Source organism: Parahaemophilus parainfluenzae (assembly GCF_001053575.1).
GTDB classification, from domain to species: domain Bacteria; phylum Pseudomonadota; class Gammaproteobacteria; order Enterobacterales; family Pasteurellaceae; genus Haemophilus_D; species Haemophilus_D parainfluenzae_S.
Map to the genome: position 1 here is coordinate 1 of NZ_JVSL01000011.1, position 56,124 is coordinate 56,124.

Genomic DNA, 56,124 nt, shown 5'->3' on the forward strand with positions numbered 1-56,124 from the left:
GGAGGGGGTAAAATATCCATTCGCTTGGCGTGATTTTTCCTCGTGAATTTAGGATTACTGCTCCCGTAAAAAGAAATAGTGTCCCAACGCCCCGCATAGAAAGAACACTCAACTCTGTTATTCACTCGTCTTAAATGAATAGCCCCTTCTTTAATATTTACAGAAATGTTAGATAGTCGTCTAATACCTGTATCACCCGATATAACAGTCCACTTGTTATTTTGTTTCTGCCACAAGTATGCCCCAACGCCAGCGCCATTTGTTGAGTTATAGAAAGCTCCATTTGGCTCTCTTCCTGTAATCTTACCGTCTGTTGTTTCAGGCTTGTCTGGTCGTCCATTTCCAGTAATTATCATTGAATCACTGGATTGGCCACCACCATCTGTCGGAATTTTCTTTTCAATCCGTCTAATTTCACTGCCGACAAATTCAGCGAATTCAGTCACGCCAGTTTGAAATGTCATTATTTATTGTAACCTCTGTTATATGCGTCCTTTAAACTCAATCCGTCAAGCACAGTAAACTTTTCAACAAGCAGTGCTAAAGATTGATTTGTTTGGGTGAGCTTTTGAACCAACTTATTTAAGCCATCTTCACCTGTTTGAATGTTCTTCAACATATCGCCAAGCTCTTTGATGGTGTCAATGCTTGCATCAACTTGTCCGCCTAAAAGCTCATTTTTTACATCGGCTTTCGCTTGATTTAAAAGCTCAAGAATTTTCTTGGCTGATAATGTTGCTGTTTCATTTGTCGCACTATCATTAATGCCGGCCGCACTGCTTGATAGGCTGTTGATTCGCTGATTCATCTCATTGATTGCGCCAACAATCGTATCTTTCTGAGTTGTGGTTAGGCTTTGCATTGCCCCGATTAGCTTGATAATCTCTTTATCTTTCATCCCCACAAATTCAGCAAAGTCTGTGATTGTTTGATTAAATTCTTGTCTTGCCATTAAAGCGCTCCGATGTTGTAGTGAATAATTAATTCGTTGATGTTTGGTAATGTTCTTGTGTCAAAATCGCCGCCGATATTGGCATATCCTTTTTGGACGGTGATTTTGTGTTGTTGTTTAGGCTTGAGTGTCACTTTGTGTTTGGCTTTCGCCTTAGTCTTTATACACATTTCACCCCCTTGTGACATCCCGTTTTAACCGCACTTTGCCACCGCAAAGGGTGCTAATTAATCCGTTTTTGTCAGTTTGTTGCAAATCCCAACTTGCCACCGACCAATCTGCATTTTCTGTTTGGTCGTGCGACACGTGCAGTGTGATTTCGTTTTCTTTAACGGTTAAGCCATTTGTGGTTGATAGCTTAATGGTCTCTGATTGACTTCGTTCCGGCACAATATGCAAATCAAATTGACTCCCTGTAAAGTCCATTGGGGTGTCGTCATCATTATTAAAAATGAGTGTTTCGAATTCATCATCCCCACGGATCCAATCAAAAATTATTTCATTCATTGATTACCCCAAATATGATTGCTAACTGACTAGGGCTGAACCGCCATCCGCTTTCACCACCATGAATTGCATTAAAACACCACTCTGAACAGAAATATTTGCTCCGTTTTTGCTTAACGCCTAGCACTACACCTAATGCGCCCCACCAGTCATATTTACAGCCTAACGTGCGGTTAAAATAGGCTTTAATTTTCTCTTCCTTAACATCATTGAGCGAGATTAAATCCCATTTCTCGCTATCTGACACATTAATCTGCTTACAACGCACGCCACCGTCTTGCACGGATGATGAATAGCAATCAAAAAGAGTTTCAGTGCGCTTGATGGCTATTTCGCAGTGTGAATATTTTCCCTTTGTGAAAAAACGAGTGATGATGTCGGCAATTGCTTTGACTGGTTCTTTCCGCCAGTCTCGTTTGTGTTTATACATTGCCAAATAAACCTTAGCCATTTTGGTATGCCTCCATCAATGCATCCATTTGTTTGATGATGTCGTCATGGATTGATTGCATCTTTTCAAGCGTTAATTTTGGCATCTTTAATTCGTACTTTCGCATACGTTGGTTGGCAAGTTCTACCTGCAGTTTTTCAAGCCCTGCGGCTTGCGTTAGAATAAGATTTGTTGCTGATTGATTATCAAGCCCAGCACGTTTTGCAAAGTCTGTGATGTATCGGCTGCATTCTCCTTGATAATTTGCGGCCTTGAATGATTCGGCTGCTGATTGACGTTCACGATATTCTGACTCAAAGCGTGTCCATGTGCTGTAAATTCTTGCTGCATGTTCATCAATATTTGCAATCAGCTTTGCTTGATTTTTTGCAAAATTATCAGCAATTTTAGCTTCATCTTTTACCCATTCAGTGCCATTCCACTTGCAAGGTTCGTTAAGTGGTGCAAGTGCGGTTAAATTATCAGACAATTCACCCAGTGTTGTGTGTTCTACTTTTTCGCCTGTTTCCTTGCTGTAATAGGTTCCGCGGTGGTCTGCTTGATATTGCCAATTGTTATCCACTCGAACAATTACAAAGCCTTGTTTCGGTTGTGGCGGGGCATCTAAATAACTACCAGCCGCAAGGCTTCCACCTTCGCTGACATACTCCGTTGTTTCTTTTGTGTAAACCCCTTTAGCATCAGTGCAATACACGGTGATTTCACCGCTGTTTTCGGCAAATCCTTCTTGATTAAATGTTATGGTCATTTTTGCTCCTTATTCGGCCAAACAGATGTAGTGATAGGCGATGTTGCGTGGTCTAGTTTCCGCCCCTCCCGCGTTATTGATATAAATTGATACATCGGCGAACGGTGTTTTCCCATATTTCACATCAGATTCGTTTGCCACTTTGATGATTGCATCATTTGGTCTATCTGTTCTGAATACTGAATCGCCTACTGTCAGTTGGTCAATAATATTAGTTCTGTTTGATTCTGCTCTTTGATTCTGACCCACATATCTGAACTTATGAGCATGAGATCTGATCTCGTCAGATTGAGATGACAATATCCCTCGCCCCGAATCAATATTTCTTCCATTATCAACACCACGAATAAATTCACCCCGCATATCAGGGAGTGTGCCTGATGGGTATTTCAGCGCAAGCTTAGGATAGTGTGATTTGTCAAATCTTTGACCATTCATGGCTAAACAACCTTGTGGGACGGTAGAGAGTGGGTAAGGGATCGGGATACCAATAAATAAATCATGTAATGCATTAAAATCAGTGGCGTTGGCTTTTTTTCCGATTTCAGCAAGCAACGTCGATTTTAAATTTGCATCACCTTCCAACGCACGGGATAATTCTTCCAACGTGTCCAATGCTGCTGGGGCTGAACCTACCAATGCGGCGATTGCGGTTTTCACAAATTCTGTCGTCGCAATTTGGGTGTTGTTGGTGTTTTGGTTGGCAGTAGGGGCGGTTGGGATGCCGGTGAACGCTGGGCTTGCTTTTGGTGCATAGCCTGTACGGTCTCGGTTGATACCGTCCACTTGGTCTTTTAAATATTTGGTTCGGTTGGCTAGTTGTTTAGCTTGTACGTTAATTACGCCAAGTTCGCCACCTAATACCTTGTCTTGTTTTTCAATGAGATAGACATCATCTTCCCATTGTGGTTGTTCGGTAATTTTCCCCATTTATACTTCTCCAAAAGTAAAGTTTCCGTCAAATTTGATGTTGCCATCCCAACGATGACCGGCCCTTGTAAAATTAAACGCAACCAAATGACAACGTGCAGGGGCATTTTCATTTAAAATCCGCCGCACTTGCTTTGATTCTTCAATAGTAATGGGCTGATGTAACACAATTTTGTATTCTGCCCAGTGCATTCCTTCATGCTCAAAGGTCTCTGAACCATCAAAACTTAGTTCACCATTCCATGTTTTAAGTGATTGGTTTTCTATAATATCCACTTCGCCATAACCCACTGACTTCATCACGCGTCGAATGGCTGAAATTGTTCCTTTATGCTTGTGAACGTGAATGCTATTTAAAATGGCTTGCCGTTTATTCTCTTCACTCCAGTCGTCGTCCCATTCATCAATTGAGAGCGACCAAGCAAGCCACGGCAATAAATTCACGGGGCAATGTTCAGCGCTCCATAAAAGGCGAATTGGTACAGGAATTTCAGAAATGGCAGAAAACGTATTAGATAATTGCTTTTCTAGCTTGCTTGATCCTGTCGGCAATAGATAACTATTCATCTCTACCGCCTAAATTAACTTGAATTTGTGTGCAATATGCCGCTTGGTGTGGCTGTACGATTAAATCATCCATCGGTTTAGTTAGTTTAACGTTCTGTACACCTTCTTGATGTAGTGCGGCATAGATGCCTGAGCGAGTAATATCAATGCCAAGTGAATGTTGTTTATTTACATAACTTGTAATAGCTTGGTTGACATTCCCCATTACAACGCTTTCTAGTACTGATGGATAAAGTGTAATGGTTGCTTGAATTTCATAAGTTAAGATTACTGCACTTTCGACTAATACTGTATCGGTTAGTGGGCGGATATGCTCGGCATTCAACTGTTCTTTTACCGCTTTAATTAAATCTCCGTCTGCTGTTCCTTGTCCTTCTGTTGACAAGATAGCGACCTTTACCGTGCCAGCGGTTGGGCTTGTCACATCAACATCTTTTATTTTTGCCGATGTGGAAAGTGCATGGAATTCATAGCTTGCACGACTGCCAGCTGTGGTTAATCCTTCTAATGACATTTGAATGCGTGTTCGAAAGCGTTCGTCATCTTCATATTTTGCTGTGGTAGGTGGATTGCTTTTTAAATCTTCGGCTTGAATAATTAATCGAGTAACGCCAAATAATGCCCCTAATTGATCTAAATCTGAGCCTGTCGCATAGGCAAGCATTACGGCTTTGGCAGATTCATTAATATTTGTTCTTAGCAAGAGTTCTAGATAAGCATTTTCTTCGAGCAATTTAACTACTGGCTCGCTCTCTAACTGTAAACGAGCTTGCCAATGTTGCCGCATCTCATCACTTTCTTGTAATGACAGAAACTTTTCTTTTCTCTGCGTAAGTAAGGTTTCATAACTGAGTTCCTGCACAACTTTTGGTGCGGGTAGTTTTTTTAAATCAACTAATTCGCTCATTCTTACCGCCTAGCCATACATCATCATAATTGATGACGTTGTTTTGATTTTTTGTTCTGCCCACAATGGAGCAAGTGATGCCGTTATCTGTAAGTTGTGGTTTAAATTGGCTAATCGTCACACGGGGTTCCCATTTGTGCAATGCCATCACCGCACTTGCGGCAAGTTGGAGCAACAAAGCGTGATTCATTGGTCTGTCAATGAGTTCCGGAATACGACTGCCATAATCTCGGCGTTGTAAACGTGAGCCGATTGGCGTCAATAAAATGTCTGCAATTGACTGTTTGATGTGTTCCGTTTCGCTTGTGATTTTCTCGCCTGTAAATCGATTCATTATTCAGGCTCTCCAGTTTTATCTTTACCTTTCGACACATCTTTGTGTTTATGTGTCATCTGACTGATTCCGCCCGCTATCATGTCGCCAGTTGATGTCACTTTTCCATCAATATTTACATTGCCTTTAATGTTGACAGTGGGGCAATCAATATTTATTTGATTCGCGGCTTTGATGTTGGCTGTTTTTATTCCTGTCACAACCAAATCGCTGTTTGTTTGGTTGTAGGTGATTTTTGCGCCATCGGCAAATTCGATCACGTGTTCATCGGCTGAATGGCTTGGGCTGTTTTGTGTGTAAAGCCCTGTGATGATGCACGCTGTTGTCAGTTCACCGCTTGCCGACAAGATGACGCACTGTTCGCCTTGTGTTGGCGGCGACCATGTTTTTGTTGTACCTGATCGCATTGTGATGAATGGGATAAAATCCGTTAATATTTCACCGCACTTTACCCGTGCTTTTGCTTGTGCATGATCGACTTCGGCAATTAAGCCAAAGCGGATGATGCTTTCAATTCTGCGGTTGTTATCGGCTGACATTGGCGGATTTCTACTTGTAATAATTGCCCCTATTTTTGGTGAGTTTGTTTAATTTTGCGAGTGTGGGGGAGTGTGAAAAACTTGGTAACAAAAAAGCAAGTCAGGCGACTTGCTTATTCTGTTCGATCAATGATTGGGTTGGGTTTATCCCATTCGCGTGGGAATGGTTTGTGTTGTGGGGAAAAAGCGATAATCACAATATGTTCATCTGATATTTTTTGATAATGAATTACAGGCCCTGATGTTTCACCGTCCAAATTCATTTTTAGCCCACTCATAGGGCTATATCTAGATCCTTTATTGTAAGGGCCACAGTGATAATGCCATATTTCGTTTTGTTTATAAACTTCTGTATTTGGAATGTCATTGAGATTATCATCAAGCCAAGATGGTTTATTTTTACCGCTTAATCGTTTCCCTTGTTCAATGGATTGCATAAAATCAAAGATAAGCTGCAATTCTTCATCTGACATGGCTTGAATGTCTTTAAAAAAGGGCGTGTTTAAACGCCCTTCTTGAAATTGTTTCGATAACTCAACCTTCATTGGTTATCCTACATCATCACTGCTTTTTTGAAATCATCAAAAGAATCTGATGATTTGTAGGTGTATCCAGCATCTTCAGGTGTACGATAAATGCGTGATAAAACCACTTCATCTGATTCTTGTTTGTATTTTTCCGACTTCATCATATTGCAAAGTGTATGCATTTTATTGCTGAATGATTGTAGCGTTGTTGATAATTCTGGAGATTTATTATTAGCCATAATATTGTTAGCTAGATCATCATATTTGTTAATTTTACTTTCTAGTCTTAGAACGTCATCTAAATCAATATAGCTTAATGATTCTGCCGTGATTGACGCAATAACAAAATCAGTGATAGCAGAAACAGCTGTCACCATATCAATAATCTTTTCTATATCTTGTTGGTTGATTGATTTGTTTTCATTTGTTTGGACACTGAAAATATTAACTGTGTGTGTAGTGTGCCGAACAGGATGATTTATCGCCAATGGTGCAATAAATAACGCAGACATTGCCGCAGTTTTTAATTGCTTAAAAATTGGCGCAAAACTTTCAAAAATAGGATTTAATGATAGATTTGTCATAAGTCACCAAAGAATAAAAGTTTGCGAAGTTTACAACTTTTTAAAGAAATATAAAACTATTTTCTACAATGTGCAACAAAAAAGGGCTTTCGCCCTTTTATTTTTTATGCCCGATCTGTCATTCGACTTCTTGCCCTTGCTTGTTGTTGTCGGTTGATTCGTTCAAGCTCGGCGGCAACAAGTTGGGCGATTTGTCGTTCATTTTGCCCTGCCTGTGCATTTATGGTGATATTGACCGCCATGGGTTGCATGGTTTGGCTGATGCTTGGACGTGCTGAAATTGGCGGTCGGCTATCCACCTGAATTGGTGCAGCTGTGGCAAGTCCGATACCTAACCCGCCCGCAATTAAGGCTTGTTTTCCGTAATTTAAGGCGTTCAGCGTAGCGATGCCAAGACGGTTTGTGGCTTCTTTTGTCATGACATATTCACCACCGTGAACAATGCCCATCGGTTGGTATTTGCCGCCATTTCCGGTGTAACCGCCTGTTGCGTATTCTGGAATATCTGCCATTGCCGCCATGGTTTGGCCAAGCACGCCATTTCCAAACGCGGCTTTCATGGTTTCTTCTTTTAATGCTTTGGCTTTTTGATTTTGCTCATTGATTTTAGGTAGATTATCAATCAACCACTTCACGCCATCAATTAATAGTTGGAGTGGTTTTAATGCTAAATCAATGCCAAAAGCGACCCATTCCCCAAATTGTTTACCAGCGCTTGCAGCGGCATCTAAATCTTCTTTTGTGCTTTGGATTGGCGAAAGAAGATTTGTAAACCAGTTAAATACACTTTCAATCCATCCGACAAACGGTTTGAATTTGTCGATGACTGGCTGTAATCCTGATTGCAAGCCATTTAAGAACCCGCTGAAAAAGGATTTTACTTTTTCCCAGTTTTTATAAATATAAATTCCTGCGCCAACTACTGCAGCAACCACTACACCAATAGGGGAGAGCAAAAATGAGATGGATGAACTTAATCCGATAAAAATCATTCTCACAGGCATTGTCCATGCTTTCAATGCACCTAATAATACTTTTAGTGTATTTAGTTTAGTGATTTTTCCTAGAAGACCTGTTAGGGTTGTTTGTGCTGATGAAAAAACATTTGACCACCCACGGAATGAGAGTAAATTTTTATTAGATGCGATTGCTGCCTTTGTCGTGTAATTAAAGCTTTTTGCAAGCAGTGTATTTAGCCCGGTGAGTTTCCCGAATCCAAGTGCAACCCGTGCCATGGGATATAAAACAAAGCTTAATGCAAGACTTAGCGCACCAAATGCAGTAAGTGTTGTCCCTAATGCTGATGCGACAAGTAAAATTTTTCTAGCAAGTTCTGGGTTTGTTTCAATCCAAGCCTTAAATTTATCAACTACACCGCCCAACTTATCTAAGATGTTGTGTAAGGTTGGGGCGAGTGTGCCGCCAATTGCCGTTTTCAAGTTAAATAAGCGGTTTGTGAAAATTTGAGTTGATGCAGACAAAGCTTTCATTCTTGTGTCAAATTCACGCCCCATTGATCCTTTTGCTGCTTCGCTATTTGCCAGTTCAATTTGTCTGCGCCATTCTTCTGTATTTGCCACAAGTTTTGAGATGGTTTTAATATGTGGAATGCCGACAAGACCTTTCATTACATCGCTTTTTGCATCATCGTCCAATCCCTTAATTTTATTGACGATAAGCATTAATGTGCTTTGTGCATCTTTTGCCATTCCTTTTGCTATTTTTTGTGGATTTAATTTGAGTTTTTTCAATGCGCCATCAACTTCTTCGTGATTTCCGGCCACACCTAATCGAGTAAAAATAGTTGTAACAGCGGTGGCACTATCTTCTTCTTCCGCCCCCAATGTCTGCAAGGTAGAACCCAAGGCCGCCATATTTTTATCGGTAATTTTAGCTATGGCAGCGATACCAGCAACACGGTTCATATAGCCGATGATACCTGTCCCTTTGGATATGGCGTTATCATCTAAGTAGTTGATTGTGTCAGCAAGCTCTTTTGTTTGTTTTTGCGTTAGGTTGAAGTTTTTGCTCACTTTTCCAAATGACTCAACCAATTCATCTGGATTTTTGGCATCAAATGCGATTGCCATTTGTGTATTCAATCTTACAAAATCTTCAAGTTCATCTTTTGCAATGTCCATTCGTGCTGCACTTTCAATCATGTTGGCAATTTGCACGGTTGTGAGCGGCAATTCTTTTGATAGGTCATGAATTTTGATTTTCCATTGGTCAAATTCTTGCGTAAAGTTCCCTGATTTATCTTTTAATCCATCGACCTGACGAGCGACGCCGATCATGGCATCTTCAAAAGTCATAAAATCTTTTGTGACGTTGGCGATTGGCGCAGTAATTGTCGCACCTGCCGCCATGGATTGCGCACCAATAATTTGAGCTTTCCCGCTAATATCTTTTAATTTTTCAACTTGTCCACGATAGCGATTATAGGCCTCTTGTTTGGCGTTCAGTTTCTTCAACGCTTCTTCTTGGTGTTTGATTTGATCTGTTGCCGCTTTCGTATTTCTTTGTAAGTTTCGCTGATTTTGAGCTAATTTTTCAGCTGAAATACCAGCTTGCGATAAGGCTAGTTTTGCCTGTTGTAATTTATTTGATGCGGCAACTTGTTCTTGTTTGAGTTTTTTTACTGCACCTCTAGCTTTTTCAACTTCTTTTTTAAATCCTTCAGTTGGATTTTTGGCATTTTTTAAATATTGAGAATAAGACGCCGCTTTTTGTTTTGCCGCAGACAGTTCGTTATTTAAAGATGATAATTTTGCTTTCAACGGATTGATCGTTGAAGCATATTGTTTCATAGCTTCTGCATGCTGTTTGTTTTGTTGTGCTAGTTGTCGTTGTGCATTTTTGTTTTCACGCAACTTCGCGGACAATTCCCGAACACTTTTGGAGGCGTTCCGAACTGGCGCTGACATTTTATCAATGGCATTTAACAAAACAGATAATTGTAAATTATTCATAAAAACTCACTATTTTTATTGACAAATTATTTTTCTATGTTTAATAATTAAACAAAACAAACTAACAGGAGAATATATGTCGCTTATACTTGCATTAATTGGCATTCCGTTATTCATTGGATTAGGTTTGTTTTTTACTGGCTGCCTAACTTTTGCTGCTATTTCTGCTGTGTTTAGTATGGCAACCGTGGCATTTGTTCCTATTATCTCGTTGATTTTTGTTCTTTGGCTTATCACTGATAGCGTTATTTTATCTATATTGTTTACCCTTATTTTCGGGCTAATTGTTTTGGCTGCAAACAATACCAAAACAAATATTTAACTACATAGGTTACATAGATAATTGCGCTAAAACTAAATCTTCAATCACATCTAAATCGCTTTGGCTAAAGCCTAATAATTCACGCTGTGCATACCGCACTTTGAAATCTTTTGTTTTTGAAGGACTGCTCATTAATCCGTATTGATGCACTTTGGCGATCATTGCACTTGACCCATTGAACCCGACCGACACTTCATTGGCATTGCTTTGAATTTTGAAATATCTTGCCGTTCTTAACTTCGCAAACATGGCTTTTCGTTTAATTCTGCCTTTCTTTTTGCCAAATTCTTTTCTTGGTTTTCTTGGCTCAAATGCTGTGCCGTCTGGGTTTTCTTGACGTGCGATGCGGGCTTGTTGATTTTTTCGTAAAGCTTGCCCAATGTTTCTGGCCAACTGACGGCGGGCTTGCGGTGAGAGATTATTAATCAGTGCGGTTAGTTTCGCTTGGACTTCTTCCACCGTTGCCATTATTCACCGCCTTTGAAAATCAAATGTTCATCGTCTATTTTTTCAAGATAAACTTTCAACGTGTTTAATGTTTCCCATTCCGGTGCGGTTGGTTCTGTGGCGTAAGTCATCTGCACGTTTTCGCCCACTTGTTTTGCCACAACTCGTTCGGTAAGTTGGATTTCAAACGACACGTCCGCCGTGTTGTTATTGTTGTAATCCAGTTGAAATTTAAAGGCGTTTTCACGTCGTTGCGGATTTTCGAATAGTTCAGGTTGGTTTTTCCGTAAATACGCATTAATCGGCACGATGAGGCTTGCAATATCAAAGGCAAAATCGGTGATAATGATGTTGAGCGTGTAACGATACTCAAAACTTAGTGAAGTGCTACCTGTTGCAACAACTTGACCGCCGTCAACATAAAGCTGTAAGCGGTCAGGATTTTTCACAAAGTCTTGGTGACTTTGTTCAAGGATTTTTCGCAGTTGGTTTGGCTTTTTCATTTTCTGAAATTCCGTTGTTGCATTTCATATTTCTGCTGACAATCCACGCAACGCGTTACGCCTTGAATTAATTGGCGGCGTTTTTCAGGGATGGGGATGTCGCAATCTTCACAATAAAGGCGACTTACTGCTTTAAAAGTGCGGTGTTTTTTTAGGGCGATTTCACGTTGCATTTCTTCGAGCTGTTGCGCACGGTCAAATTGATCGGTCATTGTTTTTCCTGTTTATTAAATTCATCAATGCATTTCTTCAATGCTTGATTTTCAACAATGCATACTCTTAGCTTTTGTTGGCTTTGTAGATAAGCGTTAGCCAAATCTCCGTTGGTTTTAATTGTGGCGGCAAATGGCGTACATTCAGCAACTTGCGGGCATAGAATTGGCTGTTTAATGATTTTCGGAGTTGTTGAACACGCCGCTAACATCATCAGGGATAAAAGTATCAGCCCAATCTTGGTGTTTTTTAAGTGCATTTTTTAAATCCTGTGTTTGCTTGGTTTGAGAGATTTTTAATTGATTAACGGCTTCCGTGAGTGCTTTTTGTTGCTCGTTGAATTTATCCACGCTTTCATTTAAAGCAACGTAAGACGCTTCCCATTGTTGTTTTAATTGTTCTTCTTTTGCTGCTTCGGCTCGCCAATGGTTTGCCTGCCACCCTTGAAACAGGATGATCGCCACAAGCATGAGCGGGCCAACCAATAAAATGTATTTTTCTTTTTTTGTTAAGAACCCAAACATAATGCTTTCTCCTTTTGTCGTCTTTCGATTAAGCCTTTAAGTGGAACGCCGTTTGCATAAATCCATCGTTCAAATTGACCGCACATAGCTTTGCTGTATCCTTTCCGTGCCATTTTAAAAAGCGTGCTGTTTTTTAAGTTCCCGCACCCTGCATTAAAGGTAATTGACACTAAGGCATCAAATGCACCTTGCGGCATTGCTTGACCGTTTGCATACGTATTCACGCATTTTTCGGCTTGTTTTATTCCCTTTGTAAAGGCATTTGCAATTTCTTCATCTGTATAGACTTTATGTGGAATGACTTTTTCTACTGCGTCAGTTGTTCCTAGCCCGAATGTTAATACATCAGCAGGGCAGTTATATGGCACTCGTTGACAGCCTTCGGCATTGCCAGTTAATAGCAAGCCTTTTTGTGATGTTCTAATTTCATTCCCGTGTAAAGAGAGTGCCAATCCTACAATCGCCACTACACTGCAGGCATATTTTGCGGATCGTTTAATCATGGTGATGGTTCCGTTGGTTTAATTCTTTTTCTTTTAATTCAAAATCTTTTTTCTTGTAATACCAATTTACAAGGAATGTTGCGACGCCGATCACAATACCTGTTACTGATGCCACGTCAGCCCAATTTACATTTGAAAACATATCCGCAATGCGTCCGATGAAGAAGGCAAATAATCCTGATATGTAAGATGCTCTTGATGGTGTGTCGTGCATATCAGCTCCAAAGTTGTATAGTGTCACTTGCCACGCTGATCTTTTCCGTGTCAGTTTCTGGCAATATTACTGGTGTTCCGATTGGAATGACGGGTTTATCCATTAAGTGCGGATTTAATTCGCACGCAATTTCTAAAAGCCCTTCACTGCGGCCAAAATAGCGATAAAGAATGGCGTCCAAGTTGTCATTTTGTTGTGCGTAAACTTCCATTAAATTAACTCCGCATCGACCCGTTTTTTGCCGATGATGTCGCTAATAGCAAAGCGTGCATCTCGTCTTAATTCGTTGATGCTGTCTTTGAGTAAATCCATTTTCTTTTCGCCATCATTGGTGCTGTCATAGCTTGCGTAACGCTCGTAAAGGTTAGCCAATGCCAAACAGTTCACTGCACGTTTATAGCGATAAATCAACACGCTTTCACCGTTGATTGATGGTGCGGGGATTTGTTCAAGGAAGTGATGTTCGCTTTGTGCTTTGAATATGGACAATTCATCATTCACACTGGCGATGGCTTCAATCAAGGCATCTTGCAAGCGTTGTTCGGTGACTGTGCCGTCTGCACGATATTGATTGCGAAAAGCAGAAAGAGAAATGTCAGGGAAAAAATCATCGTTTCGAATAATATCTTCGCCTGTTCCGTAATCTTCCAGTTGTTTTTGCACTGCGCCCATCTCATAGTCAGGGGCAAGTTTTACTGATAGAGATCCGTCGCTCATGTTTTCCCTTATAAAAAAAGTCGGGTGAGGATTAAATTAAGCACGGCCAAAAATCCGTCAGAATTTGACCGCACTTTTAATCCGCCCGACGGGTGCGTGGTTTGCTCGTTATCAAATCCGATTATTCATCGGCTTTGCTTAATTTTTTGCGTAATTTTTTAATGTCGCCTTTTACGCCCACTTTCTGATCTAAACCTAAAGCACGTTCAAGATATTGCAAGGCTTGTTCAGGGTTCTTTTCAACCAATAACAAGCCTAATTCGCGTAACAATCGCGCACGGCTTTCATCTGGCATGTCACATTCAGCGGTGATGCGTTGTACTTGCTCTAAGTACGACACTTCGAATGGCTGATTGGCGGCTTGTGCGGTTTTTGCTTGGTCGGCAAATTCTTCTGCCAACACGGTGCCAAGTGTTCGGGTAAATGGCTCGGGCAAGCGTAAATCATGAAATACGGCATAATCTGCAATCTGTAAGGCGAGATGATATTCGCCACAGTCAATCGCCCACACGCACCATGTCATCAAGACGTTATCTTGTTTTCCTGTTCCGGCAGATAACGCCCCTGTAATCCATGGCAGATAGTCAGGCAAAATTTGCTTTTTAAATGCGGCTTTGCGTTCTGTCGATTGGATGTTTTTCAAATCCTTTCGATGTCGCGCAAGAATACGGCACATTTTTTCGTATTCCGTGAAGTCGCTTAGATCTTCGGTTTCTGCCGCATTAGCGATAGCGGCAGAAACTTCAAGAAAGTGACGTTTAGTTGGTCGCATTATGATTACGCGTGAGTTGGTGCATCAAGAACGGTGATATTCTTCGCCATCGCCACTGCTTCGTAGTTTTCAACTACATAAGCTTCATTGGATGACAAGTAATCTTCCACACGGTTGCGTTCCGGCACGTCTTTTAAGTGACGACGCATGCGCTCTTCTTGCACATAGATTGACAAGTTGTCGAGTGATGTCACCAATACAGTGCCTTTCGGGAAGTATGGCACGGTTACGGCTTGTAAACCGCCAACACGTTTTTGGCTGATTACAGCATCACCTGCCGCTTGTTCGCTTGGTTTTGATTGGTTGATAAGCGGGAAGTATTTGTCCGCTAATAAGTCGCTACCCATAATCGCCACAAGTTTTGTGTCGTCACGGTATTGGTCAGGGATGAAATCTTCTTTTAATGCAAAAACTAATGCATCAAGATTTTTATATTCTTTACTTTCACCGATTTCGATTTTGCCTGTGCCGCTTTTCGCTTCCTTCATCACACGTTGAGTGGCTTTTTCTTCGATTTGAACTAACCAACCTTTGTTCACGTCTTGCAACAATGGATTTGTTGCACGGTTGGTTGTCGCAGCCACGCTTGTGCCGTTCCAACCGATCATAATACGGTCTAATGCAATGCGCTCTGCTTTAAGTTTGCCAACTCGTGCCGCAAAGTCAGGGAATTTTGCCCAACTGTCTAACGTTGCATAGTTTAAATGCGTGTCAAAGTTGGTTTGTTCGCAAGAATATAAGTTTTCTTGTAAGTTGTGGATGTCCGTGGTTTCACGTGCTTTGGTGTTGGTATCTGTGCGACTTGCAACTGGTGAAAGCACGCCCAAACGCAATGCAGAACCTTTCATTTCAGTAACTGGCACCACATTGATGCGTTTTAAGAAATCGGAACTTTCAAGCACTGCGTTTTCTAGTTTTTGTTGCATTGTAGGAGTAACGGTAAATTGTCCGCCATTCGCAACGAATGCCACATCTTCGCCGTTATCTTGTGCAACGCCTGCAATGTAAGCTTGGAATTTTTGTTGAGTAAATTTATTCATTTGGTTTTTTCCTAAGATAAATTAAAAGAAGCGGCCGTCAGTTTCAGGTTCTTCACCATAAACTAATGGGCGGGAGTTTTCGGCTTGTGCCGGCTTTTGTTTGAGTTCTTCAAACGTGGCATGGATTTCTTCATTGCTCGCTTTCATTTCTTCAATTTCGGCTTGTTGATTTGCAAAATCGCCGTGAAGTGCGGTCAATTTTTCCAAGATTTCCTTTTGTTGTTCGGCTAAAAGCTCAATGGCACTGGATTGGTCTGAAAAGCGTTCATCATCCGATTTTTCTTTTTTCGCAAATAACGCTTTGATTTTTGCAAATACAGATTGATGTTCATCTCCATTCCAACCTTCGAAATCTAATTCTGTTTCAATGGCGGCTGAGAAGATGTTATCTGCTTTTAACTTGCGGGCATTTAAGCCATTGTGTGAGAAACTTAACATTTCTGTGCCTAAGCTTGCCGGATTATCCGTAACGGCTAAACCGACTAAGTATGCCTTACCTGTGTCTGCAAAATTGGTGTCAATTTCAACGGACGTGTAAACCTTTTGCCCGTCTTTGTTTAAGGCAATGAGTGCGTCAGTTGGTTGAAGTTCGGCTAAAAGCTGTAATTTGCCATCTTCACGTTCTTCTGCTTTCACGGCTAAGACGTCACCAAAGCAGTGAGCATTGGCAAGTTCAGGGAGATAGATAGAAAATTTGATGTGATCAAGGTTGATGCGTGCGCCGTAGGTGTTTTTCGGATCGTAACTTTCGGCCATTTCTTCAATCCAGTTGCGCTGAATTGTGCGGCCGTCAGTTGTTGCACCTTCGGTTGCGACAATGACCCATTTAGATTTTTTTGCCATTGGTTGTCCTTTCTGTGGTTGGTTTGGCTCAAAGATTGCCATTATTCTGAAAGGTTTAATTTTGGCGGTCTATGGGTTGTTTTTGTTGCTTTTCTGTTCACAGGTTAGCTGTAAAGACTAACGGCAAGCCCCTTTCTATTATGCGGTTGTAAATTGAAAGGATGATGAATGGACGAACAAGTTATCAATCAAGCTTCGCCCGATGTAACGGCGGAAATAAAACGAAAAGCACAACAGATGTATTTTAGTGGTTATAAAATCGCTGAAATTGCTCGTCAGCTTGATATTGCTGCGTCCACGATTTCAAGTTGGAAAGATCGCGAAAAATGGGATGATGTCGCCCCCGTTGGGCGTGTTGAATTAGCCCTTGAAACAAGATTGAATTTGCTGATTGCCAAAGAAGAAAAAAGCGGGGCAGACTATAAAGAAATTGATTTACTCGGTCGCCAAATGGAACGCATGGCGAGAGTGAAAAAATATTCTTTTGGTGATGGTAATGAAGTTGATTTAAATCCAAAACTTGCTAATCGAAACAAAGGCGAACGGAAGAAAGCAGAACAAAATGCCATTGATCAGGAACAAGAAGAATTGTTGATCAATGGCTTTCTTGATGGGATGTTTAATTATCAGCGTGTTTGGCATAAAGCGAAAGAAAATCGGATTAGGAATATTTTAAAAAGCCGCCAAATCGGGGCGACTTACTATTTCGCCCATGAAGCCTTTATTGACGCATTGACAACTGGACACAATCAAATCTTTTTGTCTGCCAGTAAAAAACAGGCGTTACAATTCCGCTCTTACATTGTGAACTATGCCAAGCAAACCGCGGACGTGGATTTAAAAGGCGAAACCATCAAATTGCCAAATGGGGCAGAATTGATCTTTCTTGGTACGAACTCTGCCACGGCTCAATCGTATCACGGCAATTTATATTTTGATGAAGTGTTTTGGGTTCCTAAATTTGATGTGATGCGTAAAGTGGCATCCGGTATGGCAGCACAAAAAATGTATCGCCAAACGTATTTTTCAACGCCGACCACGATTGCACATCCTGCTTATGCTTTTTTCTCTGGAAAAGCATTTAATAAAAATCGTGCCAAGGCGGACAAAGTTGAAATTGACATTTCGCACGAGAATTTAAAAAGCGGAAAACTTTGTGCTGACAGACAATGGAAGCAGATTGTGAGCATTTATGATGCGATGGAAGGCGGGTGCAACCTATTCAATATTGACGACCTGATCGCAGAAAACAGCAAAGAAGAATTTGAACAGTTGTTTTTATGCCAGTTTGCGGATGATAACACGTCGGCGTTTAAATTTGCCGACTTGCAACTTTGCCAAGTGGACAGCTTAGAAGAATGGCACGATTACAAGCCATTTTATCAACGCCCATTCGGTAATCGTGAAGTGTGGTTAGGTTATGACCCAGCCTTTACTGGCGACCGTGCAGCGTTGGCGATTATTGCTCCGCCTAAAGTGGAAGGCGGTGATTATCGTGTTTTGCATTGGCAAACATTTCACGGCATGGATTATGAAGCACAAGCGAGCAGAATTAAAAGTTTCTGTGATGATTACAATGTCACCCGCATTGTGATTGATAAAACTGGGATGGGTTCTGGCGTATTCCAAGAAGTAAAAAAATTCTATCCAATGGCAATCGGGCTTGATTACAACGCCGATTTAAAAAATGAGATGGTATTAAAAACGCAAAACTTAATTCAGAAACGCCGCCTTAAATTTGATGGTAACGAAATCATCACCAGTTTTATGACAGTCAAAAAACGTATTACCGGAACAGGGAAGATTACTTATGTATCTGACCGTTCAGAAGATGCAAGCCACGGCGACTTATCATGGGCAATTATGAACTGCATTTTAAATGTGCCTTATGGTTTAAACGGCGATGTGTCAAGTAACCAACCAACCATTTTCACTTTTGAATAGGATTACCAAATGAGCAAAAAAACAAAAAAATCAACCGCACTTTCTACGGGGAATCAAGCACAGGCGTTCAGCTTTGGTGAACCTATTCCCGTGCTTGACCGTGCAGAAGTATTGAATTATTTCGAAAGCGTGTTGATGTATGAGAAATATTACAACCCGCCAATTAATTTAAGTTATCTTGCCAAAGCCTTAAATGCATCTGCACATCATAACAGTGCGATCACGGTGAAGAAAAATATTTTGCTTTCTACCTGTAAAACGACCGCACTTTTACCACGCACACAGCTAGAAAAACTGGTGCAAGATTATTTAGTGTTTGGTAATGCTTACATTGAAAAAGTTGAAAACACATTCGGCAAAGTGATTGCATTGAAATCGCCCCTTGCAAAATATATGCGTGTTGGTGTGAAGAAAGGTATTTTTTATCAGATTGTGAATGGCTTTGATGAATATGAATTCCCGAAAGATGCAGTGTTTAATCTGATCAACCCTGATGTTAATCAAGAGATTTATGGCGTGCCGGAATATTTAGCTGCATTACAATCAGCTTTCTTGAATGAAAGTGCGACATTGTTCCGTCGCAAATATTATTTGAACGGTGCGCATGCGGGTTCGATTATCTATATGACGGACCCAACGCAAAACAAAGACGACATTGAAGCAATCAAAACACAAATCCGTCAAACAAAAGGCACTGGCAACTTTAAGAATTTATTCGTGTATATTCCAAACGGCAAGAAAGACGGAATGCAAGTCATTCCATTGTCTGATGCAGTGGCGAAAGATGATTTCTTAAATATTAAAAATGCAAGCCGTGATGATGTATTGGCGGCCCATCGTGTGCCACCGCAATTAATGGGAATTGTGCCTAATAACACAGGCGGTTTTGGTGACGTAGAGAAAGCAACGCGAGTATTTTTTATCAATGAGATTATCCCATTGCAAGAACGCTTGAAAGAGATTAATAGTTGGGTAGGGGAAGAAGTGATCACGTTTACCGAATACAAATTACTACAATAGATCCTTTCAAAATAAACAGCCCGCAGAAATGCGGGTTTTTTATTGCGCAAGAACTGTTTTTGTCTTGTATAGTATTAGTATTTCCCAAGTTTATTATATCAAATCAATCAATAAAACAAACTTTAAAGCCATGTTTTAACCCGATTTTTCGCCCAAATGCACGCATGAAAAATCGCAGTCAAACCCTCGCCACGCCTGCGCAGTAAATGTGTATGTTTCAACGCAAATTTAGATCCTTTATAAAGCCTTTTCAGATCTACCACCTTTCAGATCCTTTTAATCAGATCCTTTAACGCAAAATAACGCAAGCAATTGCAAAATTTGGTGTTATAATCTCGGCAAAATTAGGCTAAATAACGTCTGAATTGGCGTCCTGTTTTTTATTGTAGTAAGCTTGGTAGTAAGCTATTTTTAACTATTAAATATTTCCTTTAAAAACAAAGTGATATTTATCTAGATCAGTTTTCGCCAGCTCCACCACAAAATAAACCTATCAAGTCCTATGAAAGACTTTAAAGCCTTGAAAATAATGACTTCAAGGCTTTTTTATTGCGCTTTTAACTTCTATCAAACTCTCGAATTTGAGTAGTACGTTTAATAGTTGGCGCTTATTGATTGGTTAAATTGTTGCATTAGTAAAGTGCTTAGTAATCGGTAAATTATTAGTTAAAGGAGAAAAAATGAATATTTTATTACTAGACGGTGGTAAAGATTTCGGACATTCACATGGTGAGTTAAATCACACACTTCACAAAAAAGCGAAAGAAATTTTGACCGCACTTGGACACAATATAAAAGAAACCGTGATTGATGCCGGCTATGATGTTGAAGCAGAAGTTGAAAAATTTGTTTGGATGGATGCTGTGATTTGGCAGATGCCAGGTTGGTGGATGCACGAACCTTGGACAGTGAAAAAATACATAGACGAAGTATTAACCGCTGGACACGGCAAGCTTTACCACAGTGATGGCCGTCATCGTGTCAATCCGACAGAAGGCTACGGCACAGGTGGCTTATTACAAGGTAAAAAACACATGCTTTCGCTTACGTGGAATGCGCCTATTGAAGCGTTTACCCGTGAAGGCGACTTCTTCGAAGGCAAAGGCGTGGATGCGTTATACATGCACTTTCACAAACTCAATGAGTTCATCGGTTTGACCCGTCTGCCGACATTCTTATGTAACGATGTGATTAAAAATCCACAAGTAGAACAATACTTAGCAGACTACCAAGCACATTTGGAAAAAGTATTCGGTTAATTACAAAAATACGTTGAAATTTGACCGCACTTTATCATTTAAAAACCGTCTGAAACGATGATCTGCACCCCAAAAGTTAGAAGGTTAGTCTAACTTTTGGGGTGCAGATCAGTTATTTATCCATCTATTTTTTCTTCGATCCACTGAAAAATACGATAAAGTATTGGTACAATATTGCACATAGTTTACATTGGAGTAACAAAAATTATGTATCAATATTGTGATTTAGATGATAGTCGTTTTGAAAATCTTGTAGTGGCCATTTGTAAAAAAATTCTTGGTGAAGGAACACAAGGATTTTCTGTTGGGACTGATGGTGGTAAAGATGGGGAATTCTGCGGTAAAGCAAATTCTTATCCTAGCGAGCAAGAACCTTGGGAAGGACTCACCATCATTCAAGCAAAACACACTCAAGGTATTAATAAACATTTTACGGATCCTGACTTTTATAGTGAAAATAGTGAGAGTAATGTTCTTGCAAAAGAAGTTATAAAAATCAAGAAAATGGTAGAAAATAATAATATTGATCATTATATGCTTTTTTCCAACCGTAGTTTAACAGGAGGGGCTAAGCCCAAAATTATAGAATATATAGCTAAAAATACGGGATTAAATAGTTATGATATCGGGATATTCGGTATTGATGATTTAAATTACTATTTAGATTGCTACCCACATATCGTTAATATGAGAAGCATTAATTTAGAGCCACTGAATATTGCCCCAACAATAAATCTTAATGAACTTTCTGAAGTGATTGGTCAATTCTCTAAGGTATTTGAAGATGAAAACGTACAAAAAGAATTACTACCAACAATCAGAACAAGTTATAAAGAAAAAAATAAATTAAACAACTTAAGAGATGAGACTGCAAAAGAATTAGAAAAATTGTACATGAAGTATATCTTTCAGATTGACCAGTTCTTAAAAGATCCACAGAATTATCAGGTGTTAAAATCTTATCAAGAATCGATTGAAGAATTTCAGTTGCAGTATATTATTCCTAAGCAAATAGAATTAGACTATTTTGATTGTATATACAATGAGTTAGTGTCCTACTTAACAAGTAGAGATTATGTGTTATCTAAAAATAGGAGACTTACTAGAATGATGGTTTTTTATATGTATTGGAACTGTGATATAGGAAAATCAAATGATAATTCGTCCGAGTAAACATAATGACCCTGATAAAACCTTGATTTATGCTACTTTTCTAATTCTAAAGAAACTTAAGAATAAAAAAATTATGCCTTATGAAGAATTATTAAGTTTTATAAAAAAAGAAATAGTTAGTGGGGAATATTTATTTCTACCAGCATTGAGTTTTCTATTTTTACTTGGCTTGATTGATTATCAAGCAAAAACAGACATGATTGAATATATTGAGCAGAAACAATGAAAATTTCTAAACTATATAGTAATCTTTCAAAGAAATTTAATGAGATTATATTTAACGAAAGACTAAATTTCATTTATGGTGATGTAAAACACCCTAAAAATCATGATTTGGATTCCCATAATTTAGGGAAGACTACACTTGCTCGTCTTTTAGATTTTATGTTCTTAGCTAGGAAACATAAAGAACACTTTCTATTTAAAAACGAAGAGGTTTTTGAAGGTTTTATCTTTTTCCTAGAGCTTAAATTAAGCTCAGGAAAATATTTAACTATAAAAAGAGGAGTTAAGAGTAATACAAAAATTAGCTTTTTATTACATGACGAACCAAATCAAGATTTTAGTTCTTTGCCTGAAGTAAAATGGGATTACTACGAATTATCTTTTGATAAAGCAAAAGACTATTTAGATGGAAAATTAAATTTTACAGCAATAAAAAGTTGGGATTATCGTAAGTTGATTGGCTATCTTATTCGTACTCAAGATGATTTTCATCAAGTATTTCAACTCCAAAAATATCGTGGCGGCAAAGATATTGATTGGAAGCCTTATATGGCTGATCTATTAGGTTTTAATGGAGAGCTTGCAAAACAACGTTACCAACTTGATAAACAAGTATCTGATTTAGAAAATAAAATCAAGGAACAAAAAATAGATGAAAAATCTGCACTTGAAGCTTTAAGTAAAACAGATGGTCGTTTGTTACTTAGGAATAATGAGCTTACTCAATTAACTGGTCTTGTTGAAAAATTTAATTTCCGTGAAATTGATAATAAATCTATCGAAAGACTAGTTTCTGAAATTGATGATAAAATAGCGTCTTTGAATATGAAAGAATATTCCATAAAAAATAACATTTATCATCTAGAACAATCATTTTCTAATAGTAAAATAAAATTTAACCCTGATGATGTGGAAAATTTATTTAACGAAGTTCAGATACTGTTTCCAGAACAAGTTAAGAGAGATTTTGAACAATTAATTGACTTTAATAATGCAATCACAAAAGAGAGAAACTCTTATCTAAAACAAGAGCTACAGGAAAATCAATCTGAACTCATAAAAATTCAGGAAGAATTGACTAAACTAAATGATGAGAGAGCAAAGCAGCTTGAGTTTTTGCAAGAAAGTGAACTAATAAATAAGTTTAGAAAATCTAATCGTCAAATTTCTATTGTTCAGGCCGAAATAATTGATTTAGAAAAACAAAAAGAAAATATTCAAAAAGTATTAGAGTTGCAGAAACAAAAAAGAGATTTACAGCTTGCCTTGAATGATATTCAAGATAGAATGGTATTAAATGTTTCTCAAGTCAATAATAGTACTGAAAGCGTATTTTCAAAGATTCGAATTTATTTTAATGAGATAATTAATGCTGTCTTAAAAAAAGATGGAGAGCTATTCGTTTCATTAAATGATAATAGTAATTTTGAGTTTAAAGCAGAATATCAAGAATCTGGGAAAAACACTAATGAAAGTCAAGGTAATACATATAGAAAATTTCTATGTATTGCTTTTGATTTGGCAGTTGTTAGAGCTTATCTTGATAAGGAATTTCCTAAATTTATTTATATTGATGGTGTTTTTGATGGTTTGGATGATCGTAAAAAAGAGTTGCTCCTAAAAGTATTGAGAGAATATAGTAATTTAGGAATTCAAATTATTGCGACAACAATTAATTCAGAAACACAAGGCATGGAAACATCAATTATGGAAAATGAAATTGTTCTAACACTACATGATGATGGGCAAGACGGTAGACTATTTAAAATGCCTATTTGGTAACTTCAATTTGTAAAAATGTCGTCTGAAATGGATCTTTCAGACGACATTTTTCTATTTATTTCAGCAGTTAAATTTTTTAGTTTTTGCAAAATAGCTGGAAAAATGGCCGTTTGTACGTCATCTGTAAAGAAAATAGTGCGATAGGGTACGTCTTACCAAATTCATCAAGGAACCACATGAAAAATCGCTTTGAAACCCTAAAATTTTCTGCTCACTGGCGGAAACCTTACAATTTAAAGAAACTGCCAATCGCTTAGCTGTTTCGCCACCCGTTATTACACGAATCATTGCTGAATTAGAAGATTATTTAGGTGAACCACTTTTTCAACGCAACACGAGACAGGTTAGGCTGACCGATTTTGGCGAGCAATTTTTACCTGAAGCGCAAGCTTTATTAGCACAAAGCGAACGCTTATTTATTTCCAGAAAACAACGTCAAGAAAATGACATGACAGGTTTAGTACGCATTACCGTGCCGAGCTGGCGAATAAATGATAGTGTTCTGTCGCAATTATTGACCGCACTTGCACCTTATCCTGAGCTGATTATTGATTGGCGTGACGATATGAGCAAACTTGATGCCGTAACGCACCGTGTTGATATCGGTCTGCGCATCGGTTTGCAACCAGACGAAAATTTATTGTTAAAAAAATCGCCGATATTGGCGATGTATTAGTCGCTTCACCGGAGCTCATAGCACAACTAGGCAAACCCACTTCATTAGATGATTTGGCAGAACGCTATCCTTTTGCCGGACAAATCAACCTCAGCACAGGGCGAGCATGGCATTTCCTGATTAACAGTGAGCAAGTCTTAAACCCCCGTCGAATCAATTTTTTAAGTACAGATTTATACAGCTATTTACAGGCAGTATTGCAAGGGAAATCAGCAGGAATGTTGAGTGATTTCTTATGTGAGCCTTATCTAAAATCCGAGCAGCTTGTTCGCTTGTTTCCTGAAGTGGAGATTCAAAAATGGCAACTGTTTTTATACCGTCCATATGAAACCGTTACGCCACCAAGGGTATTGAAAGTCTTTGAAATTCTGGAAGGAATTTTGAAAAAGGAATTTGAGAGATAATCAAGCGGTCTAATTTTGAATTGAATTTGCAAAAATGCTTTGAAATCTGACCGCACTTTAAAATAAAAAGATTTAAATATCCTCAATTTGAAACTGCTTACGCCAGCGATTCGGTGAAATTTTATGTTTCTTCAAGAAGTGCTGACGCAAGGCGGTATCACTATGAAATCCACTTTGTTCTGCAATGTCAGTAATAGATAAATCTGTGCTTTCCAAAAGCTCTCTTGCTCGCTGTAGCCTTGCTTCAATTAACCATTGATTTAATGACATTCCGGTTGCTTTGCGAAAATGTCGGGTGAAAGTGCTACGGCTCATTGACAAACGTTCTGCAAGACTATCAGTCGAATGAAGTGCGGTCAGATTTTCATTTAAATAAGCAAGCAACGCATTGATATTATGATTAGGTGTGGAACGAGAAATAGGTCGTTCGATAAATTGTGCTTGTCCGCCTTCACGATGAGGGGGGATAACCAGTATTCGGGCAATATGATTGGCAATTTTTACACCATATAATTTACGGACAATGGAAAGGCAACAATCCATGGAAGCTGCCGTTCCTGCTGAGGTAATCAGTCGATCTTGTTCTAAATAAATAGGATTTAAATCCCATTTCACCTGCGGAAAGCGACTAGTAAAATCACTATCTCCTAGCCAATGTGTGGTTGCTTTTTTGCCGTTAAGTAGGCCACTGCACGCCAACACATAGGCGCCATAACATAAACCTACTACTGTCGCACCACGTTGATATGCTTGCCGTAACGCCGTTAATAAAGCCTCACTCGGTATCACTTGAGTATCATGCCATCCAGTCATCACAACAATATCAGCACTCTCCAACCATTCTAAACCTCCATCTAAATGTATGTGAAATAGCGAGTTTGTCAGGTTGTCCGAATCGCTAACAATTTTACACTCAAATAACGGCTTGCCGTTTAAATCCGACATAGAAAAAATGGAATATGCCATCGCAAAATGAATAGGCATCATTTGTTCATATACAATCAAAGCAACTGTGGGTGTATTCATTTTATTTCTCCTATTTGATATGAGTATAACATAGAAATGACCCGATTATTACGTTTATTGATTTTTTATCTATTTTTACGCAATTTTGTTCTCACTATAATATGTTCATTCAATAACGTATAGAAAAGGAAAAACCATGAACTTAAAAACCTTAATTAGCACTACAGCATTCGCTATTAGCGCAAATACTTTCGCTGTAGATCTTGCCTCTAAAAACACTGATAGCTACCAACACATCCGCAATGCCACTGGTCGCCTGAACTACGCAGGGAAAACTTTTTTAATTGATCCGATGCTTGCTGAAAAAGGACGTTATGCAGGCTTTGAAGGAACATTAAATAGCCATTTGCGTAATCCACTTGTGGAATTACCGATGAAAGCAGAAGATACTTTCAAAGATGTTGATGCCATTATTTTGACTCATACACATGAAGATCATTGGGATGAGGTTGCGCAAAAAATTTTACCTAAATCCATCAAAATTTTTGTGCAGCATGAACGGGATGGCGACCTACTCAAAGAGCAAGGTTTTACTAATATAACCAGTTTATCGTTGGAAAAATCGGTGGAGTTTGAAGGTATTATTTTAAATAAAACCGGCGGTTCTCACGGCACAACGGAAATGTACGCTGTACCACAATTAGCTGAGATTTTAGATGAGGCGATGGGCGTAACATTCCAAGCGAAAGGTCATCCAACGGTTTACTTGGTTGGTGACACAATTTGGACTGCCGAAGTAAACAAAGCCATTAATCGTTATAAACCAGATGTAATGATTATGAACACAGGTGATGCGCGTACCTTAGCTTTTCCGAATGACGGCATTATTATGGGGTTACAAGATGTTGCTCATGCTCGCCAAATGCTACCGAATACAAAACTTATCACGGTGCACATGGATGCGGTAAACCATATGTCTGTGTACCGTAAGGATTTACGCCAATTTGTCCAAGCAAACAAGCTTGAAAATATAGCAATTCCAGAAGATGGTGAAACAGTGAAGTTTTAAAAACAAGCGGTCAAGTTTTGATGGAGATTTGCAAAACACCTAAAAATTTGACCGCACTTTGTTATAAAAAAGCCGTCTGAAATTTCAGACGGCCTTTTTCTAAGAAATAATTTTAATTAATTCCTTCCACTAAAATTGCGCGGTCTGTTGTTGCGCCCAAACGGATGGATTTGAATGCTTGGAAACGCCGAAATCGGGCACGATACGCAATACTTTCCGCAAAACAGGTTTTCTGTTTCAGGAAAACCACCTGCCGGAAAACTTGACCGCGATGCAGAATATCGCTATTTTTATGGACAAACCCGATGAAGGCGAAATCATCGCGCTGGCGGCGAAAGTCGGGCGGACTGCGGGCGATTTGAACAAATATCCGACCGAATTGTCCGGCGGCATGGCGAAACGGGGAGCATTTTTGCGCCTGCTGCTGTGCGGCTGCGACCTTGCCTTGCTGGACGAGCCGTTCGTCGGTTTGGACCGCGATTTGCGCGATATTTTGGTCGCCATGCTGGTGGAAAAAATCGAGCGGCAGGGCATGGCGTGTATGCTGGTAACGCACGACCGCTTCGAAGCCGCACGCCTGAGCCATGAAATCATGCTGCTTTCCACTAAGGGCATGAACGTGCAAAACGTGATTACCCTGCCTACGCCGCTGTCCGAACGCGATTGGGCTTTTGAAGAAGCCGTGGTGGCAAGAGAGTTTCAGGGGATTCATTATTATGAGTGATAGGAATTTAAATTTCTGACAAACCTTGCGGTTCGTTGCCCTCTCCCTAGCTCTCTCCCACGGGGAAAGGGGATCAGGTTTCTCAAAATCAGAGAGCCGTAGAATTGGGAATCAGATGTCAGGTAAACCTGAAAATGTTCAGGCTCGACAGCCCAATTCCCTCTCCCCGTGGGAGAGAGCTAGGGAGAGGGTAAGCAAGCCGCAGGCTTGCCTCTTTAGCGAAAGATACGAATCTGTTATCCGAACGCGATTCGGTTTTTGAAAAAGCCGTGGTGCCAAGGGGGCAGGGGATTCATTATGAGGTGCTTTATGTTTTCGACTGTGATTACTGCTGCTGTTTTATATATTGCTACAGCAGTAGATTTGTTGGTAATACTATTAATATTTTTTGCTAGAGCAAATACTAGAAAAGAATATCGAGATATTTATATCGGACAATATTTAGGTTCTGTAATTTTAATATTAGTTAGTTTATTTCTAGCTTTTGTTTTGCATTATGTTCCGGAAAAATGGGTGTTGGGTTTATTAGGTTTAATACCGATTTACTTAGGTATTAAAGTTGCTATTTACGACGATTGTGAGGGCGAAAAAAGAGCTAAAAAAGAATTGGATGAAAAAGGGTTGTCAAAATTAGTCGGTATTGTTGCTTTGGTTACAGTTGCTAGTTGTGGTGCAGATAATATTGGACTTTTTGTTCCTTACTTTGTGACTTTAGATCTTGTCGACTTATTAGTTACTCTTCTTGTATTTTTAATATTGATTTTTGTTTTAGTATATACAGCACAAAGATTGGCTAATATTTCAGGTATTGGTGAAATTGTAGAGAAGTTTAGTCGTTGGATAATGGCTGTTATTTATATTGGTTTAGGGTTATTTATTATTATTGAAAATAATACAATTCAAACAATAATATCAATAATATGAATGATACGGGCATGTGAGTATCTGACAAACCTTCGGCTTGCTTCTTCAATACAAGATACAACCCTGTCCGCCCAATAAATCCATATCCGAAAGCATCTTCATGCAGAATTAAGCCAAACCATGAATAAGTTTTTCACCCACCCCATGCGGCCGTTTTTCGTCGGTGCGGCGGTGCTTGCCATACTCGGCGCGTTGGTGTTTTTCATCAGCTCCGGTGCCGTCATTTTGAAATGAAACCAAATCAAAGCCAATTGAACCGTCATCTACTTGTGTATGGCCATCACGACCGCCGATTGCTGTTGCTGATGTTTTGTAGAAAATTTTCATAATGTTTTCCTCATTTAATATTGGTTAATATGTTTTGGCGTACCGCCGTTGAAAGTGAGTACATTATATTGAACGGCAATATGAAGTGTTATATGATTTATTCAAATTATTTGCCTATTCCTACAAAATTATGTTCTCAACTGAAATGATAGAACGATTATTAAAGGTTATTCCACATAACGAACTCTATTCATCATCGATTAAAGGCTTATTTCTTCGCCATTCAGATCAACCATTTTGTTACGAAGGTATTATTCAAGAGCCGAGCATTTGCATCGTGTTAAGTGGGGAACGTGAAATACAACTAGGCGAACAATGCTACCGTTTTGACAATCAACACTTTATGTTCTGCCCTGTCAATGTGCCGATGCGCGGCGAAATTAAATATGCCGAGCCGAAAAAGCCGTTTTTAGTGATGTCGATGAAAATTGATATTGAAAGCGTTAGCAAGATTTTATTAGCAAATCCAAACCTTGCAGATGATGTTCAACAGGGCGACGAAGGTTTTGCACAATGGCATTTGGATGAATCTCTCAAAAATGCTGTTGAACGTCTATTGCTCTTGCACGAAAATCTAAAAGATATTGAGTTTCTTGCACCGCTTATCCAACAAGAAATTTATTATCGACTCCTTACAGGCGAGCAAGGTGGCAAATTTAAAGCCATGGTAAGCAATGGATCGCACACCAAAAAAATCGCCCAAGCCACCCATTATCTGCAACAACATTTTAGTGAAACCATCACCGTGGAAACCTTGGCAAATCTAAGTGGTATGTCATTATCTGGATTTCATAGTCATTTTAAGAAGATAACCAGCCTTTCACCGCTGCAATATCAAAAATCCTTACGTTTGATGGAAGCCAGACGACTTATCGCACAAGAAGGGCGAGGCATTACCGAAACTGCTTACCAAGTTGGCTACGAATCACCTAGTCAATTCAGCCGTGAATACAAACGGTATTTCGGGCATGCGCCCAAGGGGGATATTAAATAGATGGGGCTTAAAGATAGGTTTAAAAACACATAAAGATGTGACCGCACTTTATCATTTAAAAAAACGTTTGAAACGATCATTTAGAGGGTTTTTTATTTAACTGAAATTTTGTGAAAGAGATTAAAAATGAGATAATTCTCAAACCTTTTAAGAGGCGTTATTTATAAAAATATTTGGAGAAAGCATGGAACACAAACTTGAGGATATCATTGCGATTTTTAATCAATGTTTTGAAGAAGAATATAATACGCGATTGGTTAAAGGTGGGGATGAGCCGATTTACATCCCTGCAAATGATGAGGTGCCTTATAACGCCATTTACTTTGCGAGAGGCTTTTACAGTAGCGCATTGCATGAAATTGCCCATTGGTTGGTGGCAGGGAAAGAGCGTCGTAAATTAGAAGATTTTGGCTATTGGTATGAGCCGGATGGTCGTTCTGAAGAACGTCAGCGTGATTTTGAAAAGGTGGAAGTGAAGCCTCAAGCATTGGAATGGATTTTAGCCACAGCAGCAGGTTTTCGTTATTTTGCCAGTGCGGATAATTTGAATGGCAATCCGGGGGATACGCAACCATTTAAGCAAGCGGTGTATGAACAAGTAAAAACCTATGCAGAAAAAGGCTTACCAAAACGTGCCGAAACCTTGCGTCATGCGTTGGCTCAATTTTATGGCACAGAAGATCGAATTGATTTAGCGAAATTTGATGTCACGCGCATCTAAAGTGCGGTCATTTTTAGGCAGATTTTGCGTCTGTCAATTTTCCTTAAAATCGGCTAAAATAGGCCGATTTTATTTTTGGCTTTAACTTTATAAAAATATGAAAGATTCTATTATTGCAAAACTTGAAAGTTTAAAAGAACGTTATGAAGAATTAGAGGCATTGCTAGGCGATGCGTCGGTGATTTCGGATCAGGATAAATTCCGTGCGTATTCTAAAGAATATTCACAACTTGAAGATGTAGTGAAATGTTTTAATCGTTGGAATCAACTTAATTCTAACATTGCTGAAGCAGAATTGATGTTAGATGATCCTGAAATGAAAGAAATGGCAGAAATGGAAATTGAAGAATCCAAAGCCGAAATTGAAGAAGTGGAGCAACAACTTCAAATTCTTTTATTACCAAAAGATCCAAATGATGAATATAACTGCTATTTAGAAATTCGTGCGGGTACTGGTGGTGATGAAGCGGGTATCTTTGCCGGCGATTTATTCCGTATGTACAGCCGTTATGCAGAAAGTAAACGCTGGCGTGTTGAAATGCTCAGTGCAAATGAAAGCGAGCAGGGCGGTTATAAAGAAGTCATCGTGAAAGTAAGCGGTGATGGCGTGTATGGCCAGTTAAAATTTGAATCAGGCGGCCACCGTGTACAACGTGTACCAAAAACAGAAAGCCAAGGTCGTATTCATACTTCAGCTTGTACTGTTGCGGTTATGCCTGAATTGCCTGAATCTGAAATGCCGGAAATCAATCCAGCAGATTTACGTATTGATACCTATCGTTCATCTGGTGCAGGTGGTCAGCACGTTAATACCACAGACTCTGCGGTACGTATTACCCACATTCCAACAGGTATTGTGGTGGAATGTCAGGATGAACGTTCACAACATAAAAATAAAGCTAAAGCGATGTCTGTATTAGCTTCACGTATTGTTCAAGCCGAACAAGAGCGTCAAGCCGCAGAGCAAGCGGATACCCGCCGTAACTTATTAGGTTCAGGCGATCGTTCTGATAAAATTCGTACTTATAACTACCCACAAGGTCGTGTAACAGATCACCGTATCAACTTAACGCTCTATCGCTTAGATGAAGTGATGAACGGCAAAATTGACGAGCTTATTCAACCGATTATTACTGAATATCAGGCAGATCAATTAGCGGCGTTATCTGAGAGTAATTAATGACCTATCAACAATGGCTTGCCGATGCTGCGCAAGCCTTAAATCAAGTAAATCCGACAGAGAATGGTAAAGTTGATGCGTTAGTGCTACTGCAACACGCAACGGGCAAATCGAGAACGCAAATTTTAGCTTTCGATGAAACGGAAATTAATGAAAAAGTGCGGTTAAAATTGACCGCACTTTTAGATCGTCGTTTAAAAGGCGAACCTATCGCTTATATCCTCGGTGAAAAAGAATTCTGGTCCTTGCCTTTAAATGTGTCTGAAGGAACATTAATTCCTCGTCCAGATACTGAAATTCTCGTAGAAAAAGCATTACAAATTGCGTTAGAAAAACTGGAAAAAAATCCACCGCACTTTCGTATTCTCGATCTTGGAACCGGCACGGGTGCCATTGCGTTGGCGTTGGCTTCTGAGCTTTTTCCTATTTGTCAAAAAAAGCATATTCAATTGGATGTTATTGGTGTTGATTTAATGCCAGATGTCGTCAAATTAGCGCAATCCAATGCCGAAAAAAATCAGCTCAAGGTACAATTTTTGCAGAGTCTTTGGTTTGAACATGTTGAAGGGCAGTTTGATATTATCGTCAGTAATCCGCCTTATATTGATGAAACCGATGAGCATCTTTCTCAAGGTGATGTGCGTTTCGAGCCTCGTTCGGCGTTGGTGTCGGGTGAAAACGGTTTAGCTGATTTACGTCATCTTATTAAGTGTGCACCAGTACATTTAAAAGATAATGGCTATTTATTGTTAGAGCACGGCTGGAAACAGGGTGAAGAAGTGAGGTCAATTTTCTGGCAAAATCATTGGCAAGGGGTTGCAACCATACGGGATTATGGCGACAATGAGCGCGTAACGTTGGGATATTGGAAGCGGTAATGAAATACGATCAAAAAGCCTTATATGCTGAACTGACTCATTTTTATCTGAGCATTTGTGAGAAAGAGCAACTTGATGAGCCTCGTATAAGAGGGCTTGTTGGAAGCTTAGTGCGTAGAGCTCGCCAAGCTATTCCAGAAGAATGGGATGATAAAGCTAAAATTCATCAATTATTACAGCTCTTCTACGGTGATTGGGGCTTTCATTGCGATGCAGACAATTATTTTTATGCTCGCAATTTATACCTTCCGTATATTTTAGAAGAGCGTGAAGGCATGCCGGTGAGTCTTGGCGCCTTAATACTTTATTTGGCCACAAGTTTAAAATTGCCGATTTATCCCGTGAATTTCCCGACCCAACTGATTTTACGTGCAGAAGTAGAGGGTGAAGTAGCATTTATTGATCCTTGGAGCGGAAAATATATTTCAGTGGATGAATTGAAAAAACTCTATGAAGGCGCCTTTGGTTTTGGCGCTCAAATTCAACCTGAAGATTTAGCTCGAGCAGATATTCCGATGCTGACCGCACGTTTCCGTCAGCTTGCCAAGAATGCCTTAATTCGTGAAGAACAAAACGATTTGGCTTTTAATTATATCCAATTCTTGTTAGCAGGAAGAAAAGATCCTTACGATATTCGCGATCGTGGTTTAGTGTTAGCGCAAATGGGCGCTTATCCTTCAGCCATTGAGGATTTGGAATATTTTGTTGATCAATGTCCGAATGATCCCACTTCTTCTCTGTTAAAAACTCAACTTTTAGAACTGAAAGGCGAAGCATTGAAAGATGCCAATGCCATCCATTAAAAAGGAAATATTATGCAAAATAAAATTGTAAAAATTGGCAATATTGATGTCGCAAATGACAAACCCTTTGTGCTTTTCGGCGGGATGAACGTGCTTGAAAGTCGCGATATGGCGATGCAAGTTTGTGAAGCTTACGTGAAAGTGACTGAAAAGTTGGGCGTTCCTTATGTTTTTAAGGCATCTTTCGATAAAGCTAACCGTTCTTCAATTCATTCTTACCGTGGTCCAGGTATGGAAGAAGGTTTAAAAATTTTCCAAGAGATAAAAGAAACCTTTGGCGTGAAAGTAATTACCGATGTGCACGAAATCTATCAATGTCAGCCTGTTGCCGATGTGGTGGATGTGATTCAGTTACCAGCATTCTTAGCTCGTCAAACTGATTTAGTCGAAGCCATGGCAAAAACGGGTGCGGTAATTAACGTGAAAAAACCACAATTCTTAAGCCCTGGTCAAATGGGTAATATTGTCGATAAGTTTGAAGAATGTGGTAACGATAAAATTATCCTTTGTGATCGTGGTTCAAACTTTGGCTACGATAATTTAGTGGTGGATATGTTAGGCTTTGGTGTAATGAAAAAAGTGTCTAAAGGTAGCCCTGTCATTTTTGACGTGACTCATTCATTACAATGTCGTGATCCGTTTGGTGCAGCTTCAGGCGGTCGTCGTGAACAAGTGACCGAATTAGCCCGTTCTGGCTTAGCAATTGGGATTGCTGGTTTATTCTTAGAAGCTCACCCAAATCCAAATCAAGCAAAATGTGATGGCCCTTCTGCATTGCCACTTTCGGCATTAGAAGGTTTTGTCTCACAGATGAAAGCCATTGATGATTTAGTGAAGTCTTTCCCTGAATTAGATACGTCTATCTAATTGAGAAGTGCGGTTGAAAACAGCGTTGTTTTTGACCGCACTTTTGTTCTGTAAAAGGAGATAACAATGAATATTGTATTTTTAGACAGCACGGCAATTCCAAAACATATTCCTATTCCTCGTCCAAGCTTTCCGCATAACTGGGTAGAGTATGAATATACTTCTGCGGAGCAAACCATTGAGCGAGCAAAAGACGCGGATATTATTATCACCAGTAAAGTAATTTTAAGCCGTGAGGTGTTGCAACAACTACCTAAATTAAAATTGATTGCTATCACCGCAACAGGCACCAATAACGTGGATTTAGACGCGGCAAAAGAATTGGGTGTGACGGTTAAAAATGTGACGGGTTATTCTGCCACGACCGTACCTGAGCATGTATTGGGGATGATTTTTGCGTTAAAACACAGCTTGGCTGGCTGGCAGCGCGATCAAATCACGGGTAAATGGACTGAGAGTAAACAGTTCTGTTATTTTGATTATCCCATTACAGATGTTAAAGGTTCAACATTAGGTGTGTTTGGAAAAGGCTGTTTAGGCACAGAAGTGGGGCGTTTAGCCGAGCTTTTAGGCATGAAAGTGCTTTATGCTGAACATCGAAATGCCACAACGTGTCGTGAAGGTTACACACCTTTTGAAGAGGTGCTAAAACAAGCCGATATTCTCACATTGCATTGTGCATTGACTGAAACAACCAAAAATTTAATCAATCAAGAAACCTTGTCACTTTGTAAGCAAGGTGCGTGTTTAATTAATACTGGTCGAGGTCCATTGATTGATGAGCAAGCAGTTTGTGACGCATTGAAGTCAGGACAATTAGGTGGTGCCGCATTAGATGTGTTAGTGAAAGAGCCACCAGAGAAAAACAATCCACTGATTGAATTAGCGAAAACGATGCCGAATTTAATTATCACACCTCATATTGCTTGGGCGAGTGATAGTGCGGTAACCACGCTAACGAAAAAAGTGACGCAAAATATCGAAGATTTCGTTCAACAATTAAATCAAAAATAATGAATTTACCTATTTCTTTATATATCGCCCTGCGATATTGGCGTGCAAAAAGCGCCGATCGTTTTGGGCGACTTGTTGCTAATTTGGCAAGCTTTGGCATCGTACTGGGTGTGATGGCGTTGATTATTGTGCTTTCTGTCATGAATGGATTAGAAGGCTATCAAAAACAACAGGTGCTTTCGACAATTCCGCATGCGATTGTGAGCCAAGAAGCGCCTATTTCGGCAGAAAAATCGCTTGAAAACACACCGCACTTTGTGCAAAAAGCGGTGCCGATTAATACGACAAATGTTGTGTTTCAAACGGCAAAAGGTGTGAGCGCGGGACAAGTGATTGGTATTCAGTCTTTTTCAGATGATCCTTTACTGGAAGGTTTCGATCCTAGCCAATTTAATCAACTTTTACCGCAAGGTGAGTTTAAGTTAGTTATGGGTGATACGTTGGCGCAAAAATTGGGTTTAGCAGTGGGCGATAAAGTTCGCTTAATGATTACGGAAAACAGCCAATACACCCCATTTGGTCGCGTGCCGATGCAGCGTTTATTTACGGTGAGCGAGCTTTACTATGATTATGGCGAAGCGTCAGGTTATGAAGTTTTTGCTAATTTAGCGGATATTGGTCGCCTAATGCGTATTCAGCCAGGTGAGGCCCAAGGCTATCGTTTATTTCTGGATGATCCTTTCCAAATCACAGAATTACCAACCTATTTCAAAGAGAGCCATATCAGCGATTGGCGTGTCCAAAAAGGGGAGTTTTTCCAAGCGGTTCGTATGGAAAAAAATATGATGGGTTTGTTGATTAGTTTAATTATCGTTGTGGCGATTTCCAATATCGTGACCTCATTAAGTTTAATGGTGGTGGATAAACAAGGAGAAATCGCCATTTTGCAAACGCAAGGTGTGACTAAATCACAAGTGCGTTCGATCTTTATTTATCAAGGTTTATTGGTGGGACTAGTGGGCACATTGATTGGTGCCGTACTGGGCGTATTAATTACCCTAAACCTTGGGGCTATTATAAATGCGGTCAATCCGAACGGTGTTTTCTTGCCAACCTCAATTGAGCCTATGCAAGTCATTATTGTGATTGCCTTTTCTTTATTGTTATCTTTATTATCAACCATTTATCCAGCTTATCGTGCGGCAAAAACTGAGCCTGCGGAAGCATTACGTTATGAGTAAAATATGAATAACTACTTATTAGAATGCCAAAATATTAATAAATTTTACCAAGAAGGCGAGAACCAAGCCCAAGTATTAAAAGGCGTAAGCTTTGCCATGAAACCACAAGAATTAGTGGCGATAGTGGGGAGCTCTGGTTCGGGAAAAAGTACTTTATTACACACCTTAGGCGGTTTAGATCAGCCAAGTAGTGGGGAAGTGTTTATTAAAGGGCAATCTTTGCAAAAGGCGTCTGAAAGTGAATTGGCTAAATTACGTAACCAAAATCTAGGGTTTGTGTATCAATTTCACCATTTAATGGCAGATTTTACCGCATTAGAAAATGTGATGATGCCGATGTTAATTGGTCATCAGAATAAAACAGAAGCAAAAGATCGTGCTGAAAAAATATTGGGTGCAGTAGGCTTAAGCCATCGCATTACCCATCGTCCGTCAGCCCTTTCTGGTGGGGAACGTCAACGAGTGGCGATTGCTCGTGCATTAGTGAATAATCCCGCTCTCGTCTTAGCCGATGAACCAACTGGTAACTTAGATCATAAAACCACAGAAAGTATTTTTGAGTTGATTCAAACCTTGAATGCAGAACAAAACATTGCGTTTTTATTGGTTACCCATGATATGTCATTAGCGCAAAAACTGTCTCGTTGCTTAACCATGCAAGACGGCATTTTGAAGGAAGGTGCATAATGAATACGCCTTTTTTCATTAGTTGGCGTTATCAGCGGGGCAAGCAAAAGAATCCGTTGGTAGCGTTAATTTCAAAATTCTCTGCAATTGGTATCGCTCTCGGCGTAGCAGTGTTGATTGTGGGGTTAAGTGCCATGAATGGGTTTGAGCGAGAATTAAACTCGCGTATTTTAGCTGTCGTGCCACATACGGAAATCACGGTAAATCCACATGACAATGAAGCCACATTAAACCATTGGCGGAACCTAGCGGAACGTCTAAAAACAAACAAAAAAATTACCGCACTTTCGCCTTTTGTGAGTTTTACTGCCTTAGTCGAAAATGGCAATAAACTTAAAGTTGTGCAAGTGAAAGGGGTAGATAAACAAGCTGAAGATCAAGTGAGCTCTCTTGGGAAGTTTGTGGAAGGTGATGGCTGGCAAAAATTCGCAGAAGAAGGCGGATTGGTGCTGGGCTCTGGTATTGCCAAAGCGTTAGATGTTAAAGCAGGCGATTGGGTGTCGTTATTAATCTCTCAACCGAATGGCGAAGATCAAATGGCTCAACCTAATCGTGAGCGTGTTCAAGTGACCGCTATTTTACGTTTAGATGGTCAGTTAGACCACAGTTATGCTTTACTCGCCCTGCCTCAAGCACAGGAGTTAATGGGATATCGTGAAGATCAAATTACTGGTGTTGAATTGAAAGTTGATGATCCATTTAAAGTACAAGAAATGGATTATTCGATGCTGAATGATTATCCGCAGCTGCTTTATATTCAAAACTGGGTGGCAAAATTTGGCTATATGTATCGAGATATTCAGCTTATCCGTACCGTGATGTATATCGCGATGGTGCTTGTAATTGGGGTAGCCTGTTTTAATATCGTTTCTACCTTAATTATGGCGGTAAAAGATAAGCAAGGTGATATTGCAATTATGCGAACCCTTGGCGCAAATAATGGTTTTATTAAACAAATCTTTATTTGGTATGGTTTACTTGCAGGGATGAAAGGGTGTCTAATTGGTATCGTATTAGGTGTTGTACTCGCACTGAATCTCACGCCGATTATTCAAGGCATCGAGAGATTACTCGGTAAAAAATTGTTATCAGATGGTATCTATTTCGTTGATTTCTTACCAAGTGAATTACATTGGTTCGATGTTGTATTAGTTCTCGTGGCGGCATTAGTATTGAGTTTACTTGCCAGTCTTTATCCAGCCAGTCGAGCGGCAAAATTACAGCCGGCTCAAGTATTGAGTAATCATTAATAAAAAAATCAGGGATTAAGTATTTAATCCCTGATTTTTTTATTGTTCAACCGTTAATCATTATTGGTTTTCTTTATCTGTTTTTAATAAGCCAGATGAACCTTCGGAATAATCGCGTGGCGGCTCTTCAGATTTACTTTCTGATGAGGCAGTCACTAGTTGTTGAGTAAATAAACCTTTGTCGGCTGGTTTACTGCCAAGTAAGGTTTCAGATGAAACTGCATAGTGACGATACAGTTTTTGATAATCACCAATTAAGGTTTTAAATAATTCGGCACTTTCAGAGAAATGTTTTTCAAGTTGTGCTTGTTTATCGCTTAACTGTGTTTTCACTTCTTTCAGTTCAGCTTCGGTCTGAACTTGTTTTTTAACTGAACCTTTCGTTAAACGTAATAATAAATAGCCTAAGATTACGCCAACCACAAGCCCAATTACAGCGGCTTGCCATATTTCTGGTATCCATGATTGCATACATTACTCCTTCTTTTGAATTCAATGTTTAGTGTAAAGGAAAAACAAAAAGGTTTCTTTGCGGTTGATCACATTTTGAAAAAGCAGCGTTTACATAGCTGCAATAATAACGATTTCAACTTTCCAATCAGGATCCGCAAGTTTTGCTTCTACCGTTGCTCGGCTTGGTGGATTTTGGCTATCGACCCATTCATCCCATGCTTGGTTGAGTTGAGCATAATCAGTCATATCAGCAAGGAAGATTTGCGTGGTAAGAATTTTACTTTTTTCAGAACCAATTTCAGTCAATAATTTATCGATCAGTGAAAGGACTTCTTTGGTTTGCTCGTAAGCATTTTGCTTAACGGTTTTTTCCGGTACTTGGCCTGCAAAATAGGCAGTATTGTTATGAATGACCACTTCAGAAAAGCGTTTGCTTGGTTGAATGCGTTGAATCGACATAATGGCTCCTTTTTGATGAAGATGGTTCCATTCTAAAGGCGGTTTTAGACTTTGTAAATCAAGAAATTGTGGGATAAAATAACTGAGAATTTTTATCAACTAAAGAAAATTATGAAACTCCTGATTTCGAATCAATATGGTGCTATTGTGATGGCATTATTACCTTTTGTTTATGGTATGTTATTAGCTTCACCTGTTTGGGCACATTTCTTTTTGCTTTTAGCTTGGTTCAGCATGTATTTGCTGAGTTATCCAATGCTGAGTCTCTTTAAAGGCAAAAATATGGCGGAATATAAAAAGTGGACAATCATCTATGGTGTCGCAGCTTTTTTGTTTGCGCTTCCTGCCATTTTTTATAACTGGCAAATTCTTTTCTTTATTGCAGCCATGTTTCCTTTTGTGTTGGTGAGTATCTATTACACCAAGAAAAAAGATGAACGTAATCTTCTCAATGATTTAGCAGGTATTGCGATTTTTGCACTTGCAGGTATGGGATCCTATTATTTTTCTGACCACACTTTTGATGAAAAAATCTGGTGGGTGGCGCTGTATCCAAGTCTATTTTTTATTGGTACGACGCTTTACGTCAAATCAATGATGCGTGAACGTAAAAATCCGCTTTATCTCAAAGCCTCTATTATTTTCCATGTGCTTTGTGTGCTTGGTTGCTTGTTTACCCAACAATATGTCTTATCACTTGCTTTTGTGCCGGCGTTAATTCGTGCTATTTATTTACCAACCAAGAAACTTTCGGTTAAGCAAGTCGGTCTAATAGAATTCGGAACATCCGCCATTTTTTTGATTATTTTATTAATAGCGACATTATAAGATGAAGACATTAGCCAAACTTTTATTCCTCACCACGCTTACCTTAAGCAGTTCAGCATTTGCGATGAAAACCATTGATTTGGTGGATAAAGCACAAATGACAGAACAGCAAAAAATGGATCTGGCGCAAAAACTGGCCGAGAAACAAGATTGGAAAGGCGTTTTTGAAATTATGTATCCTTTAGCTTTGGAAGGTAATTTACAAGCTCAAAGCAATTTAGGGATGCTTTATAATTTAGGTCGCGGAGTAGATGAAAATAAAGAATTGGCTTATTGGTGGTTTAGCGAAGCTGCTGAGCGAGGCAGTATTAAAGCTATCAATAATTTGGCGGTCATGTATTTCAACGGCAATAACTATGTAAAACAAGATACCGCTCAAGCGATTAAATTATTTGAAACCAGTGCGACAAAAGATCCTGATGCCATGCTTACATTAGGGGAAATCTATACCAATCAGAAAGAATTTACCAAAGCCTTTGAATGGTTCCAAAAAGCTGCGAATGCGGGTAGCAATGAGGGGCGATTCCGTTTGGCTCGTTTGTATGAAGAAGGGATTGGGACACAAGTGAATATTGGTTTGGCCAAATTGCTTTATTTGGAAATTATGAATACGGCGAAAAAGGATGAAATCAAAGAAATCGCCAGACAGCGATTACAACGTTTAAGCTTGTATTAAAAAAGTGCGGTTGATTTTAACCGCACTTTTTTTATTTCACATCCGCCCCTTTCAACCAGCGTCTGACCCAACTGCGGTTTGGCATTAAGTTATGAATCAAATCTTCGCTCATCGGTAAGGGCTCACCATAAATTAAAGAAGCAAGTGTTTCTCCTAAAAACGGTGCAGAGGTTAATCCTCGTGAGCCTAATGCGCCGATTAAATAGAGATTAGGGTAGTTTGCGGCTTGTTCTATTGGTTGTTTACGGCGTCGTAAATTAAACAAATTTTGATATTGTGTTTGCTGTGCTGAAAAATGAGGAATAGCCCCCATCATTGGTGTGAGATCACGTACCGAACAACGTACACCGATTCGAGCAAGATTACCCGATGTATCTACTTCTTTTGTCCACTCTTCAGGTATATTTTGCTGAATTTTTTGTTGATTTTCTTGTTGTTCAGTTAGGCTAAATTCACGAGTCGCATTATCACGAACATGACTGGCACCAATACAATGGCTGGTTTTTGCTTGATCGACTGGCGTAAGATAGCCGTCATAGCACAACACGGTTTTGAGTTTAAGTAAGTTTTCCGATGTCGGAATTTGGCTCACTTGTCCGCGAACTGGGTAGAGTGGCAGTTTTTGCGTTTGTTCAAACTCAGTGAGTTTATGCCCGTTTGCTAAAACAACCACTTCATGGCAGAAAGTTTTATTTTCAGCTGTGGTGATTTGCCAACTATTTTCTATTTGAGAAAGTGCGGTTACTTTTTGTGATATTTTAATCTGGACACCTTGTTTTTCTAAAAAGGCAAAAGCATGCTGAACTAACTGACGTGGTGCAAGCCAAGCGCCTTGAGGAATAAAACCGCCACCAAAAGGTAACGATAAACCCACTTTTTCGCTTAATTCAGTTTGACTTAATGACTGATATAAATCAGAAGGCAAATTCAGCTCAGTAATTTTATTTAATTTACTTTCAGCTTTCTCATTGTAAGCACAAAGTGCGACACCACAGAACTCATGTTCAAATTCGATTTGTTGTTGAATTGCCCATTGTAGGAATTGATGGCCATAGGCAAAAGCATGAATATAAAAACGAATATTGCGTTCGTTATCATCACTCAGTTGCGGATAAAAAGCCCCTTGTTTATTGCCGGATGCATTGAGGGCAGTTTGCTCATCTTCGCAATAAATTGTGATTTTAGCCCCGCGTTTAACCAATGAAATGGCTGTACAAAGCGAAGCAATTCCACCACCAATAATGGCAATATTTTGCTTGTTTAGATTGGCTGGCTGACTATGAAACCAGGGCGTAGAAAGTGCGGTCAGTTTTTCCTGCGTTTTTTGACCAGAAAGACATTCCCGTTTTTTACCAAAGCCTTTGCGTTTCTTAATATTAAAGCCTGCATTTTCTAAGCCTTTTCTAACCGCACTTGCCGCAGTGAAGGTCGAAAAGGTACCTTGTAGCTTGGTAAAACGAAACATTTGCTGATAAAGCTGCTCATTCCACATGTCTGGGTTTTTACTCGGCGCAAAACCATCTAAAAACCAGGCATCAATTTTGCTATTCATATAATTGCCCAGCTGCGGCAGATTTTCAGCCACATCACCAAACCAAAGATCTAACGTGGTTTCATCAAAATGAAAACGATAGCAACCTTGAATAGGATTAAGCCAATGTTGTTGTAAATGCTGAGCAAGACGAGAAAATTGCGGATAGGCTAAATGGGCTTGTTGTAATGCATCAAGTGGCAAAGGGTATTTTTCGAAAGAGATAAAATAAAGGCGTTTTAAAGGCGAATCAGGGTATTTTTGACGAAATTCACGGAATAGCGTGGTCACCGCAAAGAAATTTAATCCTGTGCCAAACCCCGTTTCAGCAATAACAAAATGGGCTTCTTGATAATTAACCCAACGTTCCCACAACTGATTACCTTCTAAAAACACATAGTGGGTTTCCGCTAAACCATCTTGATTAGAAAAATACACGTCATCGAATTTATCCGAAACAGGCGTATTCTCTTGGTTAAAATGAATTTTTGCGTGCTGAATGGTGAACATGTGTTAGCCCTTTTTTGCCTTATCAAATTCTTTTATAATAGCACGGAAATTTTGAGTCGGTTAAAACTTAACTGGTCGAACAAATGAATTATTGCTTGCAATATTTTCATTTCATAGTAAATTGCGTTCAGCTAACAACTGTAAGTTGAATTAAATTTCCCCTAACTCATAAGGAATAAAGAATGAAAAGAGCTGTAATTACTGGTTTTGGTATTATTTCAAGTATCGGTAACAACAAAGAAGAAGTTTTGGCTTCATTAAAAGCAGGTAAATCTGGTATTGAAGTTGTGCCTGAGTTTATTGAAATGAAAATGCGTAGCCATGTTGCTGGCACAATCAAACTAGATCCAAGCGAGCATATCGATCGTAAAGTGTATCGTTTTATGGGTGATGCGGCAGCTTATGCATACCTTTCTATGCGTGAAGCGATTGAAGATTCAGGTTTAACAGAAGATCAAGTTTCAAATGACCGTACAGGTCTTGTAATCGGTGCAGGTACTGGTTCAGCACACAACCAATTAGTCGCTTGTGATGCAGTACGTGGTCCACGCGGTGTGAAAGCGATTGGTCCTTATGCGGTAACTAAAACGATGGCATCAAGTGTGTCAGCTTGTTTAGCAACCCCTTACAAAATCCGTGGTGTGAGCTACTCAATCAGCTCTGCTTGTGCAACGTCTGCACACTGTATCGGTCATGCAGTTGAATTAATCCAATTAGGTAAACAAGATGTGGTTTTCGCGGGTGGTGCGGAAGAATTATCTTGGGAATGTGCAACTGAATTCGATGCAATGGGTGCGATTTCAACTAAATACAATGATACCCCAGAAAAAGCTTCTCGTGCTTACGATGCAAACCGTGATGGTTTTGTTATCGCAGGTGGTGGTGCTGTTGTAGTGGTTGAAGAATTAGAACACGCATTAGCACGTGGCGCAAAAATCTACGCAGAAATTGTAGGTTATGGTGCAACCTCTGATGGTTACGACATGGTAGCGCCAAGTGGTGAAGGTGCTGAGCGTTGTATGAAACAAGCAATGGCGACGGTAGATACTCCAATTGATTACATCAACGTACACGGTACATCAACACCAGTTGGTGACGTAAAAGAATTAGGTGCAATCAAAAATGTATTTGGTGACAAAATCCCTGCGATTTCTTCTACTAAATCAATGACTGGTCACTCTTTAGGTGCTGCCGGTGCACACGAAGCAATCTATACCTTATTAATGCTACACAATGACTTCATTGCACCAAGCATTAATATCGAAACATTAGACGAAGCGGCAAAAGGTTGCAACATCGTGACTGAAACAAAAGAAAATGCAGGCTTACAAACTGTCATGTCAAACAGCTTTGGTTTCGGTGGTACAAACGCAACTTTAGTGTTCAAACGCTATAACGGCTAATTAAAACGTTTTAAAATCTAACCGCACTTTGGATCTTCCAAGTGCGGTTTTTTCTTATAATCTCTCCCTTTCTCCTTACTCAGCAGAAAAATCAACACTTAAAATGTGATCCAGCTCAAAATTTTGAACAAAAGAATAAAAAATTTTTATTTTTATAAAACTCCATATAAAACTACGATTTTCTGCTTTTTATATTAATTATCTTTATTTAAATCTTAATATTTTGATTTTGTTAGTTTTTAATGCTTTTTAATTCATTTTTTTAGACTTTTCTCATGCTGGACAAGCTGTTTTCTTTCGGTATGATGTTTCCATTGTTTTGACACGAATCGTAACAAATAAAAGTGCGGTCAGTTTTAGGAGTAAAATATGAAGAAATTATCCGGTGCGGAAATGGTGGTTCAGTCTTTGCGTGACGAAGGCGTTGAGTATTTATTTGGTTATCCAGGCGGTGCCGTATTGGATATTTATGATGCAATCCATACTCTTGGTGGGATTGAGCATATTTTAGTTCGTCATGAGCAAGCTGCAGTACATATGGCAGATGGTTATGCACGTGCGACAGGTAAAGTAGGTTGTGTGTTAGTAACATCAGGACCTGGTGCGACCAATGCGATTACGGGTATTTTGACCGCTTATACTGATTCGGTACCAATGGTGATTATTTCAGGCCAGGTCATGAGTAGCTTAATCGGTCGTGATGCGTTCCAAGAATGTGATATGGTGGGGATTTCTCGCCCAGTGGTTAAACACAGCTTTATCGTTAAAAAAGCTGAAGACATTCCGGGTATTTTGAAAAAAGCCTTTTATATTGCTTCAACAGGCCGTCCAGGTCCCGTTGTTGTAGATATTCCAAAAGATACGGTAAACCCAACTTTAAAATATCCTTACGAATATCCAAAATCTGTTGAGCTTCGTTCTTATAATCCAACGGTAAATGGTCACAAAGGTCAAATTAAGAAAGCGTTAAAAGCATTATTAGTAGCTAAAAAACCGGTTTTATTCGTGGGTGGTGGTGCAATTGCGGCAGGCTGTCATGAAGAATTAACGCAATTTGCACAACGTTTAAATTTACCGGTCACCTCATCGTTAATGGGTTTAGGCGTGTACCCAAGTACGGACAAACAATTTTTAGGCATGCTTGGGATGCACGGGACTTATGAAGCCAATACAGCCATGCATGAAAGTGATCTAATTCTTGGTGTTGGGGTGCGCTTTGACGACCGTACCACTAATAACTTAGATAAATATTGCCCGAATGCCAAAGTGATTCAGATTGATATTGACCCAACCTCTATTTCTAAAAACGTACCTGCGGCTATTCCAATTGTAGGTAACGCGAAAAATGTATTGGATGAATTCTTAAGTTTATTAGGTGAAGAAATTGGTTCGCGTCCGCAAAATCACTTAGAAGATTGGTGGAAACAAATCGATGAATGGAAAGCAAAAAAATGCTTGGATTTCGACCGCACTTCAGGCGTCATCAAACCACAGCAAGTCATGGAAGCCGTGTATCGCATTACAAAAGGCCAAGCGTATGTGGCATCGGATGTAGGGCAACACCAAATGTTTGCTGCATTACATTATCCGTTTGATTTACCGCGTCGTTGGATCAATTCAGGTGGTGCGGGTACGATGGGCTTTGGTTTACCAGCAGCATTAGGGGTGAAACTTGCACATCCTGATGCAACTGTGGTTTGTGTAACGGGTGATGGCAGTATTCAAATGAATATCCAAGAGCTTTCAACAGCGACACAATATGGCATTCCAGTTGTAGTGATTTGTTTGAACAACCACTTCTTAGGCATGGTGAAACAATGGCAGGATTTGATTTACTCTGGCCGCCATTCTCAAACTTATATGAATTCTTTACCAGATTTTGTGAAGTTAGCCGAGTCTTATGGTCATGTAGGTATTCAAATTTCTACACCAGATGAATTAGAGAGCAAATTACAAGAAGCCTTCAGCATTAAAAATAAATTGGTCTTTGTTGATATTAACGTTGATGAAACTGAACACGTTTACCCTATGCAAGTTCGCGGCGGGGCGATGAATGAGATGATTTTAAGCAAACCACAAGAGGAGAACGAATAATGCGTAGAATTTTATCTGTTTTATTAGAAAATGAATCCGGTGCATTATCTCGTGTGGTCGGCTTATTTTCCCAACGTGCATTTAACATTGAAAGCTTAACTGTGGCACCTACGGACGATCCAACGCTTTCTCGTATGACGATTGAAGCAGTGGGTGATGAGCAAGTACTCGAACAAATCGAAAAGCAACTTCACAAGTTAGTGGATGTGTTTAAAGTTATTAACTTGAGTGAACATGAGCATGTTGAGCGTGAAGTGTTGTTAGTGAAAGTACGTGCAACGGGTTCATCACGTGATGAGCTAAAACGTTTAGCCGATATCTTCCGTGGTCAGATTGTGGATGTAACAACAAAATCTTACACTATTCAATTAACGGGTACAAAAGACAAATTAGATGCTTTTGTTGAGGCTGTGAAAGAAGAAAGTACATTACTTGAGATTGTTCGTTCAGGCTTAATTAGTCTTTCCCGTGGCGAGAAAAATATACTTTAATGATGTGGAAAGTGTGGTTAAAAATGACCGCACTTTTAAAAACGAAAAAAGGAAGTCATAATTGACTTCCTTTTTGTTTATTCTGGATGGATATTAGGCTTCAGATTTATTAGTTAGTGCGATATATAAGCAAACCACAAAGCCGGCAATTAAAACATAAGGCGTAAAGATTGGAACGCCAGTAGGAGCGGCTGCGAAACCAAAGTTATGTGCCGCTGCTGCGCCCAGTAGCATACCGAGCACAAATAATGCCGAGTCATTATTCCCCTCACCAATATTAACTAATTGCTTGCCAGGGCAACCACCGCCTAATGCAAAGCAAAGACCGCAAAGTGCCATAGAAAGGAAATTGTAGAGATAGTCATTATGCGCGATAGGTTGTTTTTCAAAACCTAAATGGAATTGACCTAATAAGGCATTGGTTATTGCTGCAAAGACAATCAGTGCAATCACACCATTTAATAAATGTGCATCACGGAAGAGGACAAAGTTTCTGAATGCCCCAATGGTGCAAAAACGCGATTTTTGCATCAGCACACCGAGAAGTAATCCGCCAGCAAGTGACATCCAAATAGCTGCATGTTGTGCACCCGGGCCTTTTTCAGAGGTGTAAATCGCGAGATTTTCACCAAATTTAAATTGGGTTAAGGCTAAAACAAGCAAAATCACGGCAAAGATTGGACCGATTAAGCCAGAAGATTGGCTTTGCTCCTTAGATTTACCTAATGAGAATCCTCGATTAGCGAAGAAAATGCCACCTAATACACCGGCAAATAATCCTACGATACCTGCAATTGCAGTGAGATCACCACCGCCTAATCGTAAATAAGCACGCCATGGACAACCTAAGAAAATGAGTGCACCAAGCATCGCAAAAAAGCCTAAGCTAATACGAGCGAGTGGGGCAGAGCCACCACGAGGTTTAAATTCCTTAGATAAGAATGCACTGGCGAGTGCTCCTAAAACTAATCCAATGAGTTCTGGGCGAAGGTATTGTAATGGGGCAGCGTGGTGTAATCCAAGCGATCCTGCTGTATCGCGTAAGAAACAAGCCGCACAAAATCCCATATTACCAGGATTGCCATTGTAAGTGAGAAGTGGCGCAACGATACCAAGTGCAGCACCTGCAACCACAGGCCAAGTTAAAATTTTCATAATTAGACCCTTGTGATATCTGAAGTTAAATTGAATTGTGTGTTTTTAATAATAAAAACAAAGGTATTGTAGAAAGAGTTGAAAAATAAAGAAAGTTTATTTTTTTGAAATTGTGAGCAGGATCAAAGATTAGTTAATACTGAGAAAAACTTGTTTAATTATCATAAAAAAATAAAAGTGCGGTTAAATTTAACCACACTTAAGATATGTTATTCAGCAGGGTACCAATGCAAATGTTCAAAGGCTATATGACATGTTTCCCCTTCTTTCGGGCCAGCATCTCGTCGCCCAATTTGAACACGAATATCTTGATCTCCAACTTGGATATTATAATCCGTCACTTCACCAAGATAAGAGCGACGTTTTACGACACCAGGGATTCCACCTTGTTGAACAAATTCAATGTCAGATGGACGGCTTGCTAATATCGCTTTTCCTTGTGAAAGTAAGTCATTATTTGGCATTTCTGGAAGATTAAAAATACCATCAACTTTATCAATATGAATACCTTGTGATGACAGGTTTACATTTAATTGATTTGATAACCCGATAAAATTGAAGACAAACTTGTTAGCTGGGTTGTTATAAATATTTAATGGGGTATCAATTTGTTGTACCGCCCCTTTCTTCATGACCATAATACGATCTGAAAGAGCCATCGCTTCAGATTGGTCATGAGTCACATAAATAATTGAGAACCCAAATTTTTTCTGTAATGCCTTAATTTCAAAACGCATTTCTTCGCGAAGATGAGGATCTAAGCTTGATAATGGTTCGTCTAGTAACATGACGTCTGGGTTAATTGCTAATGCTCTAGCAAGTGCCACTCGTTGTTTTCCGCCACCAGATAAATCATCAGGGCTTTTATTGGCAACACTAAGTAAATTAGTGTGTCTTAGCGCATCGGTTGTTCGTTTTTCAATTTCTTGGGCTGAAATATTTTTGAGTTTTAACGGAAAGGCAACGTTATCATATACCGTCATATGTGGCCATACCGCAAAGGCCTGAAAGACCATGCCAAAATTGCGTTTCTCTGGCGGGAGATAGAAATTGTTTTTCTTCGATGACAGTAATTTATCACCGACTTTAATTTCCCCACCATCTAAGTCTTCAAAGCCTGCAATCATTCGTAGGGTAGTTGTTTTTCCACAACCTGATGGCCCTAGCATAGAGAAACATTCGCCTTTTTCGATAGAAAGGTTAAGATCTTCAATGGCAATAACATCACCAAATTTTTTCATGACATGATTTAATTGAATATAGCTCATCTTTTACTCCTAACCTTCTATTTTTGAGTTTTCTTTTCAGCATAACGTTTAATAACGGTTTGACCTAACACAATAATTATTAGGGCAATACCCGCTAATGCCGCAGAATAAACGGTTTCACCATCTTCATTTAGGGTATAAATTGCTACCCCGATGGTTCGTGTAGAAGGACCATATAACATAACAGAAACGGTCAATTCACGTAGAGCTGGAAGGAAAATCAGGAAGAAAGCAGCAATCATCCCTGGTCTTACGAGTGGGATAACAATATCTTTTAAGGATTGCCACATACTTGCTCCACATGCTCGAGAAGCTTCAACTAATGAATCATGTACTTGCTCAAGTGCTGCAGAGTTAGCTTTAAGTGAGAAAGCCATATAACGTGCAATGTAAGCAATTAAAATAATCCAAACTGTGTTGTAGAGATTGATGCCAAATTTACCACTCCAGGCAAGAATCACCCCAAGAGCAATGACAGAGCCAGGTACGGAGAATGGCAACATACCTAAGAACTCAAGAATGCCTTTTCCGCGAACACGCATTTTAACGATAACATAAGAAATCATTACCCCGGCAAACATGGTAATCAGTGCTGCAGCAAGACCGAGAGTCACACTATTGCGAATTGCATCTTTTGTTAACTGCCATTCAAATAAGATGAATTTATAGTTATCTAATGTGAGATTTTCCCATGTAATTGGTAGTCCATAGGTTTTTAATCCGCCAACAAGGAAAATCGTGACTGTAGGTAATACGATTGTAAAGGCGATGTAGAGTAAGCAAATAACAAGCAACGGTTTTCTCAAACCACGAAGTTTTACTTCAATAGGTCTAAAGCTTTTACCTGCAATAATTTGGAAGCGGCCTTTATTTAAGATTTTGTTTTGTAACCAAATAATTAGTGCCGCAGTGAATACTAAAACAGTTGCAAGTACAGTACCGGTACGAATGGCTTCAAAACTACCCGCACTTTGGTGAATACGTTCATAAATAAGGGTTGGAATGTTGAAAATACCATTTTCTACGCCTAGTACGGCAACTGTACCAAAGTGAGCCATAGAATAGAGCATAATGAGTAATGCACCAGAAAGGATACTTGGCATGACGAGAGGAATGGTAATTTTACGTGTAATGGTAAAGAGGCTTGCGCCAGAGATTCTCGCTGATTCTTCTAATGTAGGGTCCATGCGCTCTAATGCACCACAGACTTGGATAAAGACGAATGGGAAAAGATACATCGTTTCTACAGCCATAATACCGGCGTAGCTATAGATATTAAAAATAGGTCCATCAAAACCTAAATCCATGAAGAATTGGTTAATGTAACCAGAACGTGGTGAAAGTAACATTTTCCAAGCTAATGCCCCAATGAAAGAAGGAAGCATAAAAGGTACAAGGAACATCACTTTCATAAAACCTTTATAAGGTAGATCTGTTCGAGTCACTAACCAAGCAAAAAATGTACCAATAATCGTACTCATCACAGTTACGCCAGATGCGATGAAAAGTGAATTGAGTAATGCTTCATAGGTTTCTTCTTGCTTCAGAATATTCACCACATCGGTGATATTAAATTGCCCATCAACCCAAAAAGAATTGAGGAAAATAAGTAAAACAGGAACCGCAACAACGATAACTAAGATACCGATAGATAAGGCTAGAATAACGTTAGCAATATTGAATGGATGATTATTTTGAATAGTTGTAGCCATAATAAACCCCTCTAGATTTCTTTAGCAGAATCAAACCAAAGCAAATCATGAAAACTGATAAAGCAATTTTCACCTTCATTGAACATTAAATTATTACGTAATGCTTTATTAGTTGGGATTTCTGTTCGCAGTGTTACACCATCAATCTCTACCATATAATCCATTACCGCGCCAAGAAAGCTGGCTCTTGATATTTTTCCTAGTAAACCTTCATTGTCTTTGCTTAGTATGATATCGGAAGGTCGACATCCTAATTTCCCTGAGTTAGGTGGCAAGTTTTTCCAGTTTAAAATTTGATTACCTTCTCCAATATAGTGATGATTATTTTCGTATCGGACTGGAATGAAATTTGCGAGTCCCATAAATTTAAATACCATCTCATTTTCTGAGCGCTCATAAATGTCCCATGGTGTTCCAACTTGTTGGATATCGCCATGTTCATTCATAATGGCCAAACGATCAGATATTGCTAGGGCAATTTCTTGGTCATGTGTTACGTAAAGAATAGTAATACCGAGTTTTTTCTGTAATTCTTTAATTTCAAAACGCATTTCTTCTCGAAGATTGGCATCTAAATTATTGAGAGGTTCGTCTAAGAGCATTAAAGACGGTTTAGCAACTAATGCCCTTGCAAGAGCAACACGCTGTTGTTGTCCCCCTGATAATTGAGAAGGTAAACGTTCTTCTAAACCAATTAAATTAACTAATTCGACAACTTCCATCACTTGTTTATGAAGAGCTTGTTTTTCAATATTCTTTAATTTAAGAGGGTAGGCGATATTGTCAAAGACAGTCATATGCGGCCAAACAGCATAATCTTGGAAGACCACACCTAAACCGCGTTGATCTGGCTGAATATCCGTGTTTGTAGCAGGATCGGCAACAACCACATCATCAATTAAAATACGGCCACTATCTGGCACATCAAATCCTGCAAGCAGGCGTAATAAGACAGTTTTCCCACAGCCGGATGGGCCAAGAAGCGTAAAACATTCTCCATCTTGTACAACTAAGGAAAGATTTTTTAACACTTCATTTGAACCGAATTTTTTGGATATATTTTCAAATGTAATTGTTGCCATAATCACGACTCCTTACTGATTAACGACCTTGAAGAATTTGAGTGAAATGTTTAATTGTTTCTTCTTTTTCTGACATTAATTTTTCATAGTCAATAGGAATCGCTCTTGATACGGCATCTTCTAGAGATGGCATACCAAATTTAGCATCAAGTTCAATACCTTTTCTAACTGGTAATGTCCCTTCATTTGCAATAATTTTCTGTCCATCTTCAGAAAGTAAGAAGTCAATAAATTTTTGTGAAGCAGCAAGGTGTTCAGTACCTTTTAAGATTGCTGCAGGGCTAGGGATGACGAGCATTTCTTTTGGATAAACCAATTTTAATTGCGCGCCTTTTTTAATTTTATCGTTGGTAATATAGTCAACAGCGAGAGAGGCTAATAAATCACCAGATGCGGTATCGTCGATAACTTGTCCTGCACCTTTACCTACTTTAGCTTTATTTGCTTTTAATTTTTCAAAGAATTCCCAACCAAATTTATCTTTTAATAAAGATACACTCATATATGACGTACCCGATAATGCAGGATTTGCAATACCAAACGCACCTTTATATTCAGATTTTAAGATATCAGTCCATTCAGCAGGCGGGTTATCTTTAACGAAGCGGGTATTGTAGGCGATTGCTAGTGTACCGAGGCGGATTGGGGTAAAAGAACCATCAAAGTTAGGGATTGGGTTAACAATATTGGCAGTTTCAGGAGAAATATAAGCTTCAAGCATGCCATTTTTTTTCATTTGGAAGAAGTCAGGTACTTCACTTGTCCAAATCACATCGGCCATAATTTTCCCGGATTCTTTTTCCGTTGCAATTTTAGCCATTAATTTTCCGGCGCCGGCAGACTGATAATCCATTTCAACATCTGGATGTTTTTCAGTAAATTTTGCTTTTAATGCACCAATTAATGATTCTTTCATTGATGTGTACACAATTAATTTTTCTTGTGCTGCAGCCATATTACTAAGTGACATACCTAGTCCAATGGCAATCAATGTTAAAGACATTTTTTTATTCATAATGAAACCTCACTGAGATAGGGATAAAATCAGTAAATGAGATCAAACTACGATCGACATTTATACCAAAACATCTAACCTACAAAATACGCTTAAATATTTGAATATAAAAGTCTAAATTTGAATAATTTTCAGATTTGTGACAGAGATCACTTAATAACCTTTAAAGCCATCTTCCCAAATGCAATTCCACAATATCGACTAAATGTCGAAGAAATGTGGTGTCTTGGTCATTGTGGAAACGGTCTGTGTCTCGAGATTTGAAGAGTAAAAGTGCGGTTGGTTTTTGCGGTGTTCCACCTAAACGGCAAATCGCCACAGTGCCGATAGGGAGCTCTTCTGGAAGGAACATGAGGGCTTTTTCTTTATTGGAGAGATCGCCTAAATAGAATTGGCGTAAACCCATACGCTCTAGGCGAATAAGTTCAAAGGCTTTTCGGTCTAACCAATGTTGCTCAGGAATAGTGCTATTTTTTTGCCAACTATCCGTGAAAAGTAATATTTTAGCGCCTTCTAACTCATAGCCTTTTGCCCAGTCATCAAGCTTTTCATTGATGGCAATAAAGTCATTTGTTTGAAATAGTTTTTTTTGCAAAGGCAAGAGGGCAAAGAAAATATCTGCTTCTTGATGAGCAAGCTGATGAAATTTTTCGAGGAGTTGAGTAAGCGTTTTAATTTGTTTTCGTTGCTGAGCAAGCTGTGCTTCGACTAACGAAATCGTCCCTTCTTCATGGCTATGAGGAATGGTAAGCTGTTGAAGTAGTTCTGGGCGATGGGTAAAAAAATCAGGATGATTTTTTAGGTAGTCCACAATATCTTGTTCAGTCATTAAAAACTCCTTAAAAAATAACCGCACTTGGTTATGCCAAAGTGCGGTTTATTTTTATGTTGTTTTAGGCAGCAAATGGATCGCGTAAAATCATTGTTTGAACACGATCTGGGCCCGTTGAAAGGATAGCTACTGGCACGCCAGTTACTTCTTCGATACGTTTGATGTAATTACGGCAAGTTTGCGGTAATTTATTTACATCAGTTACACCGAAGGTGTTTTCTTTCCAGCCGGGTAAGGTTTCGTAAATTGGCTCTACGCCTTCCCAATCTTTCGCTGCTAATGGTGCATATTCAACGATTTCGCCATTTGGCATTTTGTAAGCTGTACAGATTTTCACTTCATCGAAACCATCTAATACGTCTAATTTGGTCATACAGAAGCCAGAAATAGAGTTAAGTTGAATTGCACGGCGAATGGCTACTGCATCAAACCAACCACAACGACGAGGACGACCAGTTACCGCACCAAATTCATTACCTTTACGAGCAATTTCAGCACCAGTTTCATCGAATAATTCTGTGGTGAATGGACCGCCACCAACACGTGTACAGTATGCTTTGATGATACCTAACACATAATCAAGGTTACGAGGGCCAAACCCAGAACCAGTCGCTACACCGCCTGCTGTAGTGTTAGAACTGGTTACATACGGATAGGTGCCGTGGTCGATATCAAGCATGGTACCTTGTGCACCTTCGAATAAAATGTTGTCTCCATTTTTGCGAGCAGTATCTAAGATAGTTGTGATATCTGCCACCATACCAGTAATAATATCAGCTACCGCGAACACATCGTCTAATGTTTTTTGATAATCAACAGGCTCTACTTTGTAGTAGTTCACCAATTGGAAATTATAGTATTCAAGGATATTTTTTAATTTTTCAGCAAAGGCTTCGCGATTGAATAAATCGCCCACACGTAAACCACGACGAGCCACTTTATCTTCATAAGCTGGGCCGATACCACGACCGGTTGTACCAATGGCTTTTTTGCCTAACGCGGCTTCACGAGCGTGATCCATTGCAACGTGATAAGGCAGGATTAATGGACAAGCTTCTGAAATTAATAAACGTTCACGTACTTTTACGCCACGGCTTTCTAATTCGCCCATTTCTTGCATTAATGCAGCAGGAGAAAGTACCACACCGTTACCAATTAAACAGGTCACGTTATCACGTAAAATACCTGATGGAATTAAGCGTAATACAGTTTTTTCACCATTAATAATTAACGTGTGACCTGCGTTGTGACCACCTTGGTAACGCACCACATATTTAACTCGATCCGTTAATAAATCAACGATCTTGCCTTTCCCTTCATCGCCCCACTGAGCGCCAAGAACAACAACACTTTTTCCCATAATTTCCGCCTTAAGTTTGCGTAAGTTTATAAATTAGACAAATGATTACTTTACTCTTTTTTGGTCGTAATCTCAAATTTTAAACGTAAAAAAGTGCGGTTATTTTTAACCGCACTTTTTATTAAATTTATTATTCAAACAAAGATTTGTGTAATGAACGAACCACGTCATCTGCTTTATCGCTCATCGCGAGCATACAAATGTTATTCGTGCTTGCGCCATAGCTAATCATGCGAATGTTATAGCCTTCAAGAGTGTCAAAAATACGTTTTGCCACACCTGAAGCGAGGTGTAAGTCATTTCCAATTAATGCGACAAGAGATAAGCCTGTATCAACTTTCACGGTGCAGTATTGGCTTAATTCTTCTAATAATTCTGGTGAAAGTAATTCTACACCAGATGAAGCTGAGCCAGTTTTATCTAAGGTTAATGCAATGCTTACTTCAGAGGTTGTGATCGTATCCACTGAAATTTTATATTTCGCTAAGATAGTGAATACATTCGCTAGGAAGCCTTGTGCATGTAGCATACTGAGACTTGAAAGGGTTAATAGGGTTTGATCGCGACGTAATGCAATTGCACGGAATGTTGGACGAGGTTGAGGATCACGAGTTACCCAAGTACCACCAGCCTCTGGTGCTTTACTTGAACCCACATAAACAGGGATATTACTGCGCACAGCAGGAAGTAATGTCGCAGGGTGTAATACTTTCGCACCAAAGGTTGCCATTTCAGCTGCTTCAGCAAAGCTCATGGTATCAATACGTTGTGCATTTGGTACGATACGTGGGTCAGTCGTATAAATACCGGCCACATCAGTCCAAATTAAGACGTCTTTTGCGTTTAATACTTCTGCTAAAAGTGCAGCAGAGTAGTCGCTACCACCACGTCCTAACGTTGTGGTTTTACCGCCTGGTTCACGACCGATAAAGCCTTGAGTGATGACTAACTCACCACGGTCAATTAATGGTTTTAATAAATTATCACAGTTCGCTTGAGTTTGTGCATCATCTGGTGCGGCTTTACCAAAGTTATCATTAGTTGCCACTAAAGTACGTACATCAACCCAAG

The 56,124-nt window shown here is 39.4% G+C and carries 63 protein-coding genes and 2 pseudogenes (1 of these 65 only partly in view); 26 read left to right on the forward strand and 39 right to left on the reverse strand.

What is annotated here, in order from left to right; genetic code table 11:
• From AC979_RS00620 to AC979_RS00680, 14 genes and pseudogenes are all read right to left on the reverse strand, one after another.
• A pseudogene (locus tag AC979_RS00620) lies at positions 1-464 on the reverse strand (hypothetical protein); the annotation flags it as partial.
• Positions 464-952, reverse strand: coding sequence for a hypothetical protein (locus tag AC979_RS00625; protein WP_049372441.1), 489 nt, complete (start codon positions 950-952; stop codon positions 464-466). The gene AC979_RS00625 and the pseudogene AC979_RS00620, both read right to left, overlap by 1 nt.
• Entirely contained in the window at positions 952-1,122 is a 171-nt protein-coding gene (locus tag AC979_RS10425; RefSeq protein WP_161797278.1) for a hypothetical protein, read from the reverse strand. Before AC979_RS10425 ends, AC979_RS00625 begins: the two co-directional genes overlap by 1 nt.
• A gap of 1 nt (position 1,123) precedes the next feature.
• Positions 1,124-1,459: a hypothetical protein gene (locus AC979_RS00630; RefSeq protein WP_049372442.1), complete on the reverse strand. Its 336-nt coding sequence runs from the start codon at positions 1,457-1,459 to the stop codon at positions 1,124-1,126.
• The gene (locus AC979_RS00635; RefSeq protein WP_049372443.1) at positions 1,452-1,910 is read right to left on the reverse strand and encodes a hypothetical protein; all 459 of its coding nucleotides are present in this window, start codon (positions 1,908-1,910) and stop codon (positions 1,452-1,454) included. Before AC979_RS00635 ends, AC979_RS00630 begins: the two co-directional genes overlap by 8 nt.
• Complete coding sequence (locus AC979_RS00640) at positions 1,903-2,658, reverse strand: hypothetical protein (protein ID WP_049372444.1); 756 nt, start codon at positions 2,656-2,658, stop codon at positions 1,903-1,905. Before AC979_RS00640 ends, AC979_RS00635 begins: the two co-directional genes overlap by 8 nt.
• A gap of 9 nt (positions 2,659-2,667) precedes the next feature.
• The gene (locus tag AC979_RS00645) at positions 2,668-3,588 is read right to left on the reverse strand and encodes a phage tail protein (RefSeq protein ID WP_049372445.1); all 921 of its coding nucleotides are present in this window, start codon (positions 3,586-3,588) and stop codon (positions 2,668-2,670) included.
• Positions 3,589-4,155 (reverse strand): phage tail protein I, encoded by a 567-nt coding sequence (locus AC979_RS00650; protein ID WP_049372446.1) that lies wholly within the window; start codon positions 4,153-4,155, stop codon positions 3,589-3,591. It lies immediately after the preceding gene.
• A complete protein-coding gene (locus tag AC979_RS00655) occupies positions 4,148-5,062 on the reverse strand; it encodes a baseplate assembly protein (RefSeq protein ID WP_049372447.1) in 915 nt (304 codons plus the stop codon). The genes AC979_RS00650 and AC979_RS00655 overlap by 8 nt, the downstream gene beginning before the upstream one ends.
• Complete coding sequence (locus AC979_RS00660; RefSeq protein WP_049372448.1) at positions 5,046-5,396, reverse strand: GPW/gp25 family protein; 351 nt, start codon at positions 5,394-5,396, stop codon at positions 5,046-5,048. The genes AC979_RS00655 and AC979_RS00660 overlap by 17 nt, the downstream gene beginning before the upstream one ends.
• Positions 5,396-5,935 (reverse strand): phage baseplate assembly protein V, encoded by a 540-nt coding sequence (locus AC979_RS00665; RefSeq protein WP_049372449.1) that lies wholly within the window; start codon positions 5,933-5,935, stop codon positions 5,396-5,398. Before AC979_RS00665 ends, AC979_RS00660 begins: the two co-directional genes overlap by 1 nt.
• A gap of 113 nt (positions 5,936-6,048) precedes the next feature.
• Entirely contained in the window at positions 6,049-6,480 is a 432-nt protein-coding gene (locus tag AC979_RS00670; protein ID WP_049372450.1) for a hypothetical protein, read from the reverse strand.
• Between the two features lie 8 nt (positions 6,481-6,488).
• Positions 6,489-7,046: a hypothetical protein gene (locus tag AC979_RS00675; RefSeq protein ID WP_049372451.1), complete on the reverse strand. Its 558-nt coding sequence runs from the start codon at positions 7,044-7,046 to the stop codon at positions 6,489-6,491.
• Between the two features lie 104 nt (positions 7,047-7,150).
• A complete protein-coding gene (locus tag AC979_RS00680; RefSeq protein ID WP_049372452.1) occupies positions 7,151-10,018 on the reverse strand; it encodes a phage tail tape measure protein in 2,868 nt (955 codons plus the stop codon).
• Positions 10,019-10,094: 76 nt separating this feature from the next.
• Here AC979_RS00680 and AC979_RS00685 point away from each other — a divergent pair, with 76 nt between their 5' ends.
• The gene (locus AC979_RS00685; RefSeq protein WP_049372453.1) at positions 10,095-10,340 is read left to right on the forward strand and encodes a hypothetical protein; all 246 of its coding nucleotides are present in this window, start codon (positions 10,095-10,097) and stop codon (positions 10,338-10,340) included.
• Positions 10,341-10,349: 9 nt separating this feature from the next.
• Here the strand turns inward: AC979_RS00685 and AC979_RS00690 are convergent, their stop codons facing one another.
• From AC979_RS00690 to AC979_RS00740, 12 genes are all read right to left on the reverse strand, one after another.
• Positions 10,350-10,808 carry a phage virion morphogenesis protein gene (locus tag AC979_RS00690; RefSeq protein WP_049372454.1) on the reverse strand — a complete coding sequence of 153 codons (459 nt, stop codon included), beginning with the start codon at positions 10,806-10,808 and terminating at the stop codon, positions 10,350-10,352.
• On the reverse strand, positions 10,808-11,290 hold the full coding sequence (locus AC979_RS00695; protein WP_049367474.1) for a phage tail protein: 483 nt from the start codon (positions 11,288-11,290) through the stop codon (positions 10,808-10,810). The genes AC979_RS00690 and AC979_RS00695 overlap by 1 nt, the downstream gene beginning before the upstream one ends.
• Positions 11,287-11,502: a TraR/DksA family transcriptional regulator gene (locus tag AC979_RS00700; protein ID WP_005700162.1), complete on the reverse strand. Its 216-nt coding sequence runs from the start codon at positions 11,500-11,502 to the stop codon at positions 11,287-11,289. Before AC979_RS00700 ends, AC979_RS00695 begins: the two co-directional genes overlap by 4 nt.
• Positions 11,499-11,717, reverse strand: a complete 219-nt coding sequence (gene lysC / locus AC979_RS10200; RefSeq protein ID WP_239657824.1) for an Rz1-like lysis system protein LysC — start codon at positions 11,715-11,717, stop codon at positions 11,499-11,501. Before lysC (AC979_RS10200) ends, AC979_RS00700 begins: the two co-directional genes overlap by 4 nt.
• Positions 11,677-12,027, reverse strand: coding sequence for a chemotaxis protein (locus tag AC979_RS00705; protein ID WP_049372455.1), 351 nt, complete (start codon positions 12,025-12,027; stop codon positions 11,677-11,679). Before AC979_RS00705 ends, lysC (AC979_RS10200) begins: the two co-directional genes overlap by 41 nt.
• A complete protein-coding gene (locus tag AC979_RS00710; RefSeq protein ID WP_049372456.1) occupies positions 12,012-12,530 on the reverse strand; it encodes a lysozyme in 519 nt (172 codons plus the stop codon). The genes AC979_RS00705 and AC979_RS00710 overlap by 16 nt, the downstream gene beginning before the upstream one ends.
• On the reverse strand, positions 12,523-12,744 hold the full coding sequence (locus AC979_RS00715; protein ID WP_049372457.1) for a phage holin: 222 nt from the start codon (positions 12,742-12,744) through the stop codon (positions 12,523-12,525). Before AC979_RS00715 ends, AC979_RS00710 begins: the two co-directional genes overlap by 8 nt.
• Before the next feature lies 1 nt (position 12,745).
• Positions 12,746-12,955 (reverse strand): tail protein X, encoded by a 210-nt coding sequence (locus AC979_RS00720; protein WP_005700063.1) that lies wholly within the window; start codon positions 12,953-12,955, stop codon positions 12,746-12,748.
• The gene (locus AC979_RS00725) at positions 12,955-13,461 is read right to left on the reverse strand and encodes a head completion/stabilization protein (protein ID WP_049372458.1); all 507 of its coding nucleotides are present in this window, start codon (positions 13,459-13,461) and stop codon (positions 12,955-12,957) included. The genes AC979_RS00720 and AC979_RS00725 overlap by 1 nt, the downstream gene beginning before the upstream one ends.
• Positions 13,462-13,582: 121 nt before the next feature.
• Entirely contained in the window at positions 13,583-14,233 is a 651-nt protein-coding gene (gpM, locus tag AC979_RS00730) for a phage terminase small subunit (protein WP_049372459.1), read from the reverse strand.
• Between the two features lie 5 nt (positions 14,234-14,238).
• Positions 14,239-15,273: a phage major capsid protein, P2 family gene (locus AC979_RS00735; protein ID WP_049372460.1), complete on the reverse strand. Its 1,035-nt coding sequence runs from the start codon at positions 15,271-15,273 to the stop codon at positions 14,239-14,241.
• A gap of 21 nt (positions 15,274-15,294) precedes the next feature.
• Positions 15,295-16,116, reverse strand: coding sequence for a GPO family capsid scaffolding protein (locus AC979_RS00740; protein ID WP_049372461.1), 822 nt, complete (start codon positions 16,114-16,116; stop codon positions 15,295-15,297).
• A gap of 168 nt (positions 16,117-16,284) precedes the next feature.
• On the opposite strand from AC979_RS00740, the gene AC979_RS00745 reads away from it, so the two are divergent.
• The 7 genes and pseudogenes from AC979_RS00745 to AC979_RS10635 all read left to right on the forward strand — a co-directional run bounded on the left by AC979_RS00745 (position 16,285) and on the right by AC979_RS10635 (position 24,599).
• Positions 16,285-18,060: a terminase large subunit domain-containing protein gene (locus tag AC979_RS00745; protein ID WP_049372462.1), complete on the forward strand. Its 1,776-nt coding sequence runs from the start codon at positions 16,285-16,287 to the stop codon at positions 18,058-18,060.
• Positions 18,061-18,069: 9 nt separating this feature from the next.
• The gene (locus AC979_RS00750; protein ID WP_049372463.1) at positions 18,070-19,080 is read left to right on the forward strand and encodes a phage portal protein; all 1,011 of its coding nucleotides are present in this window, start codon (positions 18,070-18,072) and stop codon (positions 19,078-19,080) included.
• Positions 19,081-19,760: 680 nt separating this feature from the next.
• Positions 19,761-20,339, forward strand: a complete 579-nt coding sequence (locus AC979_RS00755; RefSeq protein ID WP_049372464.1) for an NAD(P)H-dependent oxidoreductase — start codon at positions 19,761-19,763, stop codon at positions 20,337-20,339.
• 207 nt (positions 20,340-20,546) lie between these two features.
• A complete protein-coding gene (locus tag AC979_RS00760; RefSeq protein ID WP_049372465.1) occupies positions 20,547-21,512 on the forward strand; it encodes an ABC-three component system protein in 966 nt (321 codons plus the stop codon).
• The gene (locus AC979_RS00765; protein WP_239657825.1) at positions 21,493-21,738 is read left to right on the forward strand and encodes an ABC-three component system middle component 8; all 246 of its coding nucleotides are present in this window, start codon (positions 21,493-21,495) and stop codon (positions 21,736-21,738) included. Before AC979_RS00760 ends, AC979_RS00765 begins: the two co-directional genes overlap by 20 nt.
• Positions 21,735-23,519, forward strand: coding sequence for a DUF2326 domain-containing protein (locus AC979_RS00770; RefSeq protein ID WP_049372466.1), 1,785 nt, complete (start codon positions 21,735-21,737; stop codon positions 23,517-23,519). Before AC979_RS00765 ends, AC979_RS00770 begins: the two co-directional genes overlap by 4 nt.
• A 176-nt stretch (positions 23,520-23,695) precedes the next feature.
• A pseudogene (locus AC979_RS10635) lies at positions 23,696-24,599 on the forward strand (LysR family transcriptional regulator).
• Positions 24,600-24,671: 72 nt separating this feature from the next.
• On the opposite strand, the gene AC979_RS00780 reads toward AC979_RS10635, so the two are convergent.
• Positions 24,672-25,625, reverse strand: a complete 954-nt coding sequence (locus tag AC979_RS00780) for a GlxA family transcriptional regulator (RefSeq protein WP_049372467.1) — start codon at positions 25,623-25,625, stop codon at positions 24,672-24,674.
• Positions 25,626-25,761: 136 nt separating this feature from the next.
• Between AC979_RS00780 and AC979_RS00785 the strand changes: the two genes are divergently transcribed.
• From AC979_RS00785 to AC979_RS00795, 3 genes are all read left to right on the forward strand, one after another.
• A complete protein-coding gene (locus AC979_RS00785) occupies positions 25,762-26,634 on the forward strand; it encodes an MBL fold metallo-hydrolase (protein WP_049372468.1) in 873 nt (290 codons plus the stop codon).
• A 178-nt stretch (positions 26,635-26,812) separates the two neighbouring features.
• Positions 26,813-27,358 carry an ATP-binding cassette domain-containing protein gene (locus AC979_RS00790; RefSeq protein WP_239657826.1) on the forward strand — a complete coding sequence of 182 codons (546 nt, stop codon included), beginning with the start codon at positions 26,813-26,815 and terminating at the stop codon, positions 27,356-27,358.
• Between the two features lie 309 nt (positions 27,359-27,667).
• Positions 27,668-28,282 (forward strand): CadD family cadmium resistance transporter, encoded by a 615-nt coding sequence (locus tag AC979_RS00795; protein ID WP_004519352.1) that lies wholly within the window; start codon positions 27,668-27,670, stop codon positions 28,280-28,282.
• Positions 28,283-28,390: 108 nt separating this feature from the next.
• On the opposite strand, the gene AC979_RS10465 is transcribed toward AC979_RS00795, so the two are convergent.
• Positions 28,391-28,609, reverse strand: a complete 219-nt coding sequence (locus AC979_RS10465; protein ID WP_049372470.1) for a hypothetical protein — start codon at positions 28,607-28,609, stop codon at positions 28,391-28,393.
• A 130-nt stretch (positions 28,610-28,739) separates the two neighbouring features.
• On the opposite strand from AC979_RS10465, the gene AC979_RS00805 reads away from it, so the two are divergent.
• The 10 genes from AC979_RS00805 to lolE all read left to right on the forward strand — a co-directional run bounded on the left by AC979_RS00805 (position 28,740) and on the right by lolE (position 38,184).
• Complete coding sequence (locus AC979_RS00805) at positions 28,740-29,603, forward strand: AraC family transcriptional regulator (RefSeq protein WP_049372572.1); 864 nt, start codon at positions 28,740-28,742, stop codon at positions 29,601-29,603.
• A gap of 184 nt (positions 29,604-29,787) precedes the next feature.
• Positions 29,788-30,324, forward strand: coding sequence for an elongation factor P hydroxylase (locus tag AC979_RS00810; RefSeq protein ID WP_049371211.1), 537 nt, complete (start codon positions 29,788-29,790; stop codon positions 30,322-30,324).
• A 97-nt stretch (positions 30,325-30,421) separates the two neighbouring features.
• Positions 30,422-31,504, forward strand: a complete 1,083-nt coding sequence (prfA, locus tag AC979_RS00815) for a peptide chain release factor 1 (protein WP_005698533.1) — start codon at positions 30,422-30,424, stop codon at positions 31,502-31,504.
• Entirely contained in the window at positions 31,504-32,382 is an 879-nt protein-coding gene (prmC, locus tag AC979_RS00820) for a peptide chain release factor N(5)-glutamine methyltransferase (protein WP_049372471.1), read from the forward strand. Before prfA ends, prmC begins: the two co-directional genes overlap by 1 nt.
• The gene (locus AC979_RS00825; protein WP_049372472.1) at positions 32,382-33,185 is read left to right on the forward strand and encodes a SirB1 family protein; all 804 of its coding nucleotides are present in this window, start codon (positions 32,382-32,384) and stop codon (positions 33,183-33,185) included. Before prmC ends, AC979_RS00825 begins: the two co-directional genes overlap by 1 nt.
• Positions 33,186-33,197: 12 nt before the next feature.
• Positions 33,198-34,052 (forward strand): 3-deoxy-8-phosphooctulonate synthase, encoded by an 855-nt coding sequence (gene kdsA, locus AC979_RS00830; protein WP_005695859.1) that lies wholly within the window; start codon positions 33,198-33,200, stop codon positions 34,050-34,052.
• 66 nt (positions 34,053-34,118) lie between these two features.
• The gene (locus AC979_RS00835) at positions 34,119-35,066 is read left to right on the forward strand and encodes a 2-hydroxyacid dehydrogenase (RefSeq protein ID WP_049372473.1); all 948 of its coding nucleotides are present in this window, start codon (positions 34,119-34,121) and stop codon (positions 35,064-35,066) included.
• Positions 35,066-36,247 (forward strand): lipoprotein-releasing ABC transporter permease subunit, encoded by a 1,182-nt coding sequence (locus AC979_RS00840; RefSeq protein ID WP_049372474.1) that lies wholly within the window; start codon positions 35,066-35,068, stop codon positions 36,245-36,247. Before AC979_RS00835 ends, AC979_RS00840 begins: the two co-directional genes overlap by 1 nt.
• Positions 36,248-36,250: 3 nt before the next feature.
• Positions 36,251-36,934: a lipoprotein-releasing ABC transporter ATP-binding protein LolD gene (gene lolD, locus AC979_RS00845; protein ID WP_049372475.1), complete on the forward strand. Its 684-nt coding sequence runs from the start codon at positions 36,251-36,253 to the stop codon at positions 36,932-36,934.
• Complete coding sequence (gene lolE / locus AC979_RS00850) at positions 36,934-38,184, forward strand: lipoprotein-releasing ABC transporter permease subunit LolE (RefSeq protein WP_049372476.1); 1,251 nt, start codon at positions 36,934-36,936, stop codon at positions 38,182-38,184. The genes lolD and lolE overlap by 1 nt, the downstream gene beginning before the upstream one ends.
• A 60-nt stretch (positions 38,185-38,244) precedes the next feature.
• Here lolE and AC979_RS00855 read toward each other — a convergent pair whose 3' ends face one another.
• Together AC979_RS00855 and AC979_RS00860 are read right to left on the reverse strand one after the other, a co-directional pair.
• The gene (locus tag AC979_RS00855; protein WP_049372477.1) at positions 38,245-38,655 is read right to left on the reverse strand and encodes a YhcB family protein; all 411 of its coding nucleotides are present in this window, start codon (positions 38,653-38,655) and stop codon (positions 38,245-38,247) included.
• A 90-nt stretch (positions 38,656-38,745) separates the two neighbouring features.
• Positions 38,746-39,096, reverse strand: a complete 351-nt coding sequence (locus tag AC979_RS00860) for a RidA family protein (protein WP_049372478.1) — start codon at positions 39,094-39,096, stop codon at positions 38,746-38,748.
• Positions 39,097-39,207: 111 nt separating this feature from the next.
• On the opposite strand from AC979_RS00860, the gene AC979_RS00865 reads away from it, so the two are divergent.
• Complete coding sequence (locus AC979_RS00865) at positions 39,208-39,924, forward strand: YwiC-like family protein (protein WP_049372479.1); 717 nt, start codon at positions 39,208-39,210, stop codon at positions 39,922-39,924.
• 1 nt (position 39,925) lies between these two features.
• Complete coding sequence (locus AC979_RS00870; RefSeq protein WP_049372480.1) at positions 39,926-40,600, forward strand: tetratricopeptide repeat protein; 675 nt, start codon at positions 39,926-39,928, stop codon at positions 40,598-40,600.
• A 31-nt stretch (positions 40,601-40,631) separates the two neighbouring features.
• On the opposite strand, the gene mnmC is transcribed toward AC979_RS00870, so the two are convergent.
• A complete protein-coding gene (mnmC, locus tag AC979_RS00875; RefSeq protein WP_049372481.1) occupies positions 40,632-42,641 on the reverse strand; it encodes a bifunctional tRNA (5-methylaminomethyl-2-thiouridine)(34)-methyltransferase MnmD/FAD-dependent 5-carboxymethylaminomethyl-2-thiouridine(34) oxidoreductase MnmC in 2,010 nt (669 codons plus the stop codon).
• A gap of 182 nt (positions 42,642-42,823) precedes the next feature.
• Between mnmC and fabB the strand changes: the two genes are divergently transcribed.
• The 3 genes from fabB to ilvN all read left to right on the forward strand — a co-directional run bounded on the left by fabB (position 42,824) and on the right by ilvN (position 46,629).
• Positions 42,824-44,044 carry a beta-ketoacyl-ACP synthase I gene (fabB, locus tag AC979_RS00880; protein WP_049372482.1) on the forward strand — a complete coding sequence of 407 codons (1,221 nt, stop codon included), beginning with the start codon at positions 42,824-42,826 and terminating at the stop codon, positions 44,042-44,044.
• Positions 44,045-44,413: 369 nt separating this feature from the next.
• Complete coding sequence (locus tag AC979_RS00885) at positions 44,414-46,138, forward strand: acetolactate synthase 3 large subunit (RefSeq protein ID WP_049372483.1); 1,725 nt, start codon at positions 44,414-44,416, stop codon at positions 46,136-46,138.
• Positions 46,138-46,629 (forward strand): acetolactate synthase small subunit, encoded by a 492-nt coding sequence (gene ilvN, locus AC979_RS00890; protein WP_005695880.1) that lies wholly within the window; start codon positions 46,138-46,140, stop codon positions 46,627-46,629. The genes AC979_RS00885 and ilvN overlap by 1 nt, the downstream gene beginning before the upstream one ends.
• Before the next feature lie 93 nt (positions 46,630-46,722).
• Here ilvN and yedE read toward each other — a convergent pair whose 3' ends face one another.
• The 8 genes from yedE to lysC (AC979_RS00930) all read right to left on the reverse strand — a co-directional run.
• Positions 46,723-47,784: a YedE family putative selenium transporter gene (gene yedE, locus AC979_RS00895; RefSeq protein ID WP_049372484.1), complete on the reverse strand. Its 1,062-nt coding sequence runs from the start codon at positions 47,782-47,784 to the stop codon at positions 46,723-46,725.
• Between the two features lie 209 nt (positions 47,785-47,993).
• Positions 47,994-49,052: an ABC transporter ATP-binding protein gene (locus tag AC979_RS00900; protein WP_049372485.1), complete on the reverse strand. Its 1,059-nt coding sequence runs from the start codon at positions 49,050-49,052 to the stop codon at positions 47,994-47,996.
• A 17-nt stretch (positions 49,053-49,069) separates the two neighbouring features.
• Positions 49,070-50,764, reverse strand: a complete 1,695-nt coding sequence (locus AC979_RS00905; RefSeq protein WP_014065220.1) for an ABC transporter permease — start codon at positions 50,762-50,764, stop codon at positions 49,070-49,072.
• Between the two features lie 11 nt (positions 50,765-50,775).
• Positions 50,776-51,846: an ABC transporter ATP-binding protein gene (locus AC979_RS00910; RefSeq protein WP_049372486.1), complete on the reverse strand. Its 1,071-nt coding sequence runs from the start codon at positions 51,844-51,846 to the stop codon at positions 50,776-50,778.
• 19 nt (positions 51,847-51,865) lie between these two features.
• The gene (locus tag AC979_RS00915; protein WP_049372487.1) at positions 51,866-52,861 is read right to left on the reverse strand and encodes an ABC transporter substrate-binding protein; all 996 of its coding nucleotides are present in this window, start codon (positions 52,859-52,861) and stop codon (positions 51,866-51,868) included.
• Between the two features lie 163 nt (positions 52,862-53,024).
• Positions 53,025-53,690, reverse strand: coding sequence for a DUF484 family protein (locus tag AC979_RS00920; protein WP_049372488.1), 666 nt, complete (start codon positions 53,688-53,690; stop codon positions 53,025-53,027).
• Positions 53,691-53,754: 64 nt separating this feature from the next.
• Positions 53,755-55,053, reverse strand: a complete 1,299-nt coding sequence (gene purA, locus AC979_RS00925) for an adenylosuccinate synthase (RefSeq protein ID WP_049372489.1) — start codon at positions 55,051-55,053, stop codon at positions 53,755-53,757.
• A gap of 130 nt (positions 55,054-55,183) precedes the next feature.
• A protein-coding gene (gene lysC, locus AC979_RS00930; RefSeq protein ID WP_049372490.1) for a lysine-sensitive aspartokinase 3 crosses the window boundary here: on the reverse strand, positions 55,184-56,124 show its 3' portion. 412 nt of this gene lie beyond the right edge of the window; 941 of the gene's 1,353 nt are visible here — the last part of the coding sequence; its start codon lies beyond the right edge, outside the window; it ends in the stop codon at positions 55,184-55,186.

What these genes read in the sequence shown, in the direction of transcription:
- purA (WP_049372489.1), bottom strand. Translation starts at nt 55,053, where the DNA reads ATGGGAAAAAGTGTTGTTGTTCTTGGCGCTCAGTGGGGCGATGAAGGG.
- AC979_RS00810 (WP_049371211.1), top strand. Translation starts at nt 29,788, where the DNA reads ATGGAACACAAACTTGAGGATATCATTGCGATTTTTAATCAATGTTTT.
- AC979_RS00910 (WP_049372486.1), bottom strand. Translation starts at nt 51,846, where the DNA reads ATGGCAACAATTACATTTGAAAATATATCCAAAAAATTCGGTTCAAAT.
- AC979_RS00755 (WP_049372464.1), top strand. Translation starts at nt 19,761, where the DNA reads ATGAATATTTTATTACTAGACGGTGGTAAAGATTTCGGACATTCACAT.
- AC979_RS00650 (WP_049372446.1), bottom strand. Translation starts at nt 4,155, where the DNA reads ATGAATAGTTATCTATTGCCGACAGGATCAAGCAAGCTAGAAAAGCAA.
- AC979_RS00870 (WP_049372480.1), top strand. Translation starts at nt 39,926, where the DNA reads ATGAAGACATTAGCCAAACTTTTATTCCTCACCACGCTTACCTTAAGC.
- AC979_RS00745 (WP_049372462.1), top strand. Translation starts at nt 16,285, where the DNA reads ATGGACGAACAAGTTATCAATCAAGCTTCGCCCGATGTAACGGCGGAA.
- AC979_RS00715 (WP_049372457.1), bottom strand. Translation starts at nt 12,744, where the DNA reads ATGCACGACACACCATCAAGAGCATCTTACATATCAGGATTATTTGCC.
- AC979_RS00920 (WP_049372488.1), bottom strand. Translation starts at nt 53,690, where the DNA reads ATGACTGAACAAGATATTGTGGACTACCTAAAAAATCATCCTGATTTT.
- AC979_RS00905 (WP_014065220.1), bottom strand. Translation starts at nt 50,764, where the DNA reads ATGGCTACAACTATTCAAAATAATCATCCATTCAATATTGCTAACGTT.
- AC979_RS10465 (WP_049372470.1), bottom strand. Translation starts at nt 28,609, where the DNA reads ATGAAAATTTTCTACAAAACATCAGCAACAGCAATCGGCGGTCGTGAT.
- AC979_RS00835 (WP_049372473.1), top strand. Translation starts at nt 34,119, where the DNA reads ATGAATATTGTATTTTTAGACAGCACGGCAATTCCAAAACATATTCCT.
- AC979_RS00865 (WP_049372479.1), top strand. Translation starts at nt 39,208, where the DNA reads ATGAAACTCCTGATTTCGAATCAATATGGTGCTATTGTGATGGCATTA.
- AC979_RS00680 (WP_049372452.1), bottom strand. Translation starts at nt 10,018, where the DNA reads ATGAATAATTTACAATTATCTGTTTTGTTAAATGCCATTGATAAAATG.
- AC979_RS00625 (WP_049372441.1), bottom strand. Translation starts at nt 952, where the DNA reads ATGGCAAGACAAGAATTTAATCAAACAATCACAGACTTTGCTGAATTT.
- prfA (WP_005698533.1), top strand. Translation starts at nt 30,422, where the DNA reads ATGAAAGATTCTATTATTGCAAAACTTGAAAGTTTAAAAGAACGTTAT.
- AC979_RS00670 (WP_049372450.1), bottom strand. Translation starts at nt 6,480, where the DNA reads ATGAAGGTTGAGTTATCGAAACAATTTCAAGAAGGGCGTTTAAACACG.
- AC979_RS00700 (WP_005700162.1), bottom strand. Translation starts at nt 11,502, where the DNA reads ATGACCGATCAATTTGACCGTGCGCAACAGCTCGAAGAAATGCAACGT.
- AC979_RS00660 (WP_049372448.1), bottom strand. Translation starts at nt 5,396, where the DNA reads ATGAATCGATTTACAGGCGAGAAAATCACAAGCGAAACGGAACACATC.
- AC979_RS00735 (WP_049372460.1), bottom strand. Translation starts at nt 15,273, where the DNA reads ATGAATAAATTTACTCAACAAAAATTCCAAGCTTACATTGCAGGCGTT.
- AC979_RS10425 (WP_161797278.1), bottom strand. Translation starts at nt 1,122, where the DNA reads ATGTGTATAAAGACTAAGGCGAAAGCCAAACACAAAGTGACACTCAAG.
- AC979_RS00765 (WP_239657825.1), top strand. Translation starts at nt 21,493, where the DNA reads ATGATAATTCGTCCGAGTAAACATAATGACCCTGATAAAACCTTGATT.
- AC979_RS00710 (WP_049372456.1), bottom strand. Translation starts at nt 12,530, where the DNA reads ATGATTAAACGATCCGCAAAATATGCCTGCAGTGTAGTGGCGATTGTA.
- fabB (WP_049372482.1), top strand. Translation starts at nt 42,824, where the DNA reads ATGAAAAGAGCTGTAATTACTGGTTTTGGTATTATTTCAAGTATCGGT.
- lolD (WP_049372475.1), top strand. Translation starts at nt 36,251, where the DNA reads ATGAATAACTACTTATTAGAATGCCAAAATATTAATAAATTTTACCAA.
- AC979_RS00665 (WP_049372449.1), bottom strand. Translation starts at nt 5,935, where the DNA reads ATGTCAGCCGATAACAACCGCAGAATTGAAAGCATCATCCGCTTTGGC.
- AC979_RS00690 (WP_049372454.1), bottom strand. Translation starts at nt 10,808, where the DNA reads ATGGCAACGGTGGAAGAAGTCCAAGCGAAACTAACCGCACTGATTAAT.
- AC979_RS00885 (WP_049372483.1), top strand. Translation starts at nt 44,414, where the DNA reads ATGAAGAAATTATCCGGTGCGGAAATGGTGGTTCAGTCTTTGCGTGAC.
- AC979_RS00900 (WP_049372485.1), bottom strand. Translation starts at nt 49,052, where the DNA reads ATGAGCTATATTCAATTAAATCATGTCATGAAAAAATTTGGTGATGTT.
- gpM (WP_049372459.1), bottom strand. Translation starts at nt 14,233, where the DNA reads ATGCGACCAACTAAACGTCACTTTCTTGAAGTTTCTGCCGCTATCGCT.
- AC979_RS00630 (WP_049372442.1), bottom strand. Translation starts at nt 1,459, where the DNA reads ATGAATGAAATAATTTTTGATTGGATCCGTGGGGATGATGAATTCGAA.
- AC979_RS00855 (WP_049372477.1), bottom strand. Translation starts at nt 38,655, where the DNA reads ATGCAATCATGGATACCAGAAATATGGCAAGCCGCTGTAATTGGGCTT.
- AC979_RS00675 (WP_049372451.1), bottom strand. Translation starts at nt 7,046, where the DNA reads ATGACAAATCTATCATTAAATCCTATTTTTGAAAGTTTTGCGCCAATT.
- yedE (WP_049372484.1), bottom strand. Translation starts at nt 47,784, where the DNA reads ATGAAAATTTTAACTTGGCCTGTGGTTGCAGGTGCTGCACTTGGTATC.
- lolE (WP_049372476.1), top strand. Translation starts at nt 36,934, where the DNA reads ATGAATACGCCTTTTTTCATTAGTTGGCGTTATCAGCGGGGCAAGCAA.
- AC979_RS00645 (WP_049372445.1), bottom strand. Translation starts at nt 3,588, where the DNA reads ATGGGGAAAATTACCGAACAACCACAATGGGAAGATGATGTCTATCTC.
- AC979_RS00695 (WP_049367474.1), bottom strand. Translation starts at nt 11,290, where the DNA reads ATGAAAAAGCCAAACCAACTGCGAAAAATCCTTGAACAAAGTCACCAA.
- AC979_RS00740 (WP_049372461.1), bottom strand. Translation starts at nt 16,116, where the DNA reads ATGGCAAAAAAATCTAAATGGGTCATTGTCGCAACCGAAGGTGCAACA.
- AC979_RS00760 (WP_049372465.1), top strand. Translation starts at nt 20,547, where the DNA reads ATGTATCAATATTGTGATTTAGATGATAGTCGTTTTGAAAATCTTGTA.
- AC979_RS00635 (WP_049372443.1), bottom strand. Translation starts at nt 1,910, where the DNA reads ATGGCTAAGGTTTATTTGGCAATGTATAAACACAAACGAGACTGGCGG.
- AC979_RS00805 (WP_049372572.1), top strand. Translation starts at nt 28,740, where the DNA reads ATGTTCTCAACTGAAATGATAGAACGATTATTAAAGGTTATTCCACAT.
- AC979_RS00655 (WP_049372447.1), bottom strand. Translation starts at nt 5,062, where the DNA reads ATGAGCGAATTAGTTGATTTAAAAAAACTACCCGCACCAAAAGTTGTG.
- AC979_RS00705 (WP_049372455.1), bottom strand. Translation starts at nt 12,027, where the DNA reads ATGTTTGGGTTCTTAACAAAAAAAGAAAAATACATTTTATTGGTTGGC.
- AC979_RS00825 (WP_049372472.1), top strand. Translation starts at nt 32,382, where the DNA reads ATGAAATACGATCAAAAAGCCTTATATGCTGAACTGACTCATTTTTAT.
- AC979_RS00640 (WP_049372444.1), bottom strand. Translation starts at nt 2,658, where the DNA reads ATGACCATAACATTTAATCAAGAAGGATTTGCCGAAAACAGCGGTGAA.
- mnmC (WP_049372481.1), bottom strand. Translation starts at nt 42,641, where the DNA reads ATGTTCACCATTCAGCACGCAAAAATTCATTTTAACCAAGAGAATACG.
- AC979_RS00720 (WP_005700063.1), bottom strand. Translation starts at nt 12,955, where the DNA reads ATGGAAGTTTACGCACAACAAAATGACAACTTGGACGCCATTCTTTAT.
- prmC (WP_049372471.1), top strand. Translation starts at nt 31,504, where the DNA reads ATGACCTATCAACAATGGCTTGCCGATGCTGCGCAAGCCTTAAATCAA.
- AC979_RS00685 (WP_049372453.1), top strand. Translation starts at nt 10,095, where the DNA reads ATGTCGCTTATACTTGCATTAATTGGCATTCCGTTATTCATTGGATTA.
- lysC (WP_239657824.1), bottom strand. Translation starts at nt 11,717, where the DNA reads ATGATGTTAGCGGCGTGTTCAACAACTCCGAAAATCATTAAACAGCCA.
- kdsA (WP_005695859.1), top strand. Translation starts at nt 33,198, where the DNA reads ATGCAAAATAAAATTGTAAAAATTGGCAATATTGATGTCGCAAATGAC.
- AC979_RS00795 (WP_004519352.1), top strand. Translation starts at nt 27,668, where the DNA reads ATGTTTTCGACTGTGATTACTGCTGCTGTTTTATATATTGCTACAGCA.
- AC979_RS00785 (WP_049372468.1), top strand. Translation starts at nt 25,762, where the DNA reads ATGAACTTAAAAACCTTAATTAGCACTACAGCATTCGCTATTAGCGCA.
- AC979_RS00750 (WP_049372463.1), top strand. Translation starts at nt 18,070, where the DNA reads ATGAGCAAAAAAACAAAAAAATCAACCGCACTTTCTACGGGGAATCAA.
- ilvN (WP_005695880.1), top strand. Translation starts at nt 46,138, where the DNA reads ATGCGTAGAATTTTATCTGTTTTATTAGAAAATGAATCCGGTGCATTA.
- AC979_RS00780 (WP_049372467.1), bottom strand. Translation starts at nt 25,625, where the DNA reads ATGAATACACCCACAGTTGCTTTGATTGTATATGAACAAATGATGCCT.
- AC979_RS00915 (WP_049372487.1), bottom strand. Translation starts at nt 52,861, where the DNA reads ATGAATAAAAAAATGTCTTTAACATTGATTGCCATTGGACTAGGTATG.
- AC979_RS00725 (WP_049372458.1), bottom strand. Translation starts at nt 13,461, where the DNA reads ATGAGCGACGGATCTCTATCAGTAAAACTTGCCCCTGACTATGAGATG.
- AC979_RS00860 (WP_049372478.1), bottom strand. Translation starts at nt 39,096, where the DNA reads ATGTCGATTCAACGCATTCAACCAAGCAAACGCTTTTCTGAAGTGGTC.
- AC979_RS00770 (WP_049372466.1), top strand. Translation starts at nt 21,735, where the DNA reads ATGAAAATTTCTAAACTATATAGTAATCTTTCAAAGAAATTTAATGAG.
- AC979_RS00840 (WP_049372474.1), top strand. Translation starts at nt 35,066, where the DNA reads ATGAATTTACCTATTTCTTTATATATCGCCCTGCGATATTGGCGTGCA.